Raw genomic sequence first — 56,226 nt, 5'->3', positions numbered from 1 at the left:
GTGCTCCATGGGCCAGAAGATGTTGTTGTGGAAGAACCCGTCGCCGTAATAAGCGGCTTGCTCGGCGATCTCCGGGGAGCGGATGGAGCCGTGCCAGACGAACGGCGGGACGCCGTCCAGCGGGCGCGGGGTCGCGGTGAAGGACTGGAGCGGCGTACGGAACTTGCCCTCCCAGTCCACGACGTCCTCGCGCCACAGCTGGTGCAGCAGGGCGTAGTTCTCGATGGCCATCGGGATGCCCTGGCGGATGTCCTTGCCGAACCAGGGGTAGACCGGCCCGGTGTTGCCCCGGCCCATCATCAGGTCGACGCGGCCGTCGGCGAGGTGCTGGAGGGTGGCGTAGTCCTCGGCGATCTTCACCGGGTCGTTGGTGGTGATCAGGGTGGTGGACGTGGACAGGATCAGGTTCTCGGTGCGGGCGGCGATGTAGCCGAGCGTCGTCGTGGGGGAGGACGGGACGAACGGCGGGTTGTGGTGCTCGCCGGTCGCGAAGACGTCCAGGCCGACCTCTTCGACCTTCTGCGCGATGGCCAGGGTCGCCTTGATCCGCTCGTTCTCGGTGGGGGTCCGGCCGGTGGTCGGGTCGGTCGTGACGTCCCCGACGGTGAAGATCCCGAACTGCATGGCGTCCGCCTTCCTGAGTCCCGGCCGGGGATCCGGAGACCCTGACCGATTTGGTTGAACGTTGAACTACATCCTACAACGGGACCCCTCTCCGTCCTATTCCACGCCGCTGGGCAGGCCGCTCACGAGCCGCGTTCCTGTGGCCGGAGCCCTTACAGGTCGCGTTCCCGTGGCCGGGGCCCTCACGAGTCGCGTTCCTGTGGCCGGGGCCCTTACACGTCGCGTTCCCGTGGCCGGGGCCCTTACGGGCGCGCGTACGCTGGATCGGTGACCGAACGGAAGAGCGGCAGCGAGGAGTGGAAAGCGCGCGGGGTGTTCCTGCGCGTCTTCGTCTACGTCTTCGCGACGCACCTCTTCGCGGGCTTCATCTGGATCCTCTTCTACGTGGGCGGGCACGCGGACAAATAGCCGCCGCGTCAGCCCATGGCGGATACACTGACCGCATGACCTCCGTCCCGTGCCGAAACTGGTGGCGCTCCTCCTAAGGAGCGGCCGCAGCGTCTGTCTGCACGGAACTCAGGGCCGTTCCCCATGGACGGCCCTTTTCGCTGCCTTCTCATAGGCGCGATGTACGGGAACGCGGGGGCACCGCAGCCCTCAGCCCCCGCCGCTCGGGCCGTCCTCCACGCACTCCACCACCCGCGAGGAGACACCCGGCCATGACCATCACCACCGCCCCCACTCCCCCCACCACCCCCGCCGAGCACCGCAGCGCCGAGCTGGAGCACCACATCGCCCAGGACCCCGGCCGCTTCCGGGTCCTCACCGGCGACCGCCCCACCGGCCCCCTCCACCTCGGCCACTACTTCGGCACCCTGCGCAACCGGGTCCGACTCCAGGACCTCGGCGTGGACGTCATGATCCTCATCCCCGACTACCAGGTCCTCACCGACCGGGACACCGCCGAGCGGCTGGGGGAGTACACCGACGGGCTGCTCCTGGACTACCTGGCCCTCGGCATCGACCCCGCCCGGTCCACCGTCTTCAACCACAGCGCAGTCCCCGCGCTCAACCAGCTCCTGCTGCCCTTCCTCAGCCTCGTCTCCGTCGCGGAGCTGAGCCGCAATCCCACGGTCAAGGACGAGATCGCGCACTCCCGGCAGTCGGTGGTGAGCGGGCTGATGCTCACCTACCCGGCCCACCAGGCGGCCGACATCCTCTCCTGCAAGGGCAGCGTGGTCCCCGTCGGCCAGGACCAGCTGCCCCACCTCGAACTCAGCCGGACGATCGCCCGCCGCTTCAACGAGCGGTACGGGAACGTCTTCCCGGAGCCCGACGCCCTGCTCTCCGCCGCACCCCTCCTCCTCGGCACCGACGGCACCAAGATGAGCAAGAGCCGCGCCAACTCCGTCCCCCTCGGCGCCACCGCCGACGAGACGGCCCGCCTGATCCGCGGCGCGACCACGGACGCCGACCGGCACATCACCTACGACCCCGGCACCCGCCCCGGCGTCTCCTCCCTCGTCCTGCTGGCCGCCCTCTGCCTGGAGCGGGACCCGCACCAGGTCGCGGCGGAGATCGGCGACGGCGGGGCGGCCGTGCTCAAGCGCACGGTGACCGACGCGGTCAACAGCCACCTGGCGCCCTACCGGGCCCGGCGGGCGGAGTACGCGAGGGACCTCCCGTACGTACGGTCCGTCCTGCGCGCGGGCAACGAGCGGGCGAACGCGCTCGCGGAGGCCACGCTGGAGGAGGTGCGGGAGGCGATGGGCACGTTCCGGTAGCCGTACGAGCCCGCCCGCCCCCATGCGTCACTGGCGCGGCAGCACCGTCCGCTGCCGCCGCAGGAGCTCCGCGAGACCCCGCCGGGTGGCTGCGATCACCACCCGGTCCTGAGCGCGCAGCACGTACCCGGGCGGCAGGTCCCAGACCAGGCCGGAGGGCGGCGGAGGTCCGCCGTCCGGGGGGTACGGGGGGAGCGCGGCGAGGTCGGGGTTGCGGTCGGCGGGCGGGGTCGCGTCGATGGCCAGGACCCGCCACGACCTCGCCTGGAACGCCTCCTCCACCGTGCGGCCCTCCAGCTGCGGGTGGCCCGCCACCTCCAGGGCGGCGAAGAGCATGACCTTCCGCTCGACCGGGACCGCACCCAGGATCTGGCGGCCCATCATGGCGACCGCGAAGGAGGGCGCGGCCAGGTGGGAGACGGACCGGGAGCGGGTCAGGGCCTGGGGGTGCGCGGTGCGCAGGGTGCGGTAGACGGCGGTGGCGAACTCGTCGTCGTACAGCCGCAGCGCCACCCTCAGGTCCGGCTTCACCGACCGCGCGTACAGGGTCGCTTCCAGGTTCGTCGTGTCGATGCTGGTGAGGGCGAGGAGGGCGTGGGCGCGGCGGATCTTGGCCGCTTCGAGGACGCCTTCCTGTGTGACGTCGCCGAGGACGGTCGGCACGTGCATGGAGCGGGCCAGCGGGATGCCCCGCGCCTCGGGGTCCTCCTCCACGACGACCACGGGGATGTCGAGCTCGCGGAGGCGTACGAGGACGCGCGTACCGATCTTGCCGAGCCCCAGCAGCACCACGTGCCCCGACAGACCGCGCGGCGGGCGGCGCAGCGAGGAGGCGGTGCGCAGGGTGCCGAACGCCTCCAGGACGGCGGCGATCAGCAGCGGGAGCAGGAGAAGCCCGGCGATGCCGGACAGGAGCTGGATGATCTGCCGGGCCGCCGGTGCGTCCTCCGCCGGGTCGTTCATGCCCAGCAGGTCGAGCAGGGTGAGGTAGGTCGAGTGGGCCGCCGTGTCCTGGGTGGTCAGGAGCGAGGCGACCACCAGGGCGACGGCGGCGACCGCGACGCCGAGGGCCGACCAGCGCAGCCTGCGCGAGAAGACCTGGGAGAGCGGCGCGCCCCTGCCCCCCATCCGGGTCGCGGGCCGGTCCGGATCGGCCCGGCTGATCGCCTCCAGGACGACGGTCCCGCGTCCTTCGGCGGCGGCCACGGTCTGCTCGTCGGGCAGGAGCTGGGGGCCCTCGGCACCACTGCCCTCCGATCCCTCCGACCCCGCAGGGTCGTTGGTGGTGGAGGAGAGCAGCGCGAGGGTGCACAGCCCGGGGTCGGAGGTCTCGCCGGGGCGCGGCGGCGGGCGTTCGGCGGCGCGCAGGAGCAGCCCCTCGGCCTGGATGATCTTGCTGCTGCCGGTGAGCGCGGTGGCGGCGAGCGCGGGGGCGGCCGTGTCGGCGTCGGAGAGGACGGTGGTGGAGGCGTCGAGCAGCGCCGGGTCGATGCCGGGCATGGCGACGGCCGCCGCCTGGTCGAGCAGCTCCTCCAGGTGCTGGCCGAGCTTGCGGTTGTAGAGCCGGATCACCAGCCGCAGACGGGGGTTGAGGCGGCGGGCGGTCAGGGCGGCGCGGATGTTGCGCTCGTCGTCGTCGTAGACGAGGGCGAGGGCTGCCGCCCGGTCGACGCCCGCCTCCTCCAGTACGTCGTCGGAGGGCTCGGGGGCCTCCATGATCCGGACGGCCTCGACCCCGGCGTTGGTGTCGCTGCCGCCCCCGCCTCCCCCGGTGGCGGTGGTGCGGTTCATCGCCGCCGACATCCGCCCGAACAGAGCGGCCGCGCGCCCCCGCTGGGTCAGCGGCGTCTCGGGGCTGTTGGCGTCGCGGCCGGGTGGCAGGAGCAGCGTGACCCGTTCCCCGTAGACGAAGCGCAGCTCCACGGCGAGCCGGCGCGCGAGCGCGTCATCGCCGCAGACGATCATGTGGCCGGTGGACGGCGGACGGCCCGGTTGCGGACGTACCGGCTGCTGAGGAAGTGGGGGCACGAAACCCAGCATGCCGTGATCCTTCCGGCTCGGTCTTCCCGGTCAGTGTGGAATGTCTGTGATCTTCGCACGGTGGTTCTGAAGCTCTGGCCGGTTCTGGTCCCCGGGGGGCTGATTCAGGCTCCCCTGTTGGTTCGCTGCCCCCTGTCGGTCCGCCGCCCCCTGCCTGTTCACCGTCCCCAGGTGACTCGCCGGACCCGTCAGCAGGTGGCGCGGATCCGCCGCCCGCTGGATCGCCGTCTCCACCGCCGCGATCCGGTCCGCGAGCAGCCCCAGCGCGGCCACGGCCCGGGTCATCGGGTCGCCGTCAGGCCCGCCGAGCGCTTGTGTACGGACGTACGAGGAGGTGATCGCCGCCCACCGCCCGGCCTGCTCGGCGGTGAGTGTCCCGCGCAGGGCGGCCAGCTTCAGCAGGTTGGCCTCGGCGCCCGTGGTGAGCGTCTGGGCCTCGCCCGCGTAGTGGTCGTCGACGACGGAGGAGAGCTCGGCGCCGTTCATGACGGGCACGATCCGCTCCGCGATCTTGTTCATGTTGCGGTACGAACCCTGGAGCCGGAACGGCGGCTCCGTGCGGGTCGCGTCCGTCTGGGCGGCGGAGGCGATGTACGCCGCGTTCACCGCGAGCACGGTGTCCCGGGCGGTGAGCAGGTGGCGCAGCACGGCGAGAACGGCGTTCAACTCGGCCGCCGAATACGGGTGTTCCAGGTGCTCGGCGCGGGCAGCCGGGTCGCTCCCGCCCGCCAGCCGCACCAGCAGCGCCAGGTCGTCGCGCGAGCGGGCGGCGAGCGGGGCGAGGACCGGGTTGGCGGTCAGTGCGTTCTCCACGAAGCTCAGCGCGAAGACGTCGTCCCGGCCGCTGAGCACCTCGCCCAGGTTCCACACGTCGGCCCGGTTCGCGAGCATGTCCGGGATGCGGAACTGCTCGCCGGACTCGGTGTACGGGTTGCCCGCCATGCAGACCGCGAACCGCTTCCCCCGCAGGTCGTAGCTGCGCGGCTCGCCGTCCCGTACGCCCTCGACGCGGCGCGTGGCGTCGCACAACGGGATGAACTTCTGGAGGAGCTCGGGAGAGGTGTGCTGGATGTCGTCGAGGTAGAGGAGCGTGTTGTTGCCCGCCTCCAGTGCGAAGTTGATCTTCTCGATCTCCTGCCGCGCGGTGGTGCTGGGCGCCTGGGCGGGGTCGAGCGACGTCACGTCATGCCCCAGGTTCGGCCCGCTGATCTTGACGAGGACCATCCCGAGCCGGTCCGCGACGTACTCCATGAGCGTCGTCTTGCCGTAGCCGGGCGGGGACACGAGCAGGAGCAGGCCCTGCGAGTCGGTGCGCCGGTCGGCGTCGGCGGTGCCGAGCTGCTTGGCGAGGCTGTCGCCGATCAGTGGCAGGTACACCTCGTCCAGCAGCCGGTTGCGGACGAACGCCGACATCACGCGCGGCCGGTGGTCGTCCAGCCGCAGCCGCCCGCGCTCGGCGGCCACCAGGGAGGTGCGCAGCCGCTGGTACGCACGGAAGGCGGGGACAGTGTGTGTACGGAACTCCCCGGTGCGGGCCAGGAGTTCATCGATCCGTACGGTGAGGGCTCCGCCGCCCCCGATGCGCGGGTGGTCCCCGAGGAGGCCCTCGACCCGCTCCGTGAGCGGCGCGTCGCACCCGTACCGCTCCAGCTCCGGGCAGAGCTCCACCGCCACGGCCTCCGCCAGGTCCCCGGGGCCGACCGCGGCGCCGGTGGCCTCCGCGTACGGGGTGAGCCAGCCCTCCACGAGCTGCTTCCGGGCGGCCAGGTCACCGCCGAGGGCGGCGAGGTCGTTGCCGTACGCGTCGGGGCCCGCCGCCCGGTGGAAGGCGTCCAGGAAGGCGCGGACCGTGGCGCCCACGACGAACCCGGCGGGCCCGACGGTCAGCTCCTCGAAGAGGTACGCGGCGACGGCGCCGGCCCGCTCGGCGTCCCCGAACTCGCCGATGGCGAGAGCCCACTCCTCCTGGAGCACGGCGATGGCCGGGGCCAGCCCGAAGGTGTCGCGGGCGCGTGCCAGGGAAGCGGCCCGCCGGGTCCACGAGACCCGCAGCTCCTCCTTTGTCCCGTACGCCCAGAAGAGCTGGGCGGCAGCCCGGACGGCGGGCTCGTGGCGCAGGAGCCCCGCGTCCGCGTGCAGGCGCAGCAGGGCGCGGAGGATGGCGGTGGCGTCCTCGTCGTGGACGCCCCGGGTGTACCCCTCGTCGTACGCCTCGGCCGCCGAATCCCGTACGAGCAGAACCAGTTCGTCATCGGCCATGGCGGCAAGACGCTCGGCCCCCCGCTCCTCCAGGAGCCGGGTCGCCAGGTACTCGCCCCGGTAGACGGCCGCCGATTCGGAGGGGAGCAGCTGCTCCCAGTACGGGCGGGTCGCCTCGAACGCCGGGTCGGTGACCGGGGCACGGTAGTCGGTCCCGGTCAGCGCGAAGGCGAGCCGCTCCCCGGAGGGCACGAGCGTCAGGTCGAACGGCTGGGTGTTGACGGCGAACCGGTGCCGCCCCAGCTTGATGACCGACCCGCCGTCCGCGTACAGCTCGCTGCGGTCCCGCAGCGCCCGCCCGGCCTCCTGGCGGGCGGCCTTCAGCCGCCCGTCCAGCTCCTCCGCCCGTACGGGATCGCCCAGTTCGCGCAGCTCGTCGGCGGTCCGGCGGACCTTGGCGACCATCGGGTCGGAGGCGAAGTACGTGTGGACGGCGTCCAGGTCCGCGAGCGCGGCCACGCGCCGGCCGATGGTCTCCAGCACCCGCTGCGCCGACCCGGCCAGCCGCTCGGCCCGCCGCGCCCGCTCGTCCTGGAGCGTCTGCTTACGGGCCGAGAACGCGTCGTACACCTCACTCCGGCGCTCGGCCAGCTCGGCGAGGAAGTCGTCGAACTCCGCGAATCGCGACTCCAGGTTCTCCAACTGGAGCAGCAACCGAGCGAGTTGGTCGTCACACGCCTCCGGCGAGTCGGCGGCGGCCAGCGCCCCCGTCACCGCCTGCCCGAGCAGCGCGAACTCGGCGGCGAACTCGGCCCGCCCCTCCTTCGACAGCAGCTCCCGCCGGCGCGCGTCGAGCGTGGCGCGGGCGCGGTTGGCCCCGCCCAGCACCTCCGCGATCCGCTCCAGGATCGACGTACGCACGGTGGCGTCGCCGATCTCAAGGCCGGCCACCACGTCGGTGACGGTGGCCAGTCCGTCCGTCATCGCGGCCAGCCGGTCGGTCACGGCGGAGGCGTCACGTACGGTCGCGAGCGCTCCCGCCTCCTCGACGAGCCCGGCGATGTCCTCGTGGTACCCGTCGAAGGCGTCCTTACGGGCGAGGAACGACACGGCCCGCTGAGCGGCGGAGCCGATGTCGTCCTCGGTCCGGGCGGACAGCTCCGTGATCCGCCCGGCATCGGCGTACCGCATCTCGCTGATCGTCGCCAAGTGCCCGTGCGCCTGACGCAGCTCGGTCAGCCGCTCCACCCATGCGGCGGCCGACCCCGGCACCTCGCCGCGTACGCGCCGCACGAGTGCGGTGATGCGGGTGGTGGTCTCCTCCAGCGCCTCCGCGGCCCGCTGCGTCAGTTCCTGTACGGCGGTGAACTCGGCCAGCACCTGCTGGGCGGTGGTCCGCAGCTCCTCCAACGGCTCTGCGAGCGCCCCCAGTTCGGGGTCGGACAGCCAGTGGTACCGGTCCTGGGCCCGCGCGCAGTCGGCGGCGAGCTGCCCGTACACGGCGGTCGTCGGCGTCATGTCCCGTACGCCGTGGGCGAGCGCGAGGCAGTCGGAGATCCCGCGTACGAGGTCGGCGTTGCCGGTCCGTGCGAGCGGCCCCGTCCCGGCCGGGCGGGCGGCGGCGTAGGTGTCGGAGACGTACGGCGTCTGCCAGCGCTGCAACGGGTGCACGCGCGCCGGCCCGTCCGGGTTGTCCCGGAGCAGGACGAGCGTGCCGTCGTCCAGGAGGGCGTGCCCGCGCCCGGTGAGCGGGGTGGCGACCTCCTGGCGGATCAGGTTGTACGGAAGGAGGAGACTCCGCACACCGTCACGGGAGCGGAAGACGTACAGGACGTCCTCCCCGTTGGGCGAGCGCACCGCACCCTCGAAGACCGGCTCGGAGAGCTCCTCCGCTGTGTCGAAGGTCTTCGCGGTGCCGGTGGTGAGGTAGTAGCCGCCGGGGAAGATGATCCCCTGGTCCTCGGGGAGCCGGTGGCAGGCGGGACCGATGCCGTCGAGCCGCTGCACGGTGGAGAGCAGCGAGTTGAAGACGAGGTGCCGCCAGCTCTGCTCCTTGTACGGCCGCACGCGCAGCAGGACCAGCGGCCCGACCTCCGCGTACTCCACGTCCGCGTCGGCCAGCGACTGCAACGGCTCGTCGACGGGCTCGTCGTAGATCCCGTCCGGCGACTCGGTGTCGTCGGTCACCTTGACGGTGAGCGTCCCGCCGAGCGTGTCGACGAAGAGGCCGCCGCCCTTGCCGATGGCGATGTGCGGATGGCGTCCCGGGACGTGGGCCTCGCGCCCGGCGACGGTCCACGCGAAGTCGTGGGAGGGCGGGAAGACGTGATCGCGCTCGCCCTGCGCGTCCAGAAACGCGCCCGGTGACCCGTCCGCCCCCAGGGCCCACCGCAGGACCCGGATGTCCTCGGCGTCCGCGCCCGTACGGAAGACGGCGAGGAGCTTGCCGTTGACGCGGCGGAGGCGCAGGAGGCGCGCGTCGCGGAAGTAGCGGTGGAGGGATCCGAACTCGCGGCGGAAGGAGTCGTCGTCGAGGAGGGTGGTGTCGGGTCGCGGGGCCGCGTCAGTGGCGGCCGCGTCCCGTACGAGGAGTACGTCGTCGACCCCGGCCTCGCCCCGGGCACCCGGCCCCCGCTCGAAGCCGAAGAGCAGCTGCCCGCCGACGGCGACGAGGTCGCGGGGCACAGAGGCGTGCTCGGTGCGCACCTGCTCGGTGGCCAGCAGCCGCAGCTCGGTCGATCCGAACTCCTCGGTCCGCCGCACGTTGAGCGCCTCGGCCCGCCGCACGAGCTCCCCGGCCTGCGCGGAGAGCCGCCGCCGCAGCACTTCGTAGGCACCGGCGTCCACATCGCCTTCCCCGCCCTGCCTGCCCTGTGGCGCGGTGACGGTGGCGGTGATGTCGCTGTCCATGCGTACGGCTCCCTACGTGTTCGTCATTTCCGGCCGGGCCGGGCGCCCACCCCCGTGGGGCACCCCGCCCGGCCGGGCCCGGCCCATCTCCGGCCGGGCCCGGCACATCTCCCGCCGGTCCCGCACATCTCCGGCGGTCCGGCGTTTCTCCGGCGGGTCCGGCGTATCTCCAGCTGGGCCGGCATCTCCGGCCCGTCCGGCTTCCCCCCAGCCCGTCCGGCGTTTGAGGACGGAACCCTCGGCCCGGTGGGCCCGCCCCCCGCGTGGGGACCGGGCCCGGGCGATCCCAGCCCGTGAGGCGCCCACCCCCGTGGGGCACCCCACCCGGCCCCCGGCCAAGGATCCCGCCCTCGGACACCGGACGGGCGCGGGAAGCGGGGGCGGGGACTACCCGACCGCCCCGGCCCCGTTCCGGGCCACCACATCACCCGCGGGAGCAACCTTCGTACCGCCGCCCGAAGACACCGGCAGATCCGCCAGCCCCAGCTCCTTCGCCGCCGCCAGCAGCTGCTCCACCTGCCCCGAAGCCGCCCCTGACGACCCCATCAGCCGCATCAGCAGCGCCGACACCGTCAGGTTCTGCACATCGCCCGTGGAGACCGACCCCAGCACCCGGCTGAGGTCATCGGTGAACGACGACGACCCGTCCAGCCACGGCCCGGCCAGCGCCTGCGCGGTCTGCGAGTTGTCCACGAACCCGTCCACGGCCTTGCCGAGCGAGATCGACGAGACGAGCCGGTCGAAGAAGACCGAGTCGCCGCCGACGATGTCGATGTCGGCGTTCTCCAGCCCGGTCGCCAGGACCGTCGCCTGCGCCTCGGCGACCTGCCGCTGCACTTCGAGCCCGGCCAGCCGGATCTCCTTCTCCGCGTCGAGCCGCAGGCGGTACTCCTCGTGCCCGCGCGACGCCTCGTCCAGCGCCGCCATCGCGGCCGCCTTCTCCGTGAGCCCCGCGGCCTCCGCCTTCAGCTTCTCGCCGATGACCGCCGCGTCCGCCGAAGCCTGGGCCTGCGTGCCCTCCGCCGTGGCGAGCGCCTTGAGCCGCGCGCCCTCGGCCTCGGCCTTGAGCCGGGCCGCCGTGGCCTCGGCCTCCGCGAGACCGGCCTTCTCGGTGACGTCCGCCTCGGCGTCGCGGACCTGTACGGCGGCGAGTCCGGGCGCGGCCGTCTCGGCCTGGATGCCCTCGGCGAGCCGCAGCTTGGCCTGCGCGTCGAGGTCGGCGGTCTTGAGCCGCGCCTCGGCGAGCGTGAGCTGTTCGGCCGCCAGATGCGTGGAGGCCACCTCCGCCGCCTCGGCCGCCTTGATGTCCTTGACCAGCTTCTCCTGGGCCTCCGCCTCGGCGGCGATGATGACCGACTTGCGGGACCGCTCGGCATCCTCGACGGCGCGCAGGGTCAGGATCGACTCCTCCTGCTCGGCGACCGTACGGTCCACCGCGATCCGCTCCCGGATGACGTCGGCGACCTCGCGGCGCTCGGCCTCGACCTCCTTGGTGGCGGCGATCCGGTTCAGCTCGGTCTCACGCTCGCGCCCGATGACCTCCAGCATCCGGTCCTTCTCGATGCGCTCGCTCTCGACGGCGATGACGCGCTCGCGGTTCTTCTGGGCGACGGCGATCTCCCGCGCCTGGTTCTCGCGCTGGATGCCGAGCTGCTCCTCGGTCTTGATGAAGGCGCTCTGCGAACCGAGCCGCTCCTCCTCCTGCACCCGGGCGGTGGCCGCCTCCTCGCGGGCCCGCAGCACCTCGACCTCGCGGCGCTGCTTGATCTCCGCCTCGGCCTGCCGGCGCTCCAGCTCCAGGATGGTCTCGCGGGCGTCGACGTCCTGCCGGGTGATCTCCTTCTGCTCGGTGCGCTGGAACTCGTTGGTGCGCACGTGCTCGATCGCCGTGAGTTCGGTGATCTTCCGGATGCCCTGGGCGTCGAGGATGTTGGCGCCGTCGAGCTGCGACATCGGGGTCTGCTCGAGGAAGTCGATCGCGGCGTCGTCGAGGTGGTAGCCGTTCAGGTCCGTTCCGATGACCCGGATGATCCGGTCGCGGAACTCCTCGCGCTTGGTGTACAGGTCGACGAAGTCGAGCTGCTTGCCCACGGTCTTGAGGGCCTCGGAGAACTTCGCCGCGAAGAACTCCTGGATGGCGACCTTGTCGCTGGCCCGTGCCGTACCGATGGACTGCGCGACCTTGATGACGTCCTCGACGGTCTTGTTGACCCGGACGAAGAAGGTGATCTGGATGTCGGCGCGGATGTTGTCCTGGCAGATGAGGCCTTCGCGTCCGGCGCGGCGGATCTCGATGGTCTTGACCGAGATGTCCATCGTCTCGGACTTGTGGAGCACGGGCAGGACGACGGCACCGGTGAAGGTCACGTCGACCTTCTTGGTCTTGGAGATGATCAGCGCCTTGCCCTGCTCGACCTTGCGGAACAGCCGGGTGATGACGAAGGCGATGGCGACGACGATGAGCAGGACAACGGCGACGAGCACGCCGATGCCCAGGGAGATGGCATCCATAAGAGTCCTTGGCAGCTGGAGGGTAGGGAAGTGAGGACAGGCGGAGAACAAAGGAGAAGAGGGACGACGCACGAGAAGCGGCGGTCGAGGCCGACCACCCGCGGCAACCACAGGGGACACAGCCACACCCGCGGGCACGGAGGCCCAGGCACACACCCACAGCCACCGGTCACCTGGCCGGGCCGAGGCGCGGATCCCGCAGGGCTCAGCCGTTCGTGGCCTCCGGCAGCCCCTGCCCGCCCGGTTTCGCCGCGGGGCCCGGGTCGAGGGCCGCGTCGTACGGCGACACCCAGAAGAACTCGCCCTCTTCGTCGTACGCGTAGAGGAGTCCCGTGCTGCCGAAGGCGAGGGGCTCCTCGGCGTGCAGCTCGGCGAGCGGTGCGGCCCGGGGGGCCTGGCGGACCTGGACGATGGCTGTCGAACCGTCGGCCGCGGCGACCTCGGCCTGACCGAAGCCGGCGCTGACCGAGCCGGTGCGGATGGTGCACACGCGTCCGACGAAGTCCTCGCGCGAGGGCGGAGGTTCCGCCGGGAAGTACCGGCGGAAGAGGTGTGTGAGGAGGCGGACGGTCCCCCAGGCGAGGAACAGCGATCCGGCGAGTACGGCGACGGCGAGCACCGCGCGGGTGGCGCCGCCGACCGGGACCTGGTGCAGCAGCACGGTACCGCTGAGGCTGCCGAACCAGGCGACGACGACGAGCAGCGATACGGAGACGGTGACGGGCACTCCGCCGAGGCCGACCGTGCCGGAGTCGAGGTCCGAGTCGAAGGAGTGCTGGTCGGCGGCGCCGGCGAGCACGAGCAGCCAGAAGCAGACGACGACCACGAGTGCGGCGCCGAAGATGATGGTGGGGAAGGCGAGTGCCGCGTCCACGAACTCGTTCATCGGTTCCACCCCCCTCTGCGGTTCTGTGCGCCGGCCCGGTGGCGTGGCGCGATCTTCTGTCGGTACGGGGGAGTGGTGACAGCGGGCTCAGCCGGCTCAGCCGGCTCAGCCGACTCGGACGACGAGTCCGCCACGCATGGTCCGGTGGTGTCGGGGCCCGGCGCTGCTGCACTGCGAGCTGTGCAGCAGCGACCGGGTCGTTCCCCTCAGGCGCTCGCCGTCGAATCCCCGATTTACCCGTGGATCCCCCGTGGATCCCCCGTGGATCCCCCGTGGATCCCCCGTGGATCGTCCGGTGAGGCGCCTGTCTTCCCCCGTGTCCCCCGTGTCCCCCGTGTGTTTCCCCCGTGGTGTTGCTGACCTGATCCTGTCATTCGAGCCCCACCCACCGCATTGCCGGATCCCGGCAATCTCTACGCTTGCCTGATGCCGGGCACCGGCACCGCCCGATGCACGTTGATGCATCGGCAGGACAGTTGCAGGGCTGAAGGAGCAGGTGTGGCCGAGCCAGAAGTTCCCGTGGAGATGCTGCGAGAATATGCCCATATTCTGGGCGAAGTCGCCGCGACGGGACGTCGTCTGACGCGGGCGGAGCTGGAGTCACGCCGGGCGTTGGGACGGGAGGCGGCCGACGCGGGGCATCAGCTGCGCGCGCTGGTGACGATGCATCTGGCCCACATGCGGGAAGTCTGGCCGCGCGCGGCTGCCGGAAACGACCCCGCCGTCACGGATGCCGTGCTGGCTGCGGTGGAGCAGGCGATCGACGCGTTCGCCGAGGGGTTCGAGCGGGCGCAGCGTCTCACCGTGCGGCGGGAGGAGGCGGCACGCCGCGAATTCATCGACGATCTCCTCTACGGGCGCAGCGACTTGGTGCGTCTCGCGGAGCGGGCCACCCGCTTCGGCCTGCGGCTCTCCCGGGCGCACGCGGTCGCGGTGGCGTCGGGTCCGGAGGCGTACACGGAAACGGACGCGGTGCCGCGCAGTGTGGAGGCGGCGCTGCTGACCCGGTTCAGCGGCCGCAAGATCCTGCTCACGACGAAGGACGGACGGATCGTCTGCATCGCGCCCGGCAGCCAGCCCGACGTCCTGCGCTACTTCGCCAAGCAGTCGCACGCGGCGACGGACGGCGGCCAGGTCGCGATCGGCCGCCCGCACAAGGGCCCGGGCGGGGTGGTCCACTCGTACGACGAGGCACTCGAAGCGCTCGACCTGGCGGACCGGATGGGGATGGAGGACCCGGTGCTGTACGCCTCGGACCTCCTGGTCTACCCCGTGCTGACCCGGGACCGGCAGGCGATGGCGGATCTGGTGCGCAGCGAGCTGGGCCCGCTACAGAAGGCTCGGGGCGGTGCTGAGCCGCTGCTGAAGACGCTGGCGGTCTACTTCGACGCGGGCTGCGTGGCGGCGGAGACGGCTCGCCGCCTGGCGTTGAGCGTACGGGCGTTGACGTACCGGCTGGAACGCATCCACCAGCTCACCGGGTCCGACCCGGCGGACCCGGTGCACCGCTACAGCCTGCAGACGGCGGTGATCGGCGCCCGGCTGCTGGACTGGCCGGCCAAGGAGCTGTGACGCACCCGGGCCGGCCCCCGGCACGCCCTCTTAAAGGTCGAACTCGTGCGGCGGCAGATCCAGAGCGAAGCAGGCCTCACGCACGACGGCCTGCTCGGTCTTGTCGAAGTCACCGTCGGCGCCGCCGATGATGATGCCGATCTGGATGACGGCACGCGCCTCGGCGGGCTTCTTCTTCGCCTTGGCGATCTCCTGGAGCACGCTGACCTTGCCGAAGTCGAAGTCGGCGGTGAGCTTGTTGAGGTAGTCGTTGAACCGCCGCTGCAGGTCGTCCGCGGGGAAGTTCTTCAGGACGTCGTTGCTCGCGATGAGCGCGGCGACGCGCTGACGCTCGGACGCGTCGATGGTGCCGTCGGCGGCGGCGACCAGAGCACACATGGCCATGCTCGCGTCCCGGAACGCCCCCGACTTGAGGTCGTTCTTCTTCGCTTCCAGCTGCGTCTGCATAGACGAAGCGGATTCCTTGATCCGATCCCACAGGGCCATGACATCTCCATACGTTGCGGTGCAATGCCGGAACAAAAGAAAACTCTACAGACGTGTAGAAGCTAGCAGGGAGGGCGGCCCCCCCCGCCCCGGGTTCACCGCGTCCGGCCAGCCCGCAGGGGCGAGTTCCGGACGGCATGGACAGCACAACGGCCGGCCCGGACAGCCGTGGTGACGGCGGCCCGAACCGGCCGGAGGAGAGCGGGGGCCGGTCAGTCGCCGCGCGGCTCGCCCGCGGGTTCCGGGGTGAGGTCGTCGTGGTCGCCGAGCCGGCGCTCGGGAGCGGACTTCGCCACCTCGCGCACCGCGGCACCGCCCTGGTCCACCTTGCCGCCGTCGCGCATGGCCTGGATCTTCTCGGCGAGGGGCTGGGTCCACCGGGCGGTGAGCGGTCCGATGATGACGAGGATCAGGACGTACGCGGTGGCCAGCGGCCCGATGCGCGGCTCCGTGGCCACGGCGAGACCGGCGATGACGATGGAGAACTCACCGCGTGCCACGAGTGTGCCGCCCGCGCGCCAACGCCCGCGCGAACCGATTCCGGCGCGACGGGCCGCGTACCAGCCGGTCAGGACCTTGGTGCACATCGTGACGACGGCCAGCACGGCGGCGGGCAGCAGCACCGGCGGGATGTCGGCCGGGTTGGTGGAGAGCCCGAAGAAGACGAAGAACACGGCGGCGAACAGGTCGCGCAGCGGCGTGAGGAGCTTGCGGGCACCCTCGGCGACCTCACCGGAGAGGGCGATGCCGACGAGGAACGCGCCGACGGCCGCGGACACCTGGAGCTGCTGGGCGACCCCGGCGACGAGCACGGTGAGGCCGAGGACGACCAGGAGCAGCATCTCCGGGTTGTCGGAGGAGACCGCGCGGCTGATGAGGCGCCCGTGGCGTAGCGCCAGGTAGAGGACGAGACCGACGGCACCCAGCGCGATGACCAGGGCGAGGCTGCCGCCCGCGAGGCTGACACCGGCGAGCAGCGCGGTGAGCAGCGGCAGGTAGACCGCCATCGCCAGGTCCTCCATGACGAGGACGCCGAGGATGACGGGGGTCTCGCGGTTCCCGAGCCGCCCGAGGTCGGTCATGACCTTCGCGATCACGCCGGACGACGAGATCCAGGTGACTCCGGCGAGCGCGACGGCGCCGGCAGGCCCCCAGCCGAGGATCAGGGCGGCGACGGCACCGGGCGTCGCGTTGAGCACGAAGTCGACGGCCCCGGACGGGTACTGCGTCTTGAGGCTGGTCACCAGCTCTGAGGCGCTGTACTCGAGACCCAGCAGCAGAAGAAGCAGGATCACGCCGATCTCGGCGCCGACCATGGTGAACTCTTCGCTGGCCTTCAGCGGGATGAGCCCTCCGTGGCCGAAAGCGAGCCCCGCGAGCAGGTAGAGCGGAATGGGCGAGAGCCCAATGCGCCCGGCGACCCGGCCGATGAGCCCGAGCCCGAGGATGACGGCACCCAGCTCCACCAGCAGCGCAGTCGTGTCATGCACGGTCAGCCCTCCGCAATGATCTCGGAGAGCGCGTCGACGCCCTCACGCGTACCGACGGCGACGAGCGTGTCCCCGATGGCGAGTCGAAAGTTCGGTTCCGGCGAGGGGTGCGCGCTGTGCGTACGGAGCACGGCCACGATGGACGCCCCGGTCCGCGTACGCGCCCGGGTATCGCCCAACAGCCTTCCGCCGTAAGGCGATCGGGAGCCGAGAGGAATGTGCTCGGTGACGAGGTCGATGCTGTCGGTCCGTACGGCGTCGATGGGCGCGGGATCGATGAGGTGGGCCAGCGCGGTGGCCTCGGCGGTCGTCAGAGGCACCGACAGCCGGCACGAATCGGGATCGTCCTGTTCGTAGAACCCGATGAACCGCCGACCGTCGTGGTGGACGACGACGGAGATGTGCTGCCCCGTCTCGGTGGTGAAGTCGTACTGAGCACCCACTCCGGGCAATGACGTGCGACGGGTCCCCATGACTGCCTCCCGAGACGTGCGTCGGTGTCTCGGCGCACATGGTGATCTCTTTATCCGGCCATTACCTTATCGGTCGGCCAGAAGCGATCCACCGGTCCCGGTGCTCCCGGAAGCCCGCCTCGTCACCACCCACGGCCCGGCTTCCCGCGTGGCCGGAACGGTTACGAACAAAGGCAACGGTCCCGGCAGGCGAGGCGGCGGCGAGGGTCAGTACTTCCCGTCGACCGGAATCCAGCCGGACCACGACTCGGGCTGGTAGAACTTCCCGGTGTCGCCGTCGTAGCGCAGGACCCGCAGGCGTACGTCCCCGGTCTCGCGGTAGTCCTTGTCGCAGGTCGCCCAGGTGTTCACGCCTAGTTTGTTGATGCAGACCTCGGCGGCGCGCCCGTAGTCGGTGTAGACGCCGACGGCCGCGGACATGCCGTCCTTCTGCGTGTCGCCCGCCCAGACGATGTCGCCGTTGTGCTGGAAACAGCCCGTGGCGCCATAGGCGGCGGTCGAGCCGAGGCAGGTGTTGGCCGGAGCGGCCTTGGCCGCCGCTGCCGCGGCGAAGGGGCCGTCCGTCGTAGGCTCCAGGGAGGGGGCGTCGGTCCCGGCTGCCGGAGCGATCCCTTCGACGGTCTTCAGGCCCGTCGGCATCTGTACTTCCTGCAGATCCTCCACCGCTTCGTCGGCCACCGCGGGCACCGCCGTGAGAGCCGAGAACGCAAGTGCTGACGCACCAGCGAGAACGCTCACCTTTATGCGCCAGTTTTCACGCATTTTTCACTACCCCCGCACCTGACTCCCGTTTAGAAGTCACCCGTTGTTGCATGTGAACAGGATGTGAGGCTAAGGGATCTCCGTGCGCGGGGGAAGTTGCCGAGGTTCTGAACACACGACAGGAGGGGCAGGCACACACCGGTGCCTGCCCCTCCTGCTCCTGCTGGGAGTGCTGCTGCATGGGACCTGCTGCATGGGACCTACTGCGCGTCGGGCGCAGCGGCGGCCGGCTCCCCGACACTGCTCTCGTCGAACGAGAGGTCAAGGGCACACTCCGCCGGAATCTCCTCGGCGGGGACCGCGCACTCCGAGGGGCCCACCGCACTGTGCCCGTCCAAGGTGGGCACGCCCGCCCGTTTCCCCGTCTCGACGCGACCCGCCATGCCTTCCACCGGCGCGGACTTCACCGGGGCAGCGGGACCGGCGGGGCGCTGGGGAGTCCCTGCGGCATCCGAGGAGGACGAGCAGGCCGCCGCACCCGTCATGGCGAATAAGACGAGGGCGGCAGAGGCCGCGACCGTACGAAAGCGCATGAGGATCCCCCTACGCGGACGCTGAAGCGTCCGAATGGTCAGTTGGCCTACGGTGCCACAGCACGCGGCACGGAAGGCGCGGAAACTGTGAAGAAGCGGAGCCGGTGGGCGCTTTGCCGATCAGGGCAAGCGGGATCTGGGATTGTCGCCGTCCGCTGTCGAGTCCGACTGGACTCAGCCGAGACCGCGATGGGCGGCCCACAACGCCCCGGCACGGCTGGCAGCATGAGAGACCAGGGCCGCCAGCTCGGGTCTGTCGGGGACGGGGAACGAGACGTATGCGCCCCGACCACCACCGACCGGTCTGCCATAGGCCTTCACGGCTAGGTGACCGTCCGGGAGAAGCCGGACGTTCAGTGTGGTCAGCGTGAACTCTTCACCGCGTCGGGTGTCCGTCCAGCGGAGCGCCTGCGGTACCACGACATTGATCGCCAGAGCGCTTACTTCCAGGTCGCTGCTCATGGACGGATGATCTCACGCGAGTCGCCGCAGGCGGCTGCCACCGGCTCACACAGCAGCTGGTCTTCTCCGGCTCGGTACGTGCTCCGGCCCGGTGGGCAGTTGGGGGGTGAACGGGTGCAGAGCGGCGTCGGCGTCCAGGAGGAGTCGGGGTTCTGTTCCGGGTGCGACAGCGCAAGGAGATCGGCCGTGCGTCAGGGCTGCTCGCTCCGCACCGGCCCCGGCGGCCAGCCGATGACCGCGTCCGCCTGGACGTTGCGCAGTGACGTTCCCTCGAAGCGGGCACCCGTGATGTCCGTGGGGCCCAGGCGGGGGATGCCTGTGTTGACGCTGCTCAGTCGAGCGCCCGTCAGGTCGGTGTCGCGTAGGTCGGCGTCACGGAGGTTGCAGCCGGCCAGGACTGCGCCGCGTAGTGAGGCTCCGCGTAGATCGGCGCCGGTGAAGTCGCAGAACTTGAACCAGCAGCCCTCCAGAGTCGCGTGACGCAGGTCAGCCCCTGCGAACGTGCAGCGGACGAAGCGCAGTTGGTTCGTGCTGATCGACGCCAGGTTCTGGTGGGTGAAGTCCTCGCCGCTTACGGCCGCGTAGCGGTGGAGCTCGGACAGGCGTTGGCGCGCGGTCAGTGGCGGGGTCATGGAGGCCAGCGTCTCAGCCGGGGTAGGGGGCGGCGTCGAGATTTCGTCACATTGGCCATTCGACAGGCGACCCCTGTCTGGGGTGACCAGGCGCCCCTGGACGGGGACTTGAGGCCGTCTCGGGTCGGTCCGGGGCGCGACGCCCGCTCACCTGCTGTACGGCGATCGTCCCATCACGCTCTGTGTGTGCGTGTTGCCTGCACATGGGGTGGCCCCCGGCGGTGTGACAGCACGCCTCGCCGCTGCTGCCGCAGCCGGGGGCGTGACCGACCAGTAGGCACCGGGGCTCAGTTGGCCGATTTCTGTCTCGTGGGGTGACAGGGAGGACGCGCCTGTGCCCGGCGACGTACATCTCGTCGCCGGGCACAGGCAGGGAGCTGATGCGCGTGTGCGTCAGTCCGTGATCTCGATCTGGTCCTTGCTCTTGTCCTTGTCCTGGGTGCTCTTCTCCGGTGTGGAGGAGGACGTGTCGGACTGCGAAGACGGGCCGCCCGTGCGGTCCTTGAGGTTCTGGAGCAGCGAGGCCATGTCCACGCCCGTCGTGGAGGTGAGCAGCTCCATGCCCTGGGCGACGTTGTCGGTGACCGTACGGGCCAGCTGGCTGGCGCCGTCCGTCGAGATGACCGTCAGCTTGTCGATCGCGCTCAGCGGCTCGGAAGCCTTCGCGACGACCTCCGGGAGGACCCCGACCAGCATCTGGAGGACGGCGGCGTCGCCGTACTGCGCGAACGCGTCGGCCTTCTTCTGCATGGCCTCAGCCTCGGCCGCACCCTTCGCGGCGATCGACGCGGCTTCCGCCTCACCCTCGATGCGCACCGCGTCGGCCAGTGCCGAACGGTGGAGCTTCTCACCCTGACCGGTCAGGCGCGAGCGCTCCGCGTCCGCCTCGGCCTCCTTGACCTGGGCGATGCGGCGGGCCTCCGCCTCCTGCTCGGCCTGGTAGCGGGCGGCGTCGGCGGGCTTACGGACCTTGGTGTCCAGCTCGCGGTCGGTCAGCGCGGCCTGGCGCTCGGCGACCTTCTCCTGCTCCTGGAGGACTTCCTGCTGGCGCGCCGCCTCGGCGAGCGGACCGGCGGCGTTGGCCTTGGCGGCCGCGGCTTCGGTCTCGGCCTTGATCTCGGCCTGCTTCAGGTAATAGGTCCGCTCGGCGATGGCGATCTCTTCGGCCGCCTTCAGCCGGGCCTGCTCCGAGGCGCGCTTGGCGATCGCCTCGGCGATGTCCGCCTCCTGCTTGGCGCGGGCGGCCTCCGGACGGCCGAGGTCCTCCAGGTAGGAGCCCTCGGTGGTGATGTCCTGGATCTGGAAGGCGTCCAGGATCAGGCCCTGGCCGGAGAGGCTGGTCTCGGCCTCCTCGGCGACCTGCCCGGCGAACGCGGCCCGGTCGCGGATGATGTCCTCGACCGACATGCGGCCGACGATCGCGCGGAGCGCTCCGGAGAGCACTTCCTGGGTGAAGCCGACGATGCCGTCCTGCTGCTGGAGGAAGCGCTGGGCGGCGGCGCGGATGGCTTCCTCGCCACCCCCGACCTTGACGATCGCGACGCCTTCGAGGTTCGACTTCACGCCGCGCAGGGTGACCGCGCCGCGGACGGCGATCGGGATGTGCCGGCTGGAGAGGTCCAGCGTGAACTTCTGCTGGACGAACGGCACGACGAAGACGCCGCCACCGACGACGACCTTCTGGCCGCTGTTGTCGACGCTGGTGAGGCCGGTGACCGGATCGGTCGACTTCTTGCCGCGGCGGCCGGTGATGATGAAGGCCTCGCTGGGCCCGGCGACCTTGTACCGCGTGATGACGACCAGGCCGAGCAGGACGAGGAGTACGACGATGCCGATGACGGCGAGAGCTACTGGACTCATGAAAGGTGTCCCCCCTGCCTCCCGGGTGGGGGACGGCAGATTGTTGTGGTGCCAGGTGCTGGTGGGGTGTCGGTGGGCGGGCGGGTGAGTAAGTGAATGGATGAGGTGGTGTTCACGGGAGAGGTGGTGGGAGCCGCACCGGTTCGCGTGGTCAGCGCTCTACCGGGCGGACGGCGACCGACGTGGTCGACAGCTCCGCCTCCACCCAGATCTCGGTGCCCCGGACGACCGGCGCGGGGGACTTGGCCGCGTACTTGACGGGCTGCCCCGCCAGTCGCAGCATCACCTCGCCGTAGCCGTCGGCCGGTATGGCCGTCACGACCGTTCCGGACGTGCCGACGAGGTCGCCGCCGCGTGGCGTGGAGGAGGTCTGGTCCGCCATCAGGGCCTTGCTGAACTTCCAGGTCAGCCAGCCCGCGACGACACCGGCCGCGACGCCGACGAGGGTGGCCACGAACGGTCCCGCACTCGTGGTGCCGAGCACGATCGCTCCGCCGAAACCGAGCATCGAGACGAAGCCGGCGATCACCGGGAGCGAGAGCAGGCCGTCGAAGAGCCCGTCGAGCACGCCGTCGAGCATCCCTTCGAGGACGCCGCCGAAGATGAGGGAAAGGGCCAGCAGGACGATTCCCGCAATGCCGAGACCGAGAAAGAAGGTCACGTGATCACTCCCTGTTTTTCGGCTTCCCCCGAGATATTTCCGTCGAACTGGCTGGATGATCCCATAGGTGGGCGGTTCGGGACACTGCCGGAACCCGGCAATCTTTACGGGCTTTTGATGCCGGACAACTGATCGGCAAGGGTGGAAAGTGACTGGAAGGTGGCACCCAGCAGTGCGACGTGCTTCCAGCGTAGGACGCCGTCCGGGCCGATGAGGAAGACCGCCCGCCGTACGCCGATGCCGGGGGCGGCGACCCCGTACGCCCGGGCGGTCTCCCGGCCCTCGTCCGCCAGCAGCGGCATGCGGAGGCCGTGGGTGCGGGCGAACGACTCGTGGCTGTCCACACCCTGTGGGCTGATCCCCCAGACCTCCGCTCCGAGCCCCTCGAAGGTCTCCATGCCCGAGGAGTACGAGCAGAGCTGCTTCGTGCAGACGCTGGTGTTGTCGCCGGGGTAGAAGGCCAGCACCAGGGCCCGGCCGCGGGCGGCGGAGAGTGCGTAGTCGCCGCGTTCGAAGGTGTCCCCGGGCACGGACAGGACACCGCCGGGGAGCGTGAAGTCGGGTGCCGGGCTGCCGAGGGGAGGTCCTGCCGCCATGAGGGCTCCTTCATATGGGTTCGTGGTACGTACATGGACGCGGCCGTGCCCGTACAGTGAACGGCACTTTCCGCCCGTTGACACGTTCGGCCCATCCGGAACGGGGCCCGCACCGAATACGGAGGGAGCGGGGGACCCGTCCCCGCACCCGGATCTGGAGGTACGCGTGGACCGACGACCGCCGTCCGCTGCGGTTCTCGTCCTGCACGGGGGCCACGAGAACGGGACGGAGCCGCCGCCCCCCGGCCTCCTGAACCTCCCCGGCGTCCGCATGCGCCCCTTCGTCCGCGCCCTGCGCCGGGCCACCCGCGCGCCCCAGGACGGTACGGAGATCCTCGTACGGCAGGTGCGCTACACCCACCGGGGGTGGAACGGCACCCGCGCGGACGCCCTCCGCGACGCCCTGGCCGCGCTGGATGCCCTCCGCGAGGAGGCCGGGGACGTGCCGGTGGTTCTCCTCGGCCACTCCATGGGAGCCCGGGCCGCCCTGCTCGCCGCCGGGCACCCCCTCGTACGCGGAGTCGTCGGCCTCGCCCCCTGGTGCCCGCCGGGCGACCCGGTGACCCAGCTCGCCGGGCGCGACATCGTCCTGGTGCACAGCAGCCGGGACCGGATCACCAGCCCCCAGGCCACCCAGTCCCTGACCACCCGGGCCCGCCGGGCCGGTGCCCGTACCTGCATGGTCACCGTCCGGGGCGGCGACCACGCGATGATCCGCCGCGCCCCGGCCTGGCACCGGCTCACCACCGGCCTGGTCACCGGGTTGCTGGGTACCGGAAGTCTGCCGGGGCCCGTCACCGCCGCCCTCGGTCTGCCGCCGACCGCCGAACCCACCGAGGGCACCCTCGATCTCGACCGGCTGCGCGCCGAACGGGGATCCGGACTCCTGCCGAGCTCCTGACGCGGCCGGCGTTGCTCCGGGGGTGGCGCTGGGGATGCGGCGCCGGAGGCCGCCGCCCACGATGGAGGTCCGGAGGCCGATCCACGGCGGAGGAGGACCCCTTGCAGGCCGAAGCGTGCGGCGACGGGATGCCGTCGTCCTTCGACCCCCCGACCGTGGCCGCGCTGCTCGACGGGAACCCCGCCGGAGTGGCCGTACTCGACACGAACCTCCGCTACACCTACGTCAACCCGGCGCTCGAACGGCTCAACGGCCTCCCCGCCGGGTCCCACCTGGGCCACACCTTCTCCGAAGTGCTGCCCGAACTCCGCGGCCAGGCCGCCGTCCTGCGTGGCGTCCTGCGCGACGGCGAACCCCGCGAGCAGACCATCAGCGGGCGGACCTGGGCCGCGTCCTCCGACGACCCCCGGTTCTGGCGCGCCACCTACCACCGGCTGGAGACGGGCGGGTCCGTGTGCGGGCTGATGGTGATCGTCGTAGAGATCAGCGACATCGCCCGCCAGCGGGCGGAGCTCGCGGAGGCCCGCGGCCATGTGGCCCTGCTCTCCACGGCCGCCGTCCGGATCGGCACCACGCTCGACATGGACACCACCTGCCGGGAGCTCGCCGACTTCGTCGTGCCCGCCTTCGCCGACGTGGCGACCGTCGACATCTTCCCGCCCGAGGTGGGCCACCCCGTACGCCGACCCGAGCCCGGTGCCCTGAGGCTGCGGCGGGCCGGGCTGCGCGGCCAGGGACCGCTCGACGAGCAGGTGCAGCGGTTCGGACACCCGGGGGAGTACGTCGACTTCGCGGCGGACTCCGCGGTGACCCGCTGCCTGGCCGAGAACGAGCCGGTCCTCGACGACTGGGAGGACCACCGCAGCGGCCGATCCGCCTCCACCTCGGAGTGGGTCACCGCCTCCCAGGCCTTCGGCCTGCGCGAGGCACTCGTCGTGCCGCTCACCGCCCGGGGCCGTCCGCTCGGCACGCTCAGCCTCGTCCGGGCCGAGGGCTCGCCCTCCTTCACCGACCAGGACGTGGTCGTCGCCCGGGAACTCGCCGGCCGGGCCGCCATCGACCTCGACCACGCCCGCCGCTACGACCGCGAGCACAGCATCGCCCTGGAGCTCCAGGGCTCCCTGCTCTCCGAGCCCCGCGGTCCCCACCCGCACGTGGAGATCGCCACCCGGTACCTGCCGGCCGAGCGGGGCGTCCTGGTGGGCGGCGACTGGTTCGACGTCGTACCGCTCAGGGACGGCCGCCACCTCAAGGCGATGGGCGACGTGATGGGCCACGGTGTGGAGGCGGCCGTGGCGATGAGCCACTACCGCTCGCTGCTGCGGCTGCTGGCCGGCGACGACCTGCCGCCGCACCAGATCCTGGAGCAGCTGGACGAGATGGTCGAGCGGTCGGGGCTGGACCGGGCGGCGACCTGCCTGCTCGCCGTCGTGGACCGGTTCGGCGGGGTGTGCGAGGTGGCCAGCGCGGGCCATCTGCCCCCGGTGTTCATCGACCCGGGGGCGGCCGGGGCGCGCATCGTGCCGGTGGACTCCGGACCGCCGCTGGGCACCGGTTTCGGCGGCTACCGGACCACCGCCGTGCCGTGCGGTCCGGGGACGGTGCTGTTCATGTACACCGACGGCCTGGTGGAGCGCCGGGGCGAGGACATCGATGTGTCGGTGGGGCGGCTGGCCTCGCTGACCCTGCCGCGCACCGGGACGCTGGAGGACCTGCTGGACCGGGTGGTGGACCGGTTCGGTGCGGACGCGGAGGACGACATCGCGGTGCTGGCCTCCCGCATCCGGGAAAGGCCGCCGGTGCTGCGGAGGCCCGGCGGACCTTCGTAGGAGGACCCGCCCCTCCCGGCACCGTCGCGGTTCAGCGATCGGCCGTTACGCCGATGAGGTGATGCCTGTCGGGGTGATCGTCGAGCCTCACGCCGGTTCCGGGTTCTCCCGGCGCCGGCCGCGCAGCTGCCGCAGGATCAGGGCGGCCGAGGTGATCAGCGGCAGCATCCCCGCCACCGCGTCGGCGGTGTTCAGCTTGTCGTGCGAGCCCCTGGCCCGGCGCACCTGCTTGGACGCCCTGACGACGGCGAGCGCGCTGCTGCCCAGGCTCAGTGCGAGCCCCGCCTTGCTGCCGCGCAGGCCCTTGGCGGGCGCGGAGCGGTTCTTCTTGGCCATCGGAGGTACCTCCACGTGGTTCGGTGCGCGGTGTTCCGGACTCGCCCGTTCCACGTAACCGGGTCCGCCCCGCCCCCGCAAACGGACCCGCCTCCGCGACCGGCCGTTCACCATCCGGTCCAGAGCAGGTGGTTGATCAGCAACGCCGGGACCACCGACGCGACCAGCCAGTACCGTGCGGTCCGGGCGGGCAGCAGGGCGGCTGCGGGGAGCAGCCACAGCAGGAACGGCTGCCAGATGCGCTCGGTCTCCGCCTTGCTCATCCCGGAGAGGTCGGCGGCCAGCAGCGCGACCAGCGCCGCCAGGACGAGCAGCGCCAGCCGCTGGGCGGGGCCCGCGGTGCCGGTGCGGAGCGCCCGTACGGCCCCAGGGGCGTACGACGCGCTCCGGCGCACTCCGGCGACCGCCGCCAGGCCCGCCGCGAGGACGGCGCAGGCGAGGTTGGCCCAGATCCAGTACGCGTACGGGCGCACGCCCCCCGCGCCCTGGTAGTAGCGCTCCACCAGCAGGTGGTACGCGGTCCACCAGTTGAAGCCGGCCAGCGTGAAGGCGACCGGGACCACCAGCGCGCCCAGCAGGAACGGGACCACCGGGCGGGCCGTCCGGGCGAGCACCAGGACCGCGAGCAGGACGGCCGCCATCAGCCCCAGCCCGTAACTCAGGTAGCAGGTCCACCCGAACAGCAGGCCCCCGCCCACCGCCGCCGCGGCCGGGTAGCGGACCCGGCGCGTCGCCGCCAGCGCGAGCAGCGCCACCGACCAGGCGGCGACGGCGGTGAAGTACCCGTCGGCGGAGACGCCCGCCCAGACGGCCGCCGGGGCGAGGACGAGGAAGGGCGCCGCGCGCCGGGCCAGGTGCTCGTCGGCCAGGACACGCACGGTGATCAGGGCGGCCAGCACCGCCGAACTCCCCACGACGACGCACCAGACGGCGGCCCACGCGCCGCCGCCGAGCCCGATCCGGTCCAGCCAGACGAAGGTCAGGGTCGCGCCCGGCGGGTGACCGGCGACGTGGGCGGGCCAGTTGCCGGGCTCGCCGATCACGATGTGGTTCGTGAAGTCGCGAAGGGTGGCGGGGATGTCCTCGAAGCGGTCGATGACCCGCAGGTACTCGTGCTTGGTGGTGAGGCGCCGCTCGATACCCCGGTACCAGCCGTCGATCAGTGCCATCGAGAAGACCCAGGCCGTCGACCCGGCCCAGGCCGCCGCGAGGAGCCCACGCCACGGCAGCCGGGCGGCGAGCGGGGGGCCGTACACGATCACGAGCACGGCCATGGTCAACGCGGCGGGGGTGCCGGGGCCGAGGTGGGGGTCCCAGGAGGCCAGGAGGGGCGGCCACCGGACCTGGAGGGTGCCGGTGCGGTTCTGGACGGCGTGGCCGACGAGGATCGCGGCGGTGACGAGCAGGACTCCGGCGGCGGCGGCGATCAGGTCGCGTCGGTGGGCGGGGCGGCGGTCGGCGCTCCCGGGGTCGGTCAACCGCGGGTCCGGGGCGTCCGGGGGGCCCGGCCTCGTACCCTCGGCGGCCGTCGTACGGGGGGTGTGTTCGGTCTTCACGCTGGCACGCTATGCACGTCGGGGCGCGTTCCGGCGGTACGGCGGGGCCGCGTCACCGAACCGTCAGATCTGGCGAGCGTGCGGCGCGCATACGGGCCGGCCGCAGGACGGGAACGCGGGTTCGGTGCAGGCCGCCATCCGGGTCCAGCGGACACGACGTCAGAGTTTCGTCAGGAGTCGTAGCCGCCTTCACACGGCGTCATCGGCCTAGCGTCGGGGCCATGCCCGAACGCCGCCGGCTCCCCACCCGCCTCACCGACCGTCTCCCCGCCCGCCTCACCGACCTCCGTACGCCGGCCGATCCCGGCTTCTGGCGCAGCCCGGTGCGCGGGGCGCGCTTCACCGCCGTGCTCGGCGTCGTCCTGCTGGCCGGGCTCACCCTGCTGTTCGTCACCGGCCTGCTCTCGTACGCCGCGTACAACCCGGACCTGGACCCGGTCAACGACAAGACCCCGGGCAAGGGGTGGCTCGGCTTCTACCTGTTCGCCTGGCCGACCGGCCCGCACTGGCTCTACCGGCTGACCCAGGGGCTGCACGTCACGGTCGGCATCGTGCTCGTACCCGTGCTGCTGGCGAAGCTCTGGTCGGTGGTCCCTCGGCTGTTCGCGCTGCCACCCGCCCGGTCGGTGGGGCACGCGCTGGAGCGGCTCTCGCTGCTGCTCCTCGTGGGCGGGGCGCTGTTCGAGTTCCTCACCGGGCTGCTCAACATCCAGCTGGACTACCTCTTCCCGGGATCCTTCTACACCCTGCACTTCTACGGGGCGTGGGTCTTCCTCGCCGGGTTCGTCGCCCATGTGGCACTGAAGTTGCCGCAGGCCCTACGGGTGTTGCGGAGCGGTGGCATTCCGCGCGGCGGACCGGACACCCTCGCCGCCCCGGATCCGCTGCCCGCCACCCTCTCGCGGCGCGGTGCCTTCGCCCTTGTGGGGGCCGGGTCCCTGCTCCTGCTGGTCACCTCGGCCGGGCGCAGCTTCGACGGTCCGCTGCGCCGCGTCGCGCTGCTCACTCCGCGCGGCGGTACGGAACAGGGGCCGGGCCCGAACGCCTTCCAGGTCAACAAGACGGCCGCCGCCGTCCGGATCATCCCCGCCGACACGGGCGAGCGCTGGCGGCTGACGGTACGGGGGCCGGCCGGCGAACTCCGCTTCTCCCGGGCCGAGCTGCTGGCGATGGAGCAGCACAGCGCGGCGCTCCCGATCGCCTGCGTGGAGGGCTGGTCCACCTCGGACCAGCTCTGGCGCGGGGTGCGGCTGTCGGACCTGGCGGCGCTCGCCGGGTACCCCGACCGGCCCCCGGCGGTGTTCGTGGAGTCGTTGCAGCGCAGCGGCTCGTTCCGCAGGGCCGCGCTCCGCGACAACCAGGTCCGCGACGGGCGTTCGCTGCTGGCGCTGGAGGTCAACGGCGCCCCGCTGTCGCCCGACCACGGCTACCCGGCCAGGATCATCGTGCCCGCCGCGCCCGGGGTGCTGAACACCAAGTGGGTCGAGACCCTGACGTTCGGAGAGCTGTGATGTCCACGCCGACCGCGCCCCGCCGCCCGCGCCTCTCCGTACGCCTCTTCGTACGCCGGTGGTACGGCGAGGGTCCGCTGCACCTGCTCCTGCTCGCGGCCACCTTCTGCCTGGCCGGATACGCGGGCGTACGCCTCCTGGACGGCGACACCCTCGGCGTCCTGCTCTGGTTCGCCGGATCGGCGCTGCTGCACGATCTGGTGCTGCTCCCGGTGTACGCGGGGGCCGACCGGGCCCTGCGCGCGGCGCTGGGGCCGCGGCGGGGCCTGGTCAACTTCGTCCGCGTACCGGTGTTCCTCTCCGGGCTGCTCCTGCTGATCTGGTTCCCGCTGATCACGCGGCGGACCGAGCGGCGGTACGTGGCCGCCTCCGGCACCTCCCCGGACCTCTACCTGTCCAACTGGCTGCTCATCACCGGCGCGCTGTTCGCACTCTCCGCGCTCTGGCTGCTGGTCCGCTCGCTCCGCTCCCGTACGAACCGGGGGCGGGGGCGGCGCAGCGAGACGAAGGCCCTGCCCTCCGCGCTCCACTGATCGGCCGGACGCCAGCCGCACGCGCCGGCGTACCGCAGCAGCGCCGGCGTGCCGATCCGCGCCCAGGGGAACGGCCGGTCCGCCGGGCCGGGCGCCGCCTTCTCCGCCGGTGCGCGCAGGCCGTCGTCCAGGCGGACCTGGACGCGTTCGTCGATGTCGAGCGGTGAGGTCTCCGCGATGAGCAGCCCGCCGGTGGAGAGGAGGTCGGTCGCCCGGTCCAGCAGGGCGGCCGGGTCGCCACCGATGCCGATGTTGCCGTCGACGAGGAGCACGGTGCCCCAACGGCCCTCCCCCGGCAGCGGATCGAAGACGCTGCGGAGCAGGGCGGAGCCGCCGATGCGCCGGGTGCGGGCGACGGCCGCCTCGCTGACGTCGATACCGAGGGCCCGGTGGCCCAGCGCGATCAGCTCCGCGACCAGCCGCCCGGGACCGCAGCCGATGTCCAGCACCGGGCCCTCGCACCGGTGCAGGGCGGAGAGGTCGGCGGCGCCCGCGTCGGAGCACCAGCGCTCGACCTCCAGGGGCAGCAGCCAGCCGTCGCTGCGGCGGAGGAAGAGCGGGCCGCGGCCCTTGCGCAGGGCGTTGGCGTACGGGTCGGTGCCCCAGGGGGCCGTACGGGCTTCGGCGCCGCGGGGTTCGGTGGGTGCGGGGGCTGTGGGAGCTGTGGGGGCCGCGGCGGTGCTCGTGGGGGTTGCGGGTGACGTGGTGGACCGGGTGGCCGTGGTGGGCCGGGTGACCGCGCTGGGTCCGGTGGGCGCGGTGGGGCGGGTGGCCGTGGTGGGCCGGTCGGCCTCAAGGGCGTCGGCGGTCTCCCTGGTCTTCTGCGCGGCGGTCCCGGACGACGACGTCCCGGACGACGACGGCGGCAGCATCGTGCTCATCGCACCCCCGCCCCCGCCCCGGTCAGCCGGCCGAGCACCGCGGCGAAGCGTCCGCCGGGTGCGTCGGCCGCCACCCGGTGGGCGTCGGCCGCGGTGTCCACGTCGCGGAGGACCGGCAGGTCCCGTACCTGGAGGTCGGCCTCCACCAGCCGCCGCCGCTGCACCGCACCGGTCTCGGGGACGGACATGGGCACCCCCCGCAGCAGGGCGGGATCGGGTTGTGCGAGGCCCAGCGCCCAGAAGCCGCCGTCCTCGGCCGGGCCGAACCAGGCGTCGCAGCGCTCCCAGGCGTCCGGGGCGAGCGCGGGGGCGAGCAGGGCCGGAGTGATCTGCGGGGTGTCCATGCCGACCAGGAGGGCCGGCCCGGCGCACCTCCCGAAGGCCGCCGCGAGCCGCTCGTCCAGCCCGCCCGTGCTCTGCGGGACCACCTCGACGCCCGGCGGCACCCAGGGGCCCGGGCGCCCGTCGAGGACCAAGACGCGCCGCCGGGCGGGGAGGGCGAGCACGGTCCGCAGGGTGTCCGCGAGCGCGGCGGCGGCGAGCTCGGCTGCCTCGGCGGGCGAGAAGGGCGGACAGAGCCGGGTCTTGACCCGGCCGGGCACCGGTTCCTTCGCGATGACCAGTAGCTCCGTGGGCCCGTCGGGTCCGTACGCGGCGGGGCCGGTGGGTCCGTACGCGCTCATCGGGCGGCCCCCGTTCCGGCCGGGGCGGCCGGCGCCGGCGTCCGGTCCGCCGGCGGCTCGCGCAGCACGCCGCGCATGTCACGTACCGCGTGCCAGGTGCCGCGCCAGGTGCCGGTCACCTTCGACTTCCCCGTACGCGGCCGGTAGGGGACGTCGCTCTCGGCGACCCGCAGCCCGGCGTCCGAGGCCCGGACGACCATCTGGAGCGGGTAGCCGCTGCGCCGGTCGGTGAGGTCCAGGGCCAGCAGGTCGCTGCGGCGGGCCGCCCGCAGCGGGCCGAGGTCGTGCAGGCGCAGACCCGTACGGCGGCGGAGCATGCGGGCGAGCGCCAGGTTTCCCGCGCGCGCGTGCGGCGGCCAGGCCCCCCGGCCCTCGGGGCGGCGGCGGCCCAGCAGCAGATCGCACTCGCCGTCCGCGATCCGCCGGACGAAGCCGGCCAGCAACGCGGGGTCCAGCGAGCCGTCGCAGTCGCAGAAGCAGACGAAGTCGGCCTCGGCGGCGAGCAGTCCGGCATGGCAGGCCGCACCGAACCCGCGCCGCTCCTCCGTGACGACGTGCGCGCCGAGGGAGCGGGCGAGCTCGGCCGAACCGTCGGTCGACCCGTTGTCGACGACGATCGCGCGCCAGCCGACGGGAATCCGGTCGAGCACCCAGGGCAGGGCGGCCGCCTCGTCCAGGCAGGGCAGGACGATGTCGGCCGTGGGGAGGGCGGTGTGCGGGGCGATGGCATCGGGGAGGGTGGCAGAGGAATCGGTCACCCGCCTCACCCTACGGAGACAACTCCGGCATTCCGGTCTTCAGGTTCTTACGAAACATGGACGTCGGCCGGATGGCGGCGCACGACTCCCCGGCGCGCCGGAGCGCGGTGCGAAGGTGGAGGGCATGGAGAACACCCCGTCCGCCCCGCCGCACGCCCCCGCCCCCGACGCCGCTCGGGGCCGGGTCCTCGTCGTGGACGACGACCCGACCGTCGCCGAGGTCGTCGTCGGCTATCTGCACCGCGCCGGGTACGCCGTCGAGCGGGCCGGGGACGGGGCGGCCGCCCTGGAACGGTTCGCGGCGGCCCGGCCCGACCTCGTCGTCCTGGACCTGATGCTGCCCGCCATGGACGGGTTCGAGGTCTGCCGCCGGATGCGCGCGCACGGGCCGGTGCCGGTCATCATGCTCACCGCGCGCGGGGACGAGGAGGACCGCATCCTCGGCCTGGAGACCGGGGCCGACGACTACGTCACCAAGCCGTTCAGCCCGCGCGAACTGGTGCTCCGGGTCGAGTCCGTGCTGCGCCGCGCCGGGGCCGGGGCGCCTGCCGCCGAGGGGGCCCGGCCGTTGTCGGGCGCCGGGCTGCGCCTGGACCGGGCGGCCCGCAGCGCGTCCCGTGACGGCGTGGGACTCGCCCTGACGCTCAGGGAGTTCGATCTGCTCGCCTTCCTTCTCCGGCACCCGGGGCGGGCGTTCGGGCGGGAGGAGCTGATGCGGGAGGTGTGGGGCTGGGACTTCGGTGACCTCTCCACGGTGACCGTCCATATACGCAGGCTGCGCGGCAAGGTCGAACAGGACCCGGCGCGGCCCCGGTTGATCCGTACGGTGTGGGGGGTGGGGTACCGGCTGGACCTGCCAGGCGGAAGCGAGGCCCCGGAAGGCGAGGCAGACGCGGACCGTACGCAGGGCCCGGAAGACCTGGAGGGCGTGGTCCGTACGCACGACCCGGAAGAACCCGCCCGTACGGAAGCGGCGCCGGGCGCCTCCCCCATGCCGCCCGCCGGGAGCTGACCGCCGTGAGCGACCTCCTCCTCATCGCGCTGTTCGCCTTCCTCGGCGCGGCCGCCGCCGGCCTGCTCGGCGCGCTCGTCCTGCGCCTCCTGCGGCACCGCTCACTCGTCGTCTCCCTGAGCGTCGTCACCGGGGTGGCTGTCGTCGCGATGCTCGCCGGGACGCTGACCGTCTGCTGGGCGATGTTCCTGTCGTCCCACGACCTGTACGTCGTCACGACCGTCGTCGCCATGGCCGCCGTGGTCTCCCTGGCAACCGCCGTGCTCCTGGGTCGCTGGGTCGCGGCCCGCAGTCATGATCTGACCCTGGCCGCACGCTCGTTCGGCGAGGGCGGCACTTTCGCGGCGCCCGCCGGACAGCCCACTGCCGAACTGGCCGAGCTCACCCGTGAGCTGGCCGCCACCAGTGCCAAGCTGGACAGCTCACGGGAGCGCGAGCGGGCACTGGAGACCTCGCGGCGCGAGCTCGTCGCCTGGATCTCGCACGATCTGCGTACGCCGCTGGCGGGGCTGCGGGCGATGGCCGAGGCGCTGGAGGACGGCCTGGCCCCCGACTCCGGGCGCTACCTGCGGCAGATACGGACCGAGGTGGAGCGCATGAACGGGATGGTCGGGGACCTCTTCGAACTCTCCCGCATCCACGCCGGCTCCCTCACCCTCGCCCCGGCCCGGATCTCCCTCTACGACCTGGTCGACGACGCGCTGGCCGGTGCCGGTCCGCTGGCGCGTGAGCGCGGGGTGCGGCTGGTGGGCGACCGGATCGAGGAGGTGCCGTTGGAGGTGGACGGCAAGGAGATGAGCCGGGTGCTGGGCAACCTCCTGATCAACGCCATCCGCCGCACCCCGGCGGACGGCACGGTGGCGCTGTCCGCGCACCGCTCGGACGGCGGGGTCGTGCTGTCGGTGACCGACGGCTGCGGAGGCATCCCGGAGGAGGACCTGCCCCGCGTCTTCGACACCGGCTGGCGCGGCAGCCACGCCCGTACGCCCCCGGCCGGCGCGGGCCTCGGCCTGGCCATCGTGCGCGGCATCGTGGAGGCGCACGCCGGGCGCGCCGAGGTCCGCAACGTCCAGGGCGGCTGCTGCTTCTCGGTCACGCTCCCGGCGGCGTGAGGGCCGGCCGGCCGGTCCGGTCCGGCCCCCGGACCCACTGCGGCATGACAGCGTCACCGCCGGCCCGCTGACCGTCACGGGCGGCGTCACCTGCGCCGAGGTCACCGGTCCCGTGGCGTGCTCCGGCAACCTTCCGGCGCCGGACACCACGGGCCGGACCGACGAGGTCCACGGCCCGCGCACGGGGCAGTGCGCCAGGGTGTGAGCCCGCGCGCCACATTCCCGCACGCCGGGGTGTGAGCCCGCGCCACTTGCTGTTCACGGCGCCTCAGCCCCCACGGGCCGGGGCGCCCCCGCACCCTGCGAGCCACCCCCTCCGCGCAGCCCGGCCCTCGCGAACTGGGCCATCCCCTCCGCGAAGCCGACCCCCGGCCGCCACCCCAGCTCCTCGCGCAGCCGCCGCGAGTCCGCCGTGACATGGCGTACGTCGCCGAGGCGGTACTCCCCGGTCACCACCGGCGCCGGCCCGCCGTGCGCGGCGGCCAGCGCGGAGGCCATCTCGCCGATCGTGTGCGGCTCGCCGCTTCCGCAGTTGTACGCGGCGAAGGAGGCCGGACCGCGCTCCCGTACCGCCTCCAGAGCCACCGCGTTGGCCGCCGCGACATCGCGGACGTGGACGAAGTCCCGGCGCTGGCGCCCGTCCTCGTAGACCTGGGGCGCTTCGCCGCGTGCCAGGGCCGAGCGGAAGAACGAGGCGACCCCCGCGTACGGGGTGTCGCGCGGCATCCCCGGCCCGTACACGTTGTGGTAGCGCAGCGACACCGCCCGGCCCCCCGTCGCCCGCGCCCACGCGGACGCGAGGTGTTCCTGGGCGAGCTTGGTGGCGGCGTAGACGTTGCGCGGGTCGGGGGGCGCGTCCTCGGAGACCAGGCCCGGCGCCAGCTCCGTACCGCAGTCGGGGCAGTGGGGTTCGAAGCTCCCCGCCCGCAACCCGGCCTCCGGGCGGGGACCCGGCCGGACCGTGCCGTGGTGCGGGCAGTCGTAGCGGCCCTCGCCGTAGACCACCATCGACCCGGCCAGCACCAGGTCCCGCACCCCGGCGGCGGCCATCCCGGCCAGCAGCACCGCCGTACCGAGGTCGTTGCACCCCACGTACAGCGGCGCGTCCGCGAAGTCCTTGCCCAGGCCCACCATCGCCGCCTGGTGACAGACCGCGTCGACCCCGGCGAGCGCCCCCGCCACCGCCTCCCGGTCCCGGACATCCCCGACGACCAGCCGGGCCCCGGGGACCTCGGGGGCCTTGGCGCCGGGGTGGGCCGAGGGGAGCAGTGCGTCCAGCACCACGCTCTCGTGCCCGGCCGCGGCGAGTGCGGCGACGACATGTGACCCGATGAACCCGGCTCCGCCGGTGACCAGTACGCGCATGGCGGCCACGCTAGGGGCGGGGCGGCCGCCGGGCGGTGCGCGGCGCACCCGTGTCACGGGACCGTAAGGACTGCCGCGCGCCGGGGTGTACGAGGAGGCCGGGCGCGTGGCCGCGTGTACGGGAGGGGAACGCTCAGCCGAACGCGTACGCCACCGTCGTCGCCGCCCCCAGCGCCGCACCCGCCACGGTCTGCGCGACCGAGTGGTAGCCGAGGGCCACCCGCGACCAGCACATGGCCACCGTCAGCGCGTACGCGGCCAGCCACCACGGGGAGTGCACCACCGCGAGCAGCGCCACCACCGCTGAGGCCACCGCCGCGTCGACCGAGATCTTCCACACCGCGTTGACGGCCAGCAGGCCGATGGTCATCACCCAGAGCGCGAGCATCGCGACGAGGATGCCGCGCGGCGCGTTCCCGAGGATCATCACCACCGAACCGGTCCCGATGGAGCCGAGGATGACGAAGAAGATCGGGGCCCGCTTCGTACGGTCCACGACGTGGCGGTCGCCCCACGTGCCGCGCCCGCGCTCCCACTCGATGTACCCCGCCGGGATCAGCCCGGCGCAGAGCGCCCCCAGGAACCCCCAGAGCAGCCCGGTCCGGTCGCCCGCGGCGGCGAGCCCGACGCCGAGCATCCCGGCCAGCAGGGCGTTGCGGGGCTGGAGTACGTCGGTGACCGTGCGGGCGACGGAGGTGCGGGCGGTGTCTTCGGCGGTGGTGCCGCTGCTCATGAGGTCTGCTCCTCCGCGGCGGTGGCGGTGGCGGTGGCGGTGGCGGTCGCCGCCGCGAGCACCTCGCGGGCGCGCTCCACCGTGACCGTCCCGTACGCGGCGGCGACCCTCTCCAGCCGGGCCACCTCGCCGTCCTGGTCGGCGGCCTGCTGGGCCGCCACCGCGGCCGCGGGGCCCGCGGGCGCGCCGGACTCCTTGGCCAGCAGGGCGGCCCTGATCCAGTACGCGTCGCCGAGCGCCGCCGCCCGGCGGGTGCCGGCGGCGTCCCGGGCGGCGGCATCCTCCGCGGCGGCGACCAGCTCGTCGGGGACGTAATGGCGCAGCTTCTCCACCGCGTCGGCGATGTCGGCGGCCCAGCGGTCGATGCGCAGGTCGGCCGGGGCGTTGAACCGGGTGAGCTCCCGGGCCAGGGAGGCGGGCGGGTCGAAGGGCTGGTCGGGGAAGGACGCCATCAGCTCGTACCAGAGGGCGTGCAGCCGGATCTGGGCCCGCCACAGCCGCACCCGGCGTGCGCCGGAGCTGAGGGCGGGCACGGACGCGCCGAGGGCGAAGAAGGCGAAGAGGACCAGTTGCGCCGCCTCGGTCACCTGGTCGAAGCGGAGGGCGAACGCCTCGCTGGGCTCGTCCACCACGCTGACCCAGAGGAACAGGGTCCGGCTGACGGTGTAGCCGACACCGATGAACATCGCGAACGTCATCATCCCGAGCCCGATGCGCAGATGGCGCCGCTGCGCGTCGGCGGTGGCCAGGGCCCACTGGAAGGCGCAGACGGCGGAGGCGGCTCCGAGGTAGAGGTAGAAGACGCTCATGTAGAGGGTGGCGCCCCACTCGCCGGCATGGTCGGAGACGAAGCGGTCCGAGGGGACCGAGCGGTCGACCACGGTGAAGAAGAGGACGGTCAGCAGGATCAGCGTCGCCACCGAGGCCTTCGCCGCGACGTGCTGGACCAGCCGGGCGAACCGTACGTGGCGGGGGACGGAGCCCGCCTCGGGGTAGCTGCCGTAGATGGCGACGATGTAGCTGAGGATGGCCAGAATCGCCACCGTCGCGGTGTAGTGCTTGATGAGTACGGCGAGGTCGGTGACGGCACTGCTGTTCAGTCCGGTGCGCACCGCCTCGGTCTTCGTCCACAGGGCGATCGCGAATCCGGCGTAGCAGCCCCACAGGGCCCTCCGTCTGCGGTCCTCCTCATCTCCCCACAGGGCAGCGGGCATACGCCACAGGGCAACGGCTGTCATCAGGCCGGCTATCAGGTAACCGGCGAGATCGAGGGGGGTCACAGCGGTCTTCGTCCTCGGGTGTCGGAGGCGGGGCGCGGGGGAGGGGCCCGCGGTGGGGGTGGTGGCACGTGTCAGTCGTCGTTCCGCTGTCGTCCGACCCGTGCCGTCTCACACGTCGTCCGGCCGTCTCCGGGAGAACGGTCCGCGCCGGCGGTGGGCCACCGGGCGGGAGAGGGAGTCGGTCAGCCGCCCCACCATGTCATCGGTGGCCAGATTCCGCGCCATTCGGGGGATCAACGAGGCACCGAATTCGGCCATGCGTTCGTCGTGGGTGGCGTACTGCGCGCGGGCCTGCACGGTGGAGCCGCCGGAGGCGAAGGACGCGGCGGCCTCGGGGGAGATCATCCGGGCGATCAGCGAGGTGTCGAAGACCGGGAGCAGTGTGCGCAGTTGCCCGGCGTCGAGGGTCGTCCCGTGGTCGAACCACTCGTGGCACAGCTCGTGCAGGATGACGTGCTCGGTCTGGTACGCGGTCGGCCTGCGGCGGTAGAGGACGAGGCTGGTGGAGCCGGCCTTCAGGCGCAGCCCGCAGGCGGCGTTGACACGGGCGAGCCGGTCCGGCATCTCGTGCAGCCGGATGGTGCGGCCGCGCGCCGCCTCCATGTTGGCGACCAGACCGGTCAGCGAGAAGGGGGCCGGAATGGGGAGGTCGGCGAGCTGTGCCTCGCACTCTTTGCGCAGCTTCCGCAGGGACATGTCACCGACGCTACGTGTCGTGCGGGCGGTTCCGCGAGCTCTCCCCCGAGCCGTCCCCCGCTCTCTTCTGCCCCGGGCTGTCCCGCCCGGCGTCCTCCAGCAGGGAGAGCGCGAACCGCAGCAGCTCCGGCGGGAGCCCCTCGTCGTCCAGCCCCCGGCCCGCCACCCCGCTGATCTCCCCGGTCCGCCGCTTGGCCAGGAACTGGAGCCCGGCGACGACGTCGTCGACGACCTCGGACTCGTCCTTGAAGAAGCGCCAGTCGACGCCGAACCCCAGTCCCAGGGCCCTGAGGATCTCCTCCGAGGGCTGGGTGACCTTGCCGGCGAGGATGTTGGAGAAGTAGCTGTGCGAGAGGGATCCGCCGCGCTCCCGCACCAGCTCCGCGAAGACCCGGCCCGAGATCTTCTGGCCGGGGAAGGTCTTCCCGACCATGTACTCGACCTTTTCCCGCAGCGAGTTCAGCGGGGGCGGGCCGGTCGGCGCGGGCGGTTCGTTCCGTTCCGTACCGGGTTCGTCACCGTCGACCGTGGGCATCCGGGCCTCCATGCTCACCTCGGAGTCGGAATGAGCTTGCGCAAACACTCTACGTCACTGTTAACTCGAAAAAACACGAGCAGGGGACCACGAGGGGAGTCCCTTGCTCGTGAGGCTCGATGCCCCCGAACGTCTCCGGAACCGTCTCCGGACAGGGGTGTAGCCCTTCACGACGGGGGATGCGTGAAGGGCTACACCTGCATTATGGCCCCGTGGTCCGCCCGACGACAACTGACCAGTCGGTCAGTTCTACCGGCATCTCGGCCGTCGCTCCGCCGTCGGTGGCCGAAACCTGTTCCGGCTGCGATAGACATGTCCTTCCCAGGCGATTAGGGTTTCTTGGGCAGTCAGGTGAAACAGCGGTACGCGGCAGAGGGGCACCCCGCAGGCGTACGGCGCCCCGGGCCCTCGGTCATGCGTGACAGAAGAGGTGCAGATGCCCCCGGAGACCCCCTCGCACGCCATCGACCGGCTCGACGACGACGACTACCCCGCCTACACGATGGGGCGCGCCGCCGAGATGATCGGGGCGACGCCGGGGTTCCTGCGGGCGCTCGGCGAGGCTCGGCTCATCACACCGCTGCGCTCCGAGGGTGGCCACCGGCGCTACTCCCGCTACCAGTTGCGCATCGCCGCCCGCGCCCGCGAGCTGGTCGACGCCGGTACGCCCGTCGAGGCCGCCTGCCGCATCGTCATCCTGGAGGACCAGCTCGAAGAGGCGCTCCGCCTCAACGAGGAGCTGCGCGGCGGCACGGACCGCTGAGGGCGCCCGGGCCACCCCCGACCCCCACCCGCAACATATCTGCATTCGTCAGCACAGAATTTCACGCAATGCGCGATGAGGCTTTTCGTCCGCGATTTTGTTCCGCCATGCCGGGTGATATTCCGTTCAGCGTCTTCCGGCGCTGCCGTGCTACTGTTGATCTCAGTTGCAGTTGTGGTTCCCAAAGACTTCAAGTGCATCAGCCGATTCGATGTCGGTAGATGCGCTTTTGTATTTCCGGTGTTTTCCGGACGGGGTAATCATCGCGGCGACGTGGGGTCCGCACAGTGTGGGCCCGCGGGCACTGCCCCTCCCCTAAGGAGATATGACATGGCTACTGGCACCGTGAAGTGGTTCAACGCGGAAAAGGGCTTCGGCTTCATCGAGCAGGACGGCGGCGGCGCTGACGTCTTCGCCCACTACTCCAACATCGCCGCCTCCGGCTTCCGTGAGCTGCAGGAGGGCCAGAAGGTGAACTTCGACGTCACGCAGGGCCAGAAGGGCCCGCAGGCCGAGAACATCACCCCCGCCTGATCACTCAGGTAGTTCTGCGCAGCTGGGGCCCGCACCTTGGGGTGCGGGCCCCGGCTCGTTGCTGTTTCCGGGGCCCGCCGAGCGCGCCCCCTGACGAAGCCGCGTCCGGTGCACTGATTCCCGGCGGCCGGGCTTCGCTCCCCTTTGTCATTTCATCGGCTCGTTCTTGCGATTCTGGGTGCCGTTCACGGCCGCTTCCCGAAAAAGAATCCCTCGATACGTGCCCCATCGAGGAAAGGTTCTGCATGAACCGCGAACGCACCCCCCGCTCGAACGACCGGTTCGCCCGCACCCGCTCCGGCGGCCCCTCCGGCGCCCGCAGCGGCGGCGCCCCCCGCTACTCCGGTGGTGGCGAGCGCCGCGCAGCCGGGTTCGGCGGCGGCCCCAAGCGCTCCGGTGGCGCCCGCCGCAGCTCCGCGCTGAAGGGCGAGTTCGCCCTGCCGGTGACCATCACCCCGGCGCTGCCCGCCGCCGAGACCTTCGGCGAGCTGGAGATGCCCGCCACGCTCAAGGCGGCGCTCCTCACCGAGGGCATGACCGTGCCGTTCCCGATCCAGGCGGCCACCCTGCCGAACTCGCTGGCCGGCCGTGACGTCCTGGGCCGTGGCCGCACCGGCTCGGGCAAGACCCTCGCCTTCGGCCTGGCGCTGCTGGCCCGTACCGAGGGCCGCCGCGCCGACGCCAAGCGTCCGCTCGCCCTGGTCCTCGTCCCCACCCGGGAGCTGGCCCAGCAGGTCACCGACGCGCTCACCCCGTACGCCCGGTCGCTCAAGCTCCGCATCGCCACCGTCGTGGGCGGCATGTCCATCGGCCGCCAGGCCAGCGCGCTGCGCGGCGGCGCCGAAGTCGTCGTCGCCACCCCGGGCCGGCTGAAGGACCTCATCGAGCGCGGCGACTGCCGGCTGGACCGGGTCACCATCACCGTCCTCGACGAGGCCGACCAGATGGCCGACATGGGCTTCATGCCGCAGGTCACCGAGCTGCTCGACCAGGTGAACCCGGAGGGGCAGCGGATGCTCTTCTCGGCGACGCTCGACCGCAACGTCGACCTGCTCGTCAAGCGCTACCTCAACGACCCGGTCGTCCACTCCGTCGACCCGGCCGCCGGTGCCGTCACGACGATGGAGCACCACGTGCTCTACGTCCAGGGTGCCGACAAGTACGCCACCACCACGGAGATCGCCGCCCGCGACGGGCGCGTGATCATGTTCCTGGACACCAAGCACGCGGTGGACAAGCTCACCGACCACCTGCTGCACAGCGGGGTCCGGGCGGCCGCCCTGCACGGCGGAAAGTCCCAGCCGCAGCGCACCCGCACCCTGGAGCGGTTCAAGACCGGGCACGTCACGGTCCTCGTCGCCACGAACGTCGCGGCCCGCGGCATCCACGTGGACAACCTGGACCTCGTGGTCAACGTCGACCCGCCCAGCGACCACAAGGACTACCTGCACCGCGGCGGCCGTACCGCCCGGGCCGGGGAGTCCGGCAGCGTCGTCACGCTGGTGCTGCCGAACCAGCGCCGCGAGATGACCCGGCTGATGGTGGACGCCGGGATCACCCCGCAGATCGCCCAGGTCCGCTCCGGTGAGGCCGAGCTGAGCCGGATCACCGGCGCGCAGGCGCCCTCGGGTGTCCCGGTGATCATCACCGCCCCGCCCAAGGAGCGCTCCGGCCGCAGCGGTGGCGGCGCGTTCATGGGGCGTGGCACCAAGCGCGGCGGCGGGGCCCCGGCCCGTGGCCGCCGCCCGGGTGTGCCGACGCCGGAGGCGCGTGCGGCCGCCGCGCTGCGCCGGTCCAACCGCGCCGCGTAGCCCGCGCGGGGCGGCGGTGCTGCCGCCGCCCTCCCCGTACGGCTCCGCCGTGCGGCTCCCGAGCCACTCGACCCTGTTGAGGACCCATGCGCTGTGTCATCGCCCGCTTCCCCTTCGATCTGTTCAAGAACGAGGTCGAGGACTCGATGAAGGGCATCAAGCCCGAACCCGTCACCGGTGACGCGGTGGTCATCAGCCGCCGTGTCTACCCGGTCAAGCAGGTCGGCGAGGTGATCACCCGGCAGGACCGGCGTGACTTCTCCTCCGCCGAGGTCGTCCGGGCGCTCTCCAAGCTCGGCTTCACCTGCCGTACCGCCGAGGCGGCCGTCGCCCCGGCCGCCGCTGCCGCCCGCACTCCGCTGGAGACGGCGTCCGCGCTCCTGGGCACCCCGGCGGTCGCGGCTCCGGCCCCCGCCCCGGCTGCTCCGGGAGCCGCCCCCGCGCAGGGGCTCGGCACCCTCTGAGCGACCCGCACGGACATAGGCCCTCGGGACCGGACCGGCCACCTCATGGTGGCGGGTCCGGCCCCGAGGGCCTCTTCGTATGTTCAGGGCTGTTCCTTGGGCGGCCGCTGCCTGGCCCACTCCAGGCGGGGCTCCAGCAGCGGCCGCAGCAGGCTCCGTACGTACGGGGTGCACAGCAGGGTCACCACGACGGCCGCGCCGGCGGTGACGGCGACCGTGCCCGGCGTGGTGTCGAAGAACGGCTGCTCGTAGAAGCCGCCGTAGCGCAGGCTCCGGATGACGAAGCCGTGCAGCAGGTAGCCGTACAGCGTGCAGGTGCCGAGCGCCGTCATCCAGTTGCGCGCCTTGGGAACCCAGGCGAGGAAGCACGCGCCCAGCACGACCGCCGCCACGAACAGCAGGAGCGTCGCCGTCGGCCCGGTCCACTCGGCGGTGTCCATCTCCTGGGCGCTGTTCTTCCGGAAGAACCACGAGGTCGAGGTGCGGGGCACCAGCCAGTACGCGATCAGCAGCCCCAGCGCGAAGACCGGTACGGAGACGACGCGTACCCACGTGCGCCGCAGAGCCGCGAAGTGCTGCGGGCCCAGCCGCAGCCCCAGCACGTAGAACGGCAGGAACTGCAGGATGCGCTGGAGGGGCAGGGCCCCGTCGGCGGCGGGTGACACGGTCGCCACGGCGGCGACGGCGAGGGAGACCAGCACCGGGGCGCGGACCGCCTGCCAGACGGGGGTGGAGAGCCGCCAGAAGAACAGGGCGGGCAGGAACCACAGCAGCCAGTAGGGCTCCAGCAGGGAGAGCGGGAGGTCCGGGTCGCGGCTGAGGCGGTGGAAGGCCGTGTAGAGGAGCTCGAAGATCAGATACGGCACCAGCAGGCTGGTGACCAGCTTCCACACCCGGTCCGGCCGCAGCTCGAAGCCGCGGGAGAAGTACCCCGCGATCAGGATGAACACCGGCATGTGGAAGGTGTAGATCAGGGTGTACGCGGCTTCCACCAGCCGCCCGCTCGGCAGCGGCTCCCACGCGTGCCCGATCGCCACCAGCACGATCGCCAGGTACTTCGCGTTGTCGAAGAAGTGGTCCCGGCCGTCGGCGGGTGGTCTGCCGGTCGCCGGTGTTCCGGCGGTGGCGGTGGGGCGCGGCCGCACGGAGGTGAGGGGGGAAGGCATCCTGACACCCTAGGAGCGGCTCCCTCCGCCCGTCATGTCCTCGGTCACCCCTGCCGGGGAGCCCTCGAACTCCTGGGCACTTCCCTCCGCGTCCAGACGCGGAAGGATCCGGTCCAGCGGGCCAGGGATCCACCAGGCGGACCGGCCCAGCAGGGTCATGACCGCCGGTACCAGCAGCAGCCGTACGACGGTGGCGTCGATGAGCACGCTGGCGGCGAGCCCCAGACCCAGCATCTTCACCACGATGTTGTCGCTGATCACGAAAGCGGCGAAGACGCTGACCATGATCAGCGCCGCGCAGGTGATGACCCGGGCGGTCCTCTCCAGCGCGTGAGCCACGCTCGCCTTCGCGTCGCCGGTGCGCCGCCAGGCCTCGTGGATGCGGGAGAGCAGGAAGATCTCGTAGTCCATGCTCAGGCCGAAGACGATGGCGAACATCATCATCGGGACGTAGCTCTCGATCGGCACCTTCCCCGACACGCCCAGCGCCGGGCCGCCCCAGCCCCACTGGAATACGGCCACCACGACCCCGTACGAGGCGGCGATCGACAGGACGTTGAGCACGGCCGCCTTCACCGCGACGAGCAGGCCCCGGAAGACGGCCAGGATCACCACGAAGGCCAGGGCCACGACGACCGCGATGATCAGCGGCAGCCGGCTGGAGACGATGTCCAGGAAGTCGACCTGGGCGGCGGTCGTGCCGGTGACGTACGCGCTCGCGTCGGTGCCGGAGACGGCCTTCGGGAGGACGTCGTCGGTGAGCCGGTTCACCAGGGAGGTGGTCCGCTCGTCCTGCGGGGCGGCCACCGAGTAGGCGGTGCCGGTCAGCACGTCACCGTCCGACGTGGCGGTGAGCGGGGTGATCACGGCCGCGTCCCGGACGTTCGTGAGGGCCTTCTGTGCCTGGTCGGCGAGGGCGGAGCGGTCGGAGGAGGGCACCTTGCTCTGGTCGATGACGAGGGTCAGTGGGCCGTTGGAGCCGGGGCCGAAGGCGCTCGACATCAGGCCGAAGGCGCGCCGGTCGGTGAACGACTTCGGGTCGGCGCCGTCGCCGATGTGGCCGAGCTGGATGAAGAAGACGGGGAAGGACAGCACGGCCAGCAGCACCACCCCGCCGGCCAGGAACCACCAGGGCCGCCGCTCCACACGCTGCGCGTACCGGTGCCAGCCGCCGGGCTCCGTGCCGTCCTGCGCCGGTACGGTTTCGGCCACCGGTTTCCGTACGCGTACCCGGTCGACGCGGCGGCCGATGAGACCGAGGACCGCCGGTACGAGGGTGAGGGCACCGAGCACCGCCGTGACCACGGTGACCGCGGCGGCCAGGCCGAGCTTGCCGATGAACCCGATGCCGGAGACCCACAGCCCCGACAGGGCGATGATCACCGTGCAGCCGGAGAGCAGTACCGCGTGCCCGCTGGTGGCGGCGGCGTTCCCGGCGGCGGTCACCGGGTGCTGGCCGTCGATCAGGTTCTGCCGGTGCCGGGTGACCAGGAAGAGGGCGTAGTCGATGCCGACGCCGATGCCGATCATCGTGGCGAGCGTCGGGGAGACGGTCGCGAAGGTCGCGGCGGCGGCGAACAGGCCGAGCAGCGCGAGCCCGCACAGGGCGCAGACCAGGGCGGTGACCAGCGGCAGCACGGCGGCCAGCAGGCTGCCGAAGCCGATCAGCAGGACGATGATCGCCACCCCGAAGCCGATCGCCTCGCTGGTGCGGTCGCTGGGCTCGGGCCGGGGCAGTTCGCCCAGCGGTCCGCCGTACTCCACCTCCACCCCGGCCGAGCGCAGTGGCTGCACCGCCGCGTCCACCCCGTCGAGGTAGGACGCGCCCAGAGTGGAGGGCTGCACGCTGAAGCGGACGGTGATGTAGGCGGTCTTCTGGTCGGTGGAGAGCGGTCCGGTGTTCGGGTCGGGCGGCGGGGGCGGGGTGGAGCCGGACGACGGCAGTGGGTTCTGCGCGGAGAGCACGTCGGGCAGCTTCTGAAGGTCGGCGACTGCTGTGGCGACCTGGTCGGAGACCGAGGTGAGCGGCTTGCCGGCGTCGTGCAGCACCACTTGGGCGCTGTAGCCGCCGGCCTGCGGCGCGTGCGCCTTCAGGACGTCGAGGCCGTCCTGCGACTGGGTGCCGGGGAGCGAGAAGTCGTCGGAGTAGTCGCCGCCGTAGGCGTGCTGGAGGACCTGGAGCCCGGCGAGCGCGGCGACCCACAGCACGAGGACGGTGACGAAGTGCCGGGCGCACCACTCGCCGGTGCGGCGCAGCGCGCCCCGGTGGTGCGGGGCGGCCTCCCGGCCGGCGCGGACCTGTGAGGCCGGTGACGACGGCATGCGGCTCCCTGTCCTGTGGGCTCTGTACTGCGCTTTTCGCTGCCCTGTTTTCGCATTCAACGGCTCCCCTCGGCCCCCGGCACTCCGGCGCGGGGGAACGGGTGACGGGCGCGTGCCGCAGGGGTGGTGCGGGGGGTGGCCCCACCGGGAGTCCACCGGCCTTCCGGATGGGCGGAGGGCCCTGCGCCGACCAGGCTTGGGGCATGAAGAACTGGACCCGCAAGGGCTTACTCCTCACCGTCTCCGCCGCCGCGGCGGCCGGCACATTGGCCGCAGCCGGCGCGCCCGTGGCGCACAGCCGCCCCGCGGGCCCCGCCACGCCCCGGCTCAGCTGGGGTCCCTGTGCCCCGGTCCCGGGGACGGCCGTCCCCGCCGGGCAGCAGTGCGCGACGCTCCGCGTGCCCCTGGACCACCGCGCCCACGGCGGGTCCACCGTCGATGTGGCGGTCACGCGGCTGCCCACCGACCGGCCCGAGGCCCGGCGCGGCACCCTGCTGGTGCTCGCCGGAGGCCCCGGCGGCTCAGGGGTCCAGCGCCTCGCGCAGAAGGGCGAGGGGCTGCGGGTGGCGACCGAGGGGGCGTACGACCTGGTCAGCCTGGACCCGCGCGGGGTCGGCTCCTCCACCCGGGCCGGCTGCGGGATCCCCGGGGCGGACCGGCACCTGGTGACGCTGCGGTCCTGGCCCGCGGCGGACGGCTCGATCGCGGCGAACACCGACCGCGCCCGCCGCACCGCGGCCGCCTGCGCCCGCGACGGCGGCCCGGTGGTGCGGTCCTTCAGCACGCGGAACCAGGCCCGCGACATCGACCGGCTGCGTGCCGCGCTGGGCGAGCGGAAGCTGTCGGTCTGGGGCCACTCGTACGGCGGTTACGCCGCGGCCGTGTATGCGCAGGAGCACCCGGACCGCGTCGACCGGCTGGCCCTGGACAGCGTCGGCGACCCGGACCCGGCGCGGGTGGGGTACGGCTGGATGGCGAACGTCGGTCCGGCCGTCGCCCTGCGCTTCCCTGACTTCGCGGCCTGGGCGGCGGACCCCGCCCGGGAGGCCGAGGGGCTGCGGCTGGCCCGGCGCGCCGAGGACGTGAAGCCGCTGTTCCTCGCGTTGGCCCGGGAGTTGGACCGCGCCCCGAAGGAGCCGGACGTCTCCGGCGTCCCGTTGACGGGGAACGGGCTGCGGCAGGCGCTCCAGAACGCCCTGCAGAGCGACAAGGCGTTCGCGTCGCTGGCCCGGCTGATCCGGTCGGCGCAGGATCCGGAGGGCCGCCCGGTGCTGCCGCCGGAGCTCGCGGGGCCGCTGCCGGACGAGGACGCGACGCTGACCATGGCGGTGGTCTGCAACGACGTGCGTTGGCCGGGCCCGGACTCCGGGTACGCCGGCCGGGTCGCCGCCGACCGGGCGCGGTATCCGCTGACGGCCGGGATGCCCGCCAACATCACGCCCTGCGCCTTCTGGACCCACGGCAAGGAGCCGCGGCCCACCCGGATAACCGGCGGCGGCCCCGCGAACGTCCTGATGATCCAGAGTCTGCGCGACCCGGCCACCCCGTTGGCGGGGGCCCTGAAGATGCGGGCGGCGCTCGGGGAGCGGGCCAGGATGGTGACGGTCGGTCAGGGTGGGCACGGGATGTATCTGGGCAACGGCAACGCCTGCGGGGACCGGGTGGTCAGCGACTTCCTGGTGACCGGGAAGCGGCCCGCCCGAGATGCTCACTGCCCGAACTGACCAGGCGGTCGCGGCCGGGTGTCATAGCGGCTGATTCCGGGGCGTTCCTTGCTATACACGAGCGATGGAGCACCCCGGGACCCTTGTCCTGATCATGGCCCTGGCGGTTCTGGCCCCCCTGCTCGGCTATGCGACCGGGCGGTGGCTGTCGGTCCCCGTCGTCATCTTCGAGATCGTGCTCGGCATCCTGGTGGGGCCCGATGTGCTCGGTTGGGCCCACCACGACCAGGTCATCGACACCCTGTCCGACCTCGGGCTCTCGATGCTGATCTTCCTGGCGGGGTACGAGATCCGGTTCGCCGAGGTCCGTGGCTCCACTCTCCGCCGGGCCGGCGGGGCCTGGGTGGTCTCGTTCGCCGCCGGGCTCGGCATCGTGCTGCTGCTCAGTGGCGCGGATGTGGCGAAGAGCCTGGTGATCGGTACGGCGCTCACCAGCACGGCGCTGGGCGCGGTGCTGCCGATCCTGCGGGACTCGGGGCGGCTGGAGGGGAGGTTCGGCTCGGTGGTGATGGCGTTCGGGTCGGTCGGCGAGTTCGGGCCGATCGTGGCGATGGCCTTGCTGTTCAGCGGGCGGAGTCCGGGGGCGGCGAGCGCGGTGCTGGCGGTGTTCGCGGTCATCACGGTGGGCGCGGTGTTCTGGGCGATGCGGCCGAGGCCCCCGTGGTTCGCCCGGATCATCGCCATGACCCTGCACAGCAGCGGACAGTTCGCGATCCGCTTCGTGATGCTGCTGCTCGCCGGGATGCTGGGGCTGGCCCATGTCTTCGGCCTGGACACGCTGCTCGGCGCGTTCGCCGCCGGGATGCTGACCCGGTTGGTCCTCCAGGGGGCGGTGCCCGAGCGCAGCGGGGAGATCCTGGGGCGGATCGAGGCCATCGGCTTCGGCTTCCTGATCCCGTTCTTCTACGTCGTCACGGGCATCGACTTCGACCTCCGGGCGCTCCTGGACGGGGGCCGACCGCTGCTGCTTCTGCCGGTCTTCCTGCTGCTGTTCCTGCTGGTTCGGGGCGTACCGGCGTACCTCCTGGCCCCGCGCGACCTGAAGGGGCGCGCTCCCCGGTCCGGGCTCGCGCTGTTCGCGTCCACGTGTCTGCCGCTGGTGGTCGCTATCACCGCGATCGGGCTGGACGAGAAGGTGATCGGGGCGGGGGAGGCCGCCGCCCTGGTGGCCGCGGCGATGGTGTCGGTGCTGACGTTCCCGCTGCTGGCGTTCCGGCTGCTGGGGAAGGAGGAGGGCGGCGCGGGACGGGACGCGCCGAGCCGGGTGGCGGAGAGCGGGGAGGCGTGGTGAGGGCACGCCTGCCTACGGTGCGTCCTCCTCCGTGGGGACGCACAGTACGGGGATCCTGGACATGTGCAGCAGCTTGTGCGGGGTCGAGCCGAGCAGAGCCCCGCGCATCGGGCTCTCACCCCAGGTGCCGACCACGATGACCCGGGCGCCGTGCCGTTCGGCGGCCTCCAGGAGCGCCTGCGGGGGGCTCTCGTCCAGCACCTCCACCCGCGCCGGAACGCCTGCCTCCTCGGCAGCCGTCAGCGCGTGCTCCAGGCCGGTGCGGCCGGCCTGCCGGATGGCGTCGTAGTGGCTGCGGTACTCGGCCCCGTCGCGCAGGCCCGGGGCGGCGGCGCCGTAGACGAGGACCAGCTCCTCGCCGTACGCCGCCGCCACCTCGATCGCGATGCGCAGGGCGCGGGCGGCGCCGGGGGACTCGTCGTAACCGAGGACGACCGACATGTCAGCGCTCCTTCCCGTCGGTGGACTTCGCGGTCGTGGCGTGCACCAGTTCCGGATCGGCCACCCCGGGCCGCTCCTTCCAGAACACCGCGTCGCGCAGCCTCCACACCACCATGAGGATCACGCCGACGAGGGAGATCGCGATGCCGATGACGAGCGGTGGGCCGAGCCCGAACCAGGAGGTGCCGCTGTAGGAGTTGGCCGGGTCGGACATGTCGATGACCGACCGGACCAGCAGCCAGGTCAGCAGCCCGGCACCGACCACGGGCCCCAGGCCGATGAGGACGAGGTTGCGCACGCTCTCGGTGAGATGGCGCCGGTAGTAGACGGCGCAGGCCACCCCGGTGAGCGCGTAGTAGAAGGCGATCAGGAGGGAGAGGGCGGTGAGCGAGTCGAAGAGGGCGTTGGTGGAGATCTGGTTGAGCACCAGGTACCAGGCGATGGCGATGCCGGCGACCCACCAGGTACTGACGTCGGGGGTACGGAACCGGGGGCTGATGTGCCCGAAGTGCTGCGGCAGCGCCTGACGGCGGGCCATCGACAGGGCGGTCCGGCACGCCGGGATGATCGTGGTCTGGGTGGAGGCGATCGCGGAGGTGGCGACGGCCAGCAGCAGGATCCAGTCCCAGCCCCCCAGCACGTCCCCGGCGAGCTGCGCGAAGAGGAACTCCTCCTCGCCCGCGTTCTCCGCCAGGAACGCCGTCCCCGCGAAGGCGACGACCGCCACGGCGACCGACAGGTAGGTCACCAGGAGCACCACCGTGGACCAGAGGCCCGCCCTGCCCGGGGCGCTCGCCGAGTTCTCCGTCTCCTCGGTGAGGTTGACCGCGGACTCCCAGCCCCAGTAGATGAACACCCCGAGCAGCAGCCCGCCGGTCAGCGCGGCGCCACCGGCGCCGAACGGGTCCAGCCAGCTCAGGGACGGTTCGACGGAGTCGAAGCCGGTGGTGCCCGCGTACACCCGGTAGAGCGCCACCACGACGAAGACCAGGAGAAACGCGACCTGGAGCAGGATCAGCGCGTTCTGCACCTTGGCCGACAGCTCGGTGCCGATCACGCAGAGCCCGGTCATCACGATGATCAGCAGCACGGTGAGCAGCTGCCGTACGAAGTCGTTGGCCACCCAGCCGTCCAGCCCCACCGCCAGCAGGGTGAAGCTCACCGCCACGTCGGCCAGCGAACCGATGACCAGCACGCCGGTCATGGTGATCGCCCAGCCGCCGAGCCATCCGGCCCACGGGCCCATCGCCCGGGTCACCCAGGAGAACGTCGTACCGCAGTCCTGGTCGACCTTGTTGAGGTAGTAGAACGCCGAGGCGATCAGCAGCATCGGGACGAAGGAGGCGAACATGATGCCCGGGGCGTAGATCCCCACGAGGGCCACGATCGGGCCGATCACGGCAGCCAGCGAGTAGGCGGGGGAGGTCGCGTTGAGGCCGATGACGAGGGCGTCGACGAACCCGATGGCGTTCGGCTTCAGGCTGACCGCCGAGCCGTCCCTCCCGTTGCGCACACGGTCGTGAGCCATGGTTCCTCGATCCGGCCCGGCTCGCCGCAGGCCGCGGCGGATGATCCGGATCTCATCGTAGGAACACCCTCTCCCGTGCGCATTCCGGATGAGAAGCCCCCACGGGTCGGTGGTCACCCGGTTGGCCCGCCCCTCTGCGAAGCCGGAGGCCAGGGCGCAGGGTGGAGTCCATGTGGTCCCGCCGAATCGTCCTGGGCACCCTGCTGCTGCTCCTGGTCCTCCTGGTGTTCCAGGACGGCCCGGCGCCCCACCAGCGGGAGACGGCCGGCGGACCGAGGCCGCCGCGCGGACTGCCGCAGCCCGCCGTCGTCAGCCGCCAGGAGTGGCACGCGGACGAGAGCCTGGTCCGGGAGGGCCCGCACTACACGGGAGCGGCGAAGGCGGTCTTCGTCCACCACACCGGCAACCCCAACGACTACGACTGCGCGGAAGCGCCCGAGCTGATCCAGGCCGTCCAGGCCGACCACGTGGAGAAGGACGGCTGGGACGACATCGGCTACAACTTCCTCGTCGACCGCTGCGGCACCATCTACGAGGGCCGGGCGGGCGGCGTCGGACGGTCGGTGCTCGGCGCCCACACCAAGGGGTTCAACACCGACACGGTCGGCATCGCCGCGATCGGTACCTTCGGCGAGGGCACCGAGGTGCCGAAGCCGATGATGGACGCGCTGGTGGAGCTCGCCGCCTGGAAGCTGGCGCCCGGCGTCGACCCGCTGACCACGGTCGAGCTGGTCTCGACGAACGCCGAGAGCCGCTTCGACGAGGGCCAGGTGGCCCGGCTGCACGTCATCTCCGGCCACCGCGACAGCTACGAGACCCGCTGCCCGGGCGATGTGCTCTACGGGCTGCTGCCCGAGCTGCGGGAGCGCGTGGCCCGGCTGCGGGACTCCGCCCCGGGGCACGCGGCGAACTCGCGGCTGCGCCCGTACTTCTGAGGCTCTTCACGGCTACCGCGCTTCTGCGGCCCTTTACGGCTACCGCGTCACGAACTGCGTCAGTATCGCCTGCACCTCGTAGATGTCGACGCCCTTCGTGAACGTCTTCTGGAGCGGCGTGGAGCTGCCCGAGATCCAGATCTTCAGCTCGGCGTCCAGGTCGAACGTCCCGGCCGTCTCCACCGCGAAGTGCGTGATGCTGCGGTACGGCACGGAGTGGTACTCGACCTTCTTGCCGGTGATGCCCTGCTTGTCGACGAGGATCAGTCGGCGGTCCGTGAACAGGATCGTGTCGCGGATCAGCAGGAACGCGGCGTGCACCTGCTCCCCCTGGCCGAGGAGGCGTTCGTAGTCCTGCTGGGCGGTGGCCGGGTTGATCGTGTGCGCGTTGCCGAACAGTGCCATGGGTGCCCCGTCTCTCGGATCCGCCGTACACGAGTACGCGTACGGCAGTTGTCTGGTTCCCGCCAGAGGCGTGTGCCATGCGACGGTTCAGAGCGGGACCACCGTCACCTCGGTCGCCTTCACGCCCGTCCAGACCTCCGTGCCGTCCGCGATGCGCAGCTCGGCCGCCGCCTGCGGGGTGATCTCCGCGACCAGGTCCGGCGCCCGGTCGGAGGTGATCAGGAGCCGCAGCCGGCTGCCGCCCGAGGTGATCTCGCGGACCGTGCCGGGCCAGACGTTGCGGGGGGAGCCGGTGGGCTTCTCGCGGTGTACGGAGACGGCTTCGGGGGCGATGACAGCGAGGGCCTCCATGCCCGGGCGGAGGGGTTCGGCGACCACGAGGTGGCCGCCGCCCACGAGGTCCAGGCCGTCGGCGGTGGCGGTGCCGGGCCAGGCGTTGCGGCCGAGCATCCGGGCCACCCAGGGGGAGCGGGGGTGGCGGGTCACCTCGGCGGGCGGCTCGTCCTGGAGGACCCGGCCGTCGTCCAGGACGAGGACCCGGTCGGCCAGCGACACCGCCTCGACCGGGTCGTGCGTGACGATCAGGCAGACCCCGCCGAACTCCGCGAGGTGCCGGCGCAGGGTGTGCCGGACGTGGGCCCGGGTCGTCTGGTCGAGGGCGGCGAGCGGTTCGTCCAGCAGCAGGAGGCGCGGGCGGGCGGCCAGCGCACGGGCCAGCGCGACCCGTTGGGCCTGGCCGCCGGAGAGCTGGCCGGGCTTGCGGTGGGCCAGGTGGCCGACGCCCAGCCGGTCCAGCCAGGACTGCGCCTCGCGCCGGGCCTCGGCGCGGGGGACGCCATGGGTGCGGAGCCCGTACGCCGTGTTGGTGAGGGCGCTCAGGTGCGGGAAGAGCGCGCCGTCCTGGGGGACCCAGGCGACGCCCCGGCGGTGCGGCGGGAGAGCCGTCACATCGCTGTCACCCAGGCGTAGTCGGGCATGGGCGCGAGGGGTGAGGCCGAGGAGGGCGCGCAGGAGGGTGGTTTTGCCCGCGCCGTTGGGGCCGACGACCGCGATGGTGGTGCCGGGGGCCGCGTCCAGGGTGAGGCGGGTGAAGCCGGTGACGTCGGCGTGCAGGGGCCGGCGTTCCTGGGGGGCCTCGTCCAGGAGGACGGGGGGCGGTTCCGGGAGGACGTCCCCGGCCGTCGGCTCCTCCGGGCGCGGGGCGGACCGCTCGCGGTGGCCGCCGGGGGTGCCGGTCCAGCGGCCGCGCAGCGCGACGAGCACGATCATGGCGATGGCCAGGAGCAGCAGTGACACGGAGGTGGCGGCCTCCGGGGACTCCTGGAGCAGCAGATAGACCTGGAGCGGCAGGGTCTGCGTGGTGCCGGGGAGGTTACCGGCGAAGGTGATGGTGGCGCCGAACTCACCGAGGGCCCGCGCCCAGGCGAGGGCCGCCCCGGCGATCAGCCCGGGGGCGACCATGGGCAGGGTCACGGTGAGGAACACCCGTACCGGAGAGGCTCCGAGGGACGCGGCGGTCTCCTCGTACCGGGGGCGCAGTCCGCCGAGCGCGCCCTCCAGCGAGATGACCAGGAACGGCATGGCGACGAACGTCGCCGCGAGGACCGCCCCCGAGGTGTGGAAGGGGAGGGTGATGCCGAACGTGTCCTCCAGCCACGGTCCGAGCAGCCCGCGCCGGCCGAAGGCCAGGAGCAGCGCGACCCCGCCGACCGTGGGCGGCAGCACCATCGGCAGCAGCACCAGCGAGCGCACGAACGCCTTGCCCGGGAAGGGCACCCGGGCCAGCAGCCACGCCAGCGGCACTCCGAACAGCAGGGTGAGCCCGAGCGACCAGAGCGAGACCAGCAGGGAGAGCCGGAGCGCCTGAGTGGTGGGCCCGGCGGTGAGGTGCGTGGCGAGTTCCCCCCAGGAGGTACGGGCCAGGATGCCGACGAGCGGCAGCATGAGGAACGCCGTGGCCAGCAGTGCGGGCACCGTGAGCAGGAGCGGGGCGCGGGCCCCCGGCGTACGGCGGAGTGCCGGTCGTTTCATGGCTGACCTCGTCGGACTCGAAGTGCCGGACCCGGTCGGCCCGTTGTGGATGCGGTACGGGGCTGCCGGGGCCGGGGCGGGCGCGGTTACGGCTGCTGGAAGCCCGCATCCTGGAGGATCTTCTGCGCGGCGGGCGTGGAGAGCCAGGCGACGAACGCGGCGGCGGCCTCGCTGTGCTTCGACCCCTTCAGTGTGGCGGCCGGGTAGGAGGCGACGGCGTTCTCCGCGTCCGGGATGTCGATCGCGTCGACCTTGCCGGGCGCGGTCTCGGCGTCCGTCTTGTACACGAGCCCGGCGTCCGCCTCGCCCAGCTCGATCTTGCTGAGGACCGCGCGGACGTTGGGCTCCTGGGAGACCGGCTTCACCTCGATGTTCCGCGCGTCGAGGATCTGCTTGCTGTAGCGGCCCACCGGCACCTCGGGGGCGGCGAGGACGACCTTCAGCTCGGTGTCGGCGAGGTCCTTGAGGGTGCCGACCTTCTCCGGATTGCCCTCACCGACGGCGATGACGAGGCGGTTCTCGGCGATGACGGTCGGGGTGCCGGTCTCGCCGGAGAGGCCGTCCATCGTCCTGGTGTCGGCGGTGACCAGGGCATCGGCGGGGGCACCCTGCTTGACCTGGGCGGCCAGCTCCTGGGAGCCCGCGAAGGAGAACGTGACCTTCGTGCCCGGGTTCCCCTGCTCGTACGCCGCTCCCGCCTGCCTGAAGACATCGGTCAGCGAGGAGGCGGCCAGCACGGTCAGGTCCCCCTTCGGGGCGCCCGACGCGGAGTCGGACGGCTTGGCACTGAAGGCGCTGTCCTCACCCGAGTCGTCGCTGCCGCAGGCGGCGAGCGGGACGAGGAGGGCGGTCGTCAGGACGGCGGCCGCGGCGCGGCGGCGGGGGGTCAGGAGGGACATGGGGGCGGGACTCCTTGGCTGCGAGCCCGGTCGGCCGGGTGCCGCCCGCGGGCAGGGACGAATGGGCGCGGGCAGCACTCGGCGCCCGGCCGTAGTGGTTTCGGCCGGGCTCAGGTGCGGTCGATGTGCACGCTGGTCGACTTCACGCGGGCGGTCGCCTGCATCCCGACCTCGAGACCCAGCTCCTCGACCGCCTCCCGGGTCAGGAGCGAGACGAGCCGGTGCGGGCCCGCCTGGATCTCGACCTGGGCCGCGACATCGCCGAGCTTCACCGCGGTGACGATGCCCGGGAAGGCGTTGCGCGCCGAGGTGTAGGGGGTCTCCTCCTCGCCCGCGGCGCCCTGGCCGATCTCCGTCGAGAAGGCGGCCAGCGCGCGGCCGTCGATCAGCCGCCGGCCGTTCTCGTCGCGATGGGTCGCGACCCGGCCGGCGTCCGCCCAGCGTCGGGCGGTGTCGGGGCTGACCCCGAGGAGGCGTGCTGCCTGACCGATTGTGTAGGACTGCATGCGCGACACGCTAGACCCATCAGGCTCGCATTCACCACCTTCTGGACGATTGTCCTTCGCGGATGCGTGCTTCTGGGAGAATCGTACGGACCCCCGGGGTCCGGGTCCTCAGGCCGTCAGCCGCGTCGTCGGCATCTCGCCCTCGGTCTTCGTCACGTCGATCACGGAGAACGTGGCGCCCTGCGGGTCGGTGATGGCCGCGAAGCGGCCGAAGGGGCTGTCGACCGGACCGAACTGCAGCTGCGCGCCCCTCTCGGTCGCCTTCGCCACCGCCGCGTCGCAGTCCGGGACGGTGAAGTACACCATCGCGAAGGAGCCCATCTCGGGCGGGAAGTCGTCGCCCATCCCCATCCGGCCGAGCACCGACTCCCCCTGGACGTCGTACAACCCGAAGTCCAGCGACGGGTCTTCGAGGGCGCGGACCGTGTACGGGAACACGGCCGGGAAGAACGTGTCCGCCGCCTTCGGGTCCCGCGTGAAGACCTCGCTCCAGCAGTAGCCGCCGGGTGAGCCCATCTCCGTCTCGAACCCGTCGTGGGTGTCGGCCTGCCATACGCCGAAGACCGCGCCGCCGGGGTCGCGGGCCAGCAGCATCGTGCCGAACTCGCCGACCTGCATGGGGTCCATCAGCACCTCGCCGCCGTTGGCGCGGACCTTCTCGCCGGTGGCGGCGGCGTCCGGCGAGGCCAGGTACAGGCACCACGCGGAGGGGGCGTCCGCGCCCGGCATCGGCGGGACCACGGCGGCGGCCCGCTTGCCGTTCGCGTACGCCGTCGTGTAGTCGCCGAACTCCGGTGAACTCTCGCCGAACGTCCAGCCGAGCACATCACCGTAGAAGATCTTCGCACCCTCCAGGTCGGCGAACATGGCGTCCGCCCAACACGGGGTGCCTTCGGGTTGTACAGCCATGGCATTGACCCTCTTCCGATCCTGGCACTCCGCCCGGAGTCCTCTACGCGCCACGCTAGCCAGCCGTCCGCGGGTCCGCGCGCCGGGAGAACAGGGCCGCACTCCGCCCTGGTGCGTAATCCCTGTGCGCTAGTTGTATTGATCACGAGCGTTGTTAACGTCGACCGGGCTTGATCATGGGGAAGACCTCCGGTGTGGTGGAGGTGTCGAGTCTTCACCGCACGGAGGTCTTCGTGTCCCACCGTAATGCCCGGCTGACCTTCACGGCAGGCGAATCCTGGTCGATCGCGTCCTCGGCGGGCGGCCAGTAGCTCATGTGGCAGCCGAAATGGGCATATCGAGGCCTACCGCCCAC

General features: G+C 72.3%; 50 protein-coding genes (1 of these 50 only partly in view). 16 read left to right on the top strand and 34 right to left on the bottom strand.

Annotation, left to right across the window (positions count from 1 at the left end; all coding sequences use genetic code 11):
- Positions 1 to 624, bottom strand: partial view of an LLM class flavin-dependent oxidoreductase gene (locus ABZ154_RS25420; RefSeq protein ID WP_356836257.1) — the 5' portion only. The gene continues 474 nt to the left of window position 1, outside the view; the window shows 624 of its 1,098 coding nt (coding positions 1-624); the start codon lies at positions 622 to 624; its stop codon lies off the left edge, out of view.
- 267 nt (positions 625 to 891) lie between these two features.
- Between ABZ154_RS25420 and ABZ154_RS25415 the strand changes: the two genes are divergently transcribed.
- The gene (locus tag ABZ154_RS25415; protein WP_356836255.1) at positions 892 to 1,032 is read left to right on the top strand and encodes a DUF6126 family protein; all 141 of its coding nucleotides are present in this window, start codon (positions 892 to 894) and stop codon (positions 1,030 to 1,032) included.
- A gap of 251 nt (positions 1,033 to 1,283) precedes the next feature.
- Entirely contained in the window at positions 1,284 to 2,348 is a 1,065-nt protein-coding gene (trpS, locus tag ABZ154_RS25410) for a tryptophan--tRNA ligase (protein ID WP_356836253.1), read from the top strand.
- Between the two features lie 27 nt (positions 2,349 to 2,375).
- Here the strand turns inward: trpS and ABZ154_RS25405 are convergent, their stop codons facing one another.
- The 4 genes from ABZ154_RS25405 to ABZ154_RS25390 form a co-directional block, all read right to left on the bottom strand.
- Positions 2,376 to 4,388, bottom strand: a complete 2,013-nt coding sequence (locus tag ABZ154_RS25405) for an NAD-binding protein (protein ID WP_356836251.1) — start codon at positions 4,386 to 4,388, stop codon at positions 2,376 to 2,378.
- A 30-nt stretch (positions 4,389 to 4,418) separates the two neighbouring features.
- Entirely contained in the window at positions 4,419 to 9,497 is a 5,079-nt protein-coding gene (locus tag ABZ154_RS25400; RefSeq protein WP_356836249.1) for a DNA repair ATPase, read from the bottom strand.
- A gap of 387 nt (positions 9,498 to 9,884) precedes the next feature.
- Positions 9,885 to 12,008, bottom strand: a complete 2,124-nt coding sequence (locus ABZ154_RS25395) for a flotillin family protein (protein ID WP_356836247.1) — start codon at positions 12,006 to 12,008, stop codon at positions 9,885 to 9,887.
- Positions 12,009 to 12,213: 205 nt separating this feature from the next.
- The gene (locus ABZ154_RS25390) at positions 12,214 to 12,894 is read right to left on the bottom strand and encodes a hypothetical protein (protein ID WP_356836245.1); all 681 of its coding nucleotides are present in this window, start codon (positions 12,892 to 12,894) and stop codon (positions 12,214 to 12,216) included.
- 498 nt (positions 12,895 to 13,392) lie between these two features.
- Between ABZ154_RS25390 and ABZ154_RS25385 the strand changes: the two genes are divergently transcribed.
- On the top strand, positions 13,393 to 14,466 hold the full coding sequence (locus ABZ154_RS25385) for a helix-turn-helix domain-containing protein (protein WP_356836243.1): 1,074 nt from the start codon (positions 13,393 to 13,395) through the stop codon (positions 14,464 to 14,466).
- 30 nt (positions 14,467 to 14,496) lie between these two features.
- Here the strand turns inward: ABZ154_RS25385 and ABZ154_RS25380 are convergent, their stop codons facing one another.
- From ABZ154_RS25380 to ABZ154_RS25335, 10 genes are all read right to left on the bottom strand, one after another.
- The gene (locus tag ABZ154_RS25380) at positions 14,497 to 14,952 is read right to left on the bottom strand and encodes a TerB family tellurite resistance protein (protein ID WP_356836241.1); all 456 of its coding nucleotides are present in this window, start codon (positions 14,950 to 14,952) and stop codon (positions 14,497 to 14,499) included.
- A 212-nt stretch (positions 14,953 to 15,164) separates the two neighbouring features.
- The gene (locus ABZ154_RS25375) at positions 15,165 to 16,442 is read right to left on the bottom strand and encodes a cation:proton antiporter (RefSeq protein WP_356836240.1); all 1,278 of its coding nucleotides are present in this window, start codon (positions 16,440 to 16,442) and stop codon (positions 15,165 to 15,167) included.
- Between the two features lie 2 nt (positions 16,443 to 16,444).
- Positions 16,445 to 16,915, bottom strand: a complete 471-nt coding sequence (locus ABZ154_RS25370; RefSeq protein WP_356836238.1) for a TrkA C-terminal domain-containing protein — start codon at positions 16,913 to 16,915, stop codon at positions 16,445 to 16,447.
- Positions 16,916 to 17,122: 207 nt separating this feature from the next.
- Complete coding sequence (locus ABZ154_RS25365; protein WP_356836236.1) at positions 17,123 to 17,677, bottom strand: hypothetical protein; 555 nt, start codon at positions 17,675 to 17,677, stop codon at positions 17,123 to 17,125.
- A 200-nt stretch (positions 17,678 to 17,877) separates the two neighbouring features.
- The gene (locus tag ABZ154_RS25360) at positions 17,878 to 18,210 is read right to left on the bottom strand and encodes a hypothetical protein (RefSeq protein ID WP_356836234.1); all 333 of its coding nucleotides are present in this window, start codon (positions 18,208 to 18,210) and stop codon (positions 17,878 to 17,880) included.
- Between the two features lie 174 nt (positions 18,211 to 18,384).
- Positions 18,385 to 18,672, bottom strand: a complete 288-nt coding sequence (locus tag ABZ154_RS25355) for a hypothetical protein (RefSeq protein WP_356836232.1) — start codon at positions 18,670 to 18,672, stop codon at positions 18,385 to 18,387.
- Between the two features lie 191 nt (positions 18,673 to 18,863).
- Complete coding sequence (locus ABZ154_RS25350; protein WP_356836230.1) at positions 18,864 to 19,304, bottom strand: pentapeptide repeat-containing protein; 441 nt, start codon at positions 19,302 to 19,304, stop codon at positions 18,864 to 18,866.
- A 393-nt stretch (positions 19,305 to 19,697) separates the two neighbouring features.
- Positions 19,698 to 21,164 (bottom strand): SPFH domain-containing protein, encoded by a 1,467-nt coding sequence (locus ABZ154_RS25345; RefSeq protein ID WP_356836228.1) that lies wholly within the window; start codon positions 21,162 to 21,164, stop codon positions 19,698 to 19,700.
- A 151-nt stretch (positions 21,165 to 21,315) separates the two neighbouring features.
- On the bottom strand, positions 21,316 to 21,825 hold the full coding sequence (locus ABZ154_RS25340) for a hypothetical protein (protein WP_356836226.1): 510 nt from the start codon (positions 21,823 to 21,825) through the stop codon (positions 21,316 to 21,318).
- Between the two features lie 104 nt (positions 21,826 to 21,929).
- Positions 21,930 to 22,421, bottom strand: coding sequence for a peroxiredoxin (locus tag ABZ154_RS25335; protein WP_356836224.1), 492 nt, complete (start codon positions 22,419 to 22,421; stop codon positions 21,930 to 21,932).
- A gap of 166 nt (positions 22,422 to 22,587) precedes the next feature.
- Between ABZ154_RS25335 and ABZ154_RS25330 the strand changes: the two genes are divergently transcribed.
- Together ABZ154_RS25330 and ABZ154_RS25325 are read left to right on the top strand one after the other, a co-directional pair.
- Entirely contained in the window at positions 22,588 to 23,322 is a 735-nt protein-coding gene (locus tag ABZ154_RS25330) for an alpha/beta hydrolase (protein WP_356836222.1), read from the top strand.
- 128 nt (positions 23,323 to 23,450) lie between these two features.
- The gene (locus ABZ154_RS25325; RefSeq protein WP_356836276.1) at positions 23,451 to 25,151 is read left to right on the top strand and encodes a SpoIIE family protein phosphatase; all 1,701 of its coding nucleotides are present in this window, start codon (positions 23,451 to 23,453) and stop codon (positions 25,149 to 25,151) included.
- Between the two features lie 87 nt (positions 25,152 to 25,238).
- Here ABZ154_RS25325 and ABZ154_RS25320 read toward each other — a convergent pair whose 3' ends face one another.
- Together ABZ154_RS25320 and ABZ154_RS25315 are read right to left on the bottom strand one after the other, a co-directional pair.
- Complete coding sequence (locus ABZ154_RS25320; protein ID WP_356836220.1) at positions 25,239 to 25,487, bottom strand: hypothetical protein; 249 nt, start codon at positions 25,485 to 25,487, stop codon at positions 25,239 to 25,241.
- A 107-nt stretch (positions 25,488 to 25,594) separates the two neighbouring features.
- On the bottom strand, positions 25,595 to 26,965 hold the full coding sequence (locus tag ABZ154_RS25315) for a hypothetical protein (RefSeq protein WP_356836274.1): 1,371 nt from the start codon (positions 26,963 to 26,965) through the stop codon (positions 25,595 to 25,597).
- Between the two features lie 299 nt (positions 26,966 to 27,264).
- Here ABZ154_RS25315 and ABZ154_RS25310 point away from each other — a divergent pair, with 299 nt between their 5' ends.
- Positions 27,265 to 28,554: a molybdopterin-dependent oxidoreductase gene (locus tag ABZ154_RS25310; protein ID WP_356836218.1), complete on the top strand. Its 1,290-nt coding sequence runs from the start codon at positions 27,265 to 27,267 to the stop codon at positions 28,552 to 28,554.
- A gap of 388 nt (positions 28,555 to 28,942) precedes the next feature.
- On the opposite strand, the gene ABZ154_RS25305 is transcribed toward ABZ154_RS25310, so the two are convergent.
- From ABZ154_RS25305 to ABZ154_RS25295, 3 genes are read right to left on the bottom strand one after another with little or no spacing between them, the layout of a single operon-like run.
- On the bottom strand, positions 28,943 to 29,959 hold the full coding sequence (locus ABZ154_RS25305) for a class I SAM-dependent methyltransferase (protein WP_356836272.1): 1,017 nt from the start codon (positions 29,957 to 29,959) through the stop codon (positions 28,943 to 28,945).
- A gap of 5 nt (positions 29,960 to 29,964) precedes the next feature.
- On the bottom strand, positions 29,965 to 30,651 hold the full coding sequence (locus ABZ154_RS25300) for a DUF2064 domain-containing protein (RefSeq protein WP_356836216.1): 687 nt from the start codon (positions 30,649 to 30,651) through the stop codon (positions 29,965 to 29,967).
- Positions 30,648 to 31,409, bottom strand: coding sequence for a glycosyltransferase family 2 protein (locus tag ABZ154_RS25295; protein WP_356836214.1), 762 nt, complete (start codon positions 31,407 to 31,409; stop codon positions 30,648 to 30,650). The genes ABZ154_RS25300 and ABZ154_RS25295 overlap by 4 nt, the downstream gene beginning before the upstream one ends.
- A 124-nt stretch (positions 31,410 to 31,533) precedes the next feature.
- On the opposite strand from ABZ154_RS25295, the gene ABZ154_RS25290 reads away from it, so the two are divergent.
- Positions 31,534 to 32,421, top strand: coding sequence for a response regulator transcription factor (locus ABZ154_RS25290; RefSeq protein WP_356836212.1), 888 nt, complete (start codon positions 31,534 to 31,536; stop codon positions 32,419 to 32,421).
- A 5-nt stretch (positions 32,422 to 32,426) separates the two neighbouring features.
- The gene (locus tag ABZ154_RS25285; RefSeq protein WP_356836210.1) at positions 32,427 to 33,533 is read left to right on the top strand and encodes a HAMP domain-containing sensor histidine kinase; all 1,107 of its coding nucleotides are present in this window, start codon (positions 32,427 to 32,429) and stop codon (positions 33,531 to 33,533) included.
- A 258-nt stretch (positions 33,534 to 33,791) separates the two neighbouring features.
- Here the strand turns inward: ABZ154_RS25285 and ABZ154_RS25280 are convergent, their stop codons facing one another.
- The 5 genes from ABZ154_RS25280 to ABZ154_RS25260 form a co-directional block, all read right to left on the bottom strand.
- Positions 33,792 to 34,898 (bottom strand): NAD-dependent epimerase/dehydratase family protein, encoded by a 1,107-nt coding sequence (locus ABZ154_RS25280; protein WP_356836208.1) that lies wholly within the window; start codon positions 34,896 to 34,898, stop codon positions 33,792 to 33,794.
- Between the two features lie 133 nt (positions 34,899 to 35,031).
- On the bottom strand, positions 35,032 to 35,631 hold the full coding sequence (locus ABZ154_RS25275) for a hypothetical protein (RefSeq protein ID WP_356836206.1): 600 nt from the start codon (positions 35,629 to 35,631) through the stop codon (positions 35,032 to 35,034).
- Positions 35,628 to 36,911: an MAB_1171c family putative transporter gene (locus ABZ154_RS25270; protein WP_356836204.1), complete on the bottom strand. Its 1,284-nt coding sequence runs from the start codon at positions 36,909 to 36,911 to the stop codon at positions 35,628 to 35,630. Before ABZ154_RS25270 ends, ABZ154_RS25275 begins: the two co-directional genes overlap by 4 nt.
- 108 nt (positions 36,912 to 37,019) lie before the next feature.
- Positions 37,020 to 37,607 carry a toxin gene (locus tag ABZ154_RS25265; protein ID WP_356836203.1) on the bottom strand — a complete coding sequence of 196 codons (588 nt, stop codon included), beginning with the start codon at positions 37,605 to 37,607 and terminating at the stop codon, positions 37,020 to 37,022.
- 10 nt (positions 37,608 to 37,617) lie between these two features.
- On the bottom strand, positions 37,618 to 38,142 hold the full coding sequence (locus tag ABZ154_RS25260; protein WP_356836201.1) for a hypothetical protein: 525 nt from the start codon (positions 38,140 to 38,142) through the stop codon (positions 37,618 to 37,620).
- Positions 38,143 to 38,578: 436 nt separating this feature from the next.
- On the opposite strand from ABZ154_RS25260, the gene ABZ154_RS25255 reads away from it, so the two are divergent.
- From ABZ154_RS25255 to ABZ154_RS25240, 4 genes are all read left to right on the top strand, one after another.
- A complete protein-coding gene (locus tag ABZ154_RS25255) occupies positions 38,579 to 38,905 on the top strand; it encodes a MerR family transcriptional regulator (protein WP_356836199.1) in 327 nt (108 codons plus the stop codon).
- 330 nt (positions 38,906 to 39,235) lie between these two features.
- The gene (locus ABZ154_RS25250) at positions 39,236 to 39,439 is read left to right on the top strand and encodes a cold-shock protein (protein WP_015609674.1); all 204 of its coding nucleotides are present in this window, start codon (positions 39,236 to 39,238) and stop codon (positions 39,437 to 39,439) included.
- Between the two features lie 245 nt (positions 39,440 to 39,684).
- On the top strand, positions 39,685 to 41,250 hold the full coding sequence (locus tag ABZ154_RS25245; RefSeq protein ID WP_356836197.1) for a DEAD/DEAH box helicase: 1,566 nt from the start codon (positions 39,685 to 39,687) through the stop codon (positions 41,248 to 41,250).
- An 86-nt stretch (positions 41,251 to 41,336) separates the two neighbouring features.
- Entirely contained in the window at positions 41,337 to 41,714 is a 378-nt protein-coding gene (locus ABZ154_RS25240) for an SCO5918 family protein (protein WP_356836195.1), read from the top strand.
- A gap of 83 nt (positions 41,715 to 41,797) precedes the next feature.
- On the opposite strand, the gene ABZ154_RS25235 is transcribed toward ABZ154_RS25240, so the two are convergent.
- A complete protein-coding gene (locus ABZ154_RS25235; protein ID WP_356836193.1) occupies positions 41,798 to 42,880 on the bottom strand; it encodes an acyltransferase family protein in 1,083 nt (360 codons plus the stop codon).
- 9 nt (positions 42,881 to 42,889) lie between these two features.
- Positions 42,890 to 45,202, bottom strand: a complete 2,313-nt coding sequence (locus ABZ154_RS25230) for an MMPL family transporter (RefSeq protein ID WP_356836191.1) — start codon at positions 45,200 to 45,202, stop codon at positions 42,890 to 42,892.
- Between the two features lie 203 nt (positions 45,203 to 45,405).
- Here ABZ154_RS25230 and ABZ154_RS25225 point away from each other — a divergent pair, with 203 nt between their 5' ends.
- Together ABZ154_RS25225 and ABZ154_RS25220 are read left to right on the top strand one after the other, a co-directional pair.
- Positions 45,406 to 46,926: an alpha/beta hydrolase gene (locus ABZ154_RS25225; protein ID WP_356836189.1), complete on the top strand. Its 1,521-nt coding sequence runs from the start codon at positions 45,406 to 45,408 to the stop codon at positions 46,924 to 46,926.
- A 64-nt stretch (positions 46,927 to 46,990) separates the two neighbouring features.
- Positions 46,991 to 48,217 carry a cation:proton antiporter gene (locus ABZ154_RS25220; protein WP_356836187.1) on the top strand — a complete coding sequence of 409 codons (1,227 nt, stop codon included), beginning with the start codon at positions 46,991 to 46,993 and terminating at the stop codon, positions 48,215 to 48,217.
- Between the two features lie 12 nt (positions 48,218 to 48,229).
- Here the strand turns inward: ABZ154_RS25220 and ABZ154_RS25215 are convergent, their stop codons facing one another.
- Together ABZ154_RS25215 and ABZ154_RS25210 are read right to left on the bottom strand one after the other, a co-directional pair.
- Positions 48,230 to 48,658 carry a universal stress protein gene (locus ABZ154_RS25215; RefSeq protein WP_356836185.1) on the bottom strand — a complete coding sequence of 143 codons (429 nt, stop codon included), beginning with the start codon at positions 48,656 to 48,658 and terminating at the stop codon, positions 48,230 to 48,232.
- Between the two features lies 1 nt (position 48,659).
- Complete coding sequence (locus tag ABZ154_RS25210; RefSeq protein WP_356836183.1) at positions 48,660 to 50,186, bottom strand: APC family permease; 1,527 nt, start codon at positions 50,184 to 50,186, stop codon at positions 48,660 to 48,662.
- A gap of 170 nt (positions 50,187 to 50,356) precedes the next feature.
- Here ABZ154_RS25210 and ABZ154_RS25205 point away from each other — a divergent pair, with 170 nt between their 5' ends.
- Positions 50,357 to 51,121, top strand: coding sequence for a peptidoglycan recognition protein (locus tag ABZ154_RS25205; protein WP_356836181.1), 765 nt, complete (start codon positions 50,357 to 50,359; stop codon positions 51,119 to 51,121).
- 39 nt (positions 51,122 to 51,160) lie between these two features.
- On the opposite strand, the gene ABZ154_RS25200 is transcribed toward ABZ154_RS25205, so the two are convergent.
- The 5 genes from ABZ154_RS25200 to ABZ154_RS25180 all read right to left on the bottom strand — a co-directional run bounded on the left by ABZ154_RS25200 (position 51,161) and on the right by ABZ154_RS25180 (position 55,871).
- A complete protein-coding gene (locus ABZ154_RS25200; RefSeq protein WP_356836179.1) occupies positions 51,161 to 51,526 on the bottom strand; it encodes a PH domain-containing protein in 366 nt (121 codons plus the stop codon).
- Positions 51,527 to 51,613: 87 nt separating this feature from the next.
- Positions 51,614 to 53,557 carry an ABC transporter permease gene (locus ABZ154_RS25195; RefSeq protein WP_356836177.1) on the bottom strand — a complete coding sequence of 648 codons (1,944 nt, stop codon included), beginning with the start codon at positions 53,555 to 53,557 and terminating at the stop codon, positions 51,614 to 51,616.
- 86 nt (positions 53,558 to 53,643) lie between these two features.
- On the bottom strand, positions 53,644 to 54,456 hold the full coding sequence (gene modA, locus ABZ154_RS25190) for a molybdate ABC transporter substrate-binding protein (RefSeq protein ID WP_356836175.1): 813 nt from the start codon (positions 54,454 to 54,456) through the stop codon (positions 53,644 to 53,646).
- Positions 54,457 to 54,566: 110 nt separating this feature from the next.
- On the bottom strand, positions 54,567 to 54,962 hold the full coding sequence (locus tag ABZ154_RS25185) for a helix-turn-helix transcriptional regulator (protein ID WP_356836173.1): 396 nt from the start codon (positions 54,960 to 54,962) through the stop codon (positions 54,567 to 54,569).
- Positions 54,963 to 55,070: 108 nt separating this feature from the next.
- Positions 55,071 to 55,871, bottom strand: coding sequence for a VOC family protein (locus ABZ154_RS25180; protein ID WP_356836171.1), 801 nt, complete (start codon positions 55,869 to 55,871; stop codon positions 55,071 to 55,073).
- A gap of 274 nt (positions 55,872 to 56,145) precedes the next feature.
- Here ABZ154_RS25180 and ABZ154_RS25175 point away from each other — a divergent pair.
- Positions 56,146 to 56,226: hypothetical protein (locus tag ABZ154_RS25175; RefSeq protein ID WP_356836270.1), on the top strand; the 81-nt coding region annotated here is incomplete at its 3' end.

It is taken from the genome of Streptomyces sp. NPDC006261, from assembly GCF_040613515.1.
Lineage (GTDB): Bacteria > Actinomycetota > Actinomycetes > Streptomycetales > Streptomycetaceae > Streptomyces.
Note: the sequence above shows the minus strand (reverse complement) of the source record. Positions and strands in the feature narration are given on the sequence as shown.

Excerpts from the sequence above, each read along its gene's own strand:
- ABZ154_RS25390 (WP_356836245.1), bottom strand. The coding sequence starts at position 12,894 with ATGAACGAGTTCGTGGACGCGGCACTCGCCTTCCCCACCATCATCTTC.
- ABZ154_RS25200 (WP_356836179.1), bottom strand. The coding sequence starts at position 51,526 with ATGGCACTGTTCGGCAACGCGCACACGATCAACCCGGCCACCGCCCAG.
- ABZ154_RS25350 (WP_356836230.1), bottom strand. The coding sequence starts at position 19,304 with ATGACCCCGCCACTGACCGCGCGCCAACGCCTGTCCGAGCTCCACCGC.
- ABZ154_RS25325 (WP_356836276.1), top strand. The coding sequence starts at position 23,451 with ATGCCGTCGTCCTTCGACCCCCCGACCGTGGCCGCGCTGCTCGACGGG.
- ABZ154_RS25195 (WP_356836177.1), bottom strand. The coding sequence starts at position 53,557 with ATGAAACGACCGGCACTCCGCCGTACGCCGGGGGCCCGCGCCCCGCTC.
- ABZ154_RS25275 (WP_356836206.1), bottom strand. The coding sequence starts at position 35,631 with ATGAGCAGCGGCACCACCGCCGAAGACACCGCCCGCACCTCCGTCGCC.
- ABZ154_RS25400 (WP_356836249.1), bottom strand. The coding sequence starts at position 9,497 with ATGGACAGCGACATCACCGCCACCGTCACCGCGCCACAGGGCAGGCAG.
- ABZ154_RS25230 (WP_356836191.1), bottom strand. The coding sequence starts at position 45,202 with ATGCCGTCGTCACCGGCCTCACAGGTCCGCGCCGGCCGGGAGGCCGCC.
- ABZ154_RS25300 (WP_356836216.1), bottom strand. The coding sequence starts at position 30,651 with ATGAGCGCGTACGGACCCACCGGCCCCGCCGCGTACGGACCCGACGGG.
- ABZ154_RS25370 (WP_356836238.1), bottom strand. The coding sequence starts at position 16,915 with ATGGGGACCCGTCGCACGTCATTGCCCGGAGTGGGTGCTCAGTACGAC.
- ABZ154_RS25310 (WP_356836218.1), top strand. The coding sequence starts at position 27,265 with ATGCCCGAACGCCGCCGGCTCCCCACCCGCCTCACCGACCGTCTCCCC.
- ABZ154_RS25335 (WP_356836224.1), bottom strand. The coding sequence starts at position 22,421 with ATGGCGGCAGGACCTCCCCTCGGCAGCCCGGCACCCGACTTCACGCTC.
- ABZ154_RS25255 (WP_356836199.1), top strand. The coding sequence starts at position 38,579 with ATGCCCCCGGAGACCCCCTCGCACGCCATCGACCGGCTCGACGACGAC.
- ABZ154_RS25180 (WP_356836171.1), bottom strand. The coding sequence starts at position 55,871 with ATGGCTGTACAACCCGAAGGCACCCCGTGTTGGGCGGACGCCATGTTC.
- trpS (WP_356836253.1), top strand. The coding sequence starts at position 1,284 with ATGACCATCACCACCGCCCCCACTCCCCCCACCACCCCCGCCGAGCAC.
- ABZ154_RS25250 (WP_015609674.1), top strand. The coding sequence starts at position 39,236 with ATGGCTACTGGCACCGTGAAGTGGTTCAACGCGGAAAAGGGCTTCGGC.
- ABZ154_RS25240 (WP_356836195.1), top strand. The coding sequence starts at position 41,337 with ATGCGCTGTGTCATCGCCCGCTTCCCCTTCGATCTGTTCAAGAACGAG.
- ABZ154_RS25210 (WP_356836183.1), bottom strand. The coding sequence starts at position 50,186 with ATGGCTCACGACCGTGTGCGCAACGGGAGGGACGGCTCGGCGGTCAGC.
- ABZ154_RS25380 (WP_356836241.1), bottom strand. The coding sequence starts at position 14,952 with ATGGCCCTGTGGGATCGGATCAAGGAATCCGCTTCGTCTATGCAGACG.
- ABZ154_RS25395 (WP_356836247.1), bottom strand. The coding sequence starts at position 12,008 with ATGGATGCCATCTCCCTGGGCATCGGCGTGCTCGTCGCCGTTGTCCTG.
- ABZ154_RS25185 (WP_356836173.1), bottom strand. The coding sequence starts at position 54,962 with ATGCAGTCCTACACAATCGGTCAGGCAGCACGCCTCCTCGGGGTCAGC.
- ABZ154_RS25215 (WP_356836185.1), bottom strand. The coding sequence starts at position 48,658 with ATGTCGGTCGTCCTCGGTTACGACGAGTCCCCCGGCGCCGCCCGCGCC.
- ABZ154_RS25245 (WP_356836197.1), top strand. The coding sequence starts at position 39,685 with ATGAACCGCGAACGCACCCCCCGCTCGAACGACCGGTTCGCCCGCACC.
- ABZ154_RS25320 (WP_356836220.1), bottom strand. The coding sequence starts at position 25,487 with ATGGCCAAGAAGAACCGCTCCGCGCCCGCCAAGGGCCTGCGCGGCAGC.
- ABZ154_RS25280 (WP_356836208.1), bottom strand. The coding sequence starts at position 34,898 with ATGCGCGTACTGGTCACCGGCGGAGCCGGGTTCATCGGGTCACATGTC.
- modA (WP_356836175.1), bottom strand. The coding sequence starts at position 54,456 with ATGTCCCTCCTGACCCCCCGCCGCCGCGCCGCGGCCGCCGTCCTGACG.
- ABZ154_RS25345 (WP_356836228.1), bottom strand. The coding sequence starts at position 21,164 with ATGAGTCCAGTAGCTCTCGCCGTCATCGGCATCGTCGTACTCCTCGTC.
- ABZ154_RS25365 (WP_356836236.1), bottom strand. The coding sequence starts at position 17,677 with ATGCGTGAAAACTGGCGCATAAAGGTGAGCGTTCTCGCTGGTGCGTCA.
- ABZ154_RS25355 (WP_356836232.1), bottom strand. The coding sequence starts at position 18,672 with ATGAGCAGCGACCTGGAAGTAAGCGCTCTGGCGATCAATGTCGTGGTA.
- ABZ154_RS25225 (WP_356836189.1), top strand. The coding sequence starts at position 45,406 with ATGAAGAACTGGACCCGCAAGGGCTTACTCCTCACCGTCTCCGCCGCC.
- ABZ154_RS25205 (WP_356836181.1), top strand. The coding sequence starts at position 50,357 with ATGTGGTCCCGCCGAATCGTCCTGGGCACCCTGCTGCTGCTCCTGGTC.
- ABZ154_RS25290 (WP_356836212.1), top strand. The coding sequence starts at position 31,534 with ATGGAGAACACCCCGTCCGCCCCGCCGCACGCCCCCGCCCCCGACGCC.
- ABZ154_RS25235 (WP_356836193.1), bottom strand. The coding sequence starts at position 42,880 with ATGCCTTCCCCCCTCACCTCCGTGCGGCCGCGCCCCACCGCCACCGCC.
- ABZ154_RS25265 (WP_356836203.1), bottom strand. The coding sequence starts at position 37,607 with ATGTCCCTGCGGAAGCTGCGCAAAGAGTGCGAGGCACAGCTCGCCGAC.
- ABZ154_RS25360 (WP_356836234.1), bottom strand. The coding sequence starts at position 18,210 with ATGCGCTTTCGTACGGTCGCGGCCTCTGCCGCCCTCGTCTTATTCGCC.
- ABZ154_RS25260 (WP_356836201.1), bottom strand. The coding sequence starts at position 38,142 with ATGCCCACGGTCGACGGTGACGAACCCGGTACGGAACGGAACGAACCG.
- ABZ154_RS25305 (WP_356836272.1), bottom strand. The coding sequence starts at position 29,959 with ATGCTGCCGCCGTCGTCGTCCGGGACGTCGTCGTCCGGGACCGCCGCG.
- ABZ154_RS25220 (WP_356836187.1), top strand. The coding sequence starts at position 46,991 with ATGGAGCACCCCGGGACCCTTGTCCTGATCATGGCCCTGGCGGTTCTG.
- ABZ154_RS25405 (WP_356836251.1), bottom strand. The coding sequence starts at position 4,388 with ATGCTGGGTTTCGTGCCCCCACTTCCTCAGCAGCCGGTACGTCCGCAA.